The organism is Aeromonas sp. R5-3, from assembly GCF_040908225.1.
Lineage (GTDB): Bacteria > Pseudomonadota > Gammaproteobacteria > Enterobacterales > Aeromonadaceae > Aeromonas > Aeromonas dhakensis.
Genome location: NZ_JBFODH010000017.1, coordinates 1 through 55,727, shown reverse-complemented (window position 1 = coordinate 55,727; position 55,727 = coordinate 1). Strand labels below are relative to the sequence as shown.

Annotated in this window: 56 protein-coding genes, 2 tRNA genes, 1 other RNA gene and 1 riboswitch (1 of these 60 running past the window's edge); of the genes, 15 read left to right on the top strand and 44 right to left on the bottom strand. The window is 59.7% G+C overall.

The window, feature by feature from the left end:
• From tssH to AB5Y95_RS07710, 20 genes are all read right to left on the bottom strand, one after another.
• A protein-coding gene (gene tssH / locus AB5Y95_RS07805; RefSeq protein ID WP_368160364.1) for a type VI secretion system ATPase TssH crosses the window boundary here: on the bottom strand, positions 1–852 show its 5' portion. It extends 1,791 nt beyond the left edge of the window; the window shows 852 of its 2,643 coding nt (coding positions 1–852); the start codon lies at positions 850–852; its stop codon lies off the left edge, out of view.
• Between the two features lie 20 nt (positions 853–872).
• Positions 873–1,652: a type IVB secretion system protein IcmH/DotU gene (gene icmH / locus AB5Y95_RS07800; protein ID WP_017764291.1), complete on the bottom strand. Its 780-nt coding sequence runs from the start codon at positions 1,650–1,652 to the stop codon at positions 873–875.
• 22 nt (positions 1,653–1,674) lie between these two features.
• The gene (gene tssK, locus AB5Y95_RS07795) at positions 1,675–3,009 is read right to left on the bottom strand and encodes a type VI secretion system baseplate subunit TssK (protein ID WP_017764290.1); all 1,335 of its coding nucleotides are present in this window, start codon (positions 3,007–3,009) and stop codon (positions 1,675–1,677) included.
• Positions 3,010–3,011: 2 nt separating this feature from the next.
• Positions 3,012–3,527, bottom strand: a complete 516-nt coding sequence (gene tssJ / locus AB5Y95_RS07790; RefSeq protein ID WP_213343555.1) for a type VI secretion system lipoprotein TssJ — start codon at positions 3,525–3,527, stop codon at positions 3,012–3,014.
• Entirely contained in the window at positions 3,527–4,807 is a 1,281-nt protein-coding gene (tagH, locus tag AB5Y95_RS07785) for a type VI secretion system-associated FHA domain protein TagH (protein WP_368160359.1), read from the bottom strand. Before tagH ends, tssJ begins: the two co-directional genes overlap by 1 nt.
• A 56-nt stretch (positions 4,808–4,863) precedes the next feature.
• Positions 4,864–5,862, bottom strand: coding sequence for a type VI secretion system baseplate subunit TssG (gene tssG, locus AB5Y95_RS07780; RefSeq protein WP_017785421.1), 999 nt, complete (start codon positions 5,860–5,862; stop codon positions 4,864–4,866).
• Positions 5,826–7,592 carry a type VI secretion system baseplate subunit TssF gene (gene tssF, locus AB5Y95_RS07775; RefSeq protein ID WP_017787287.1) on the bottom strand — a complete coding sequence of 589 codons (1,767 nt, stop codon included), beginning with the start codon at positions 7,590–7,592 and terminating at the stop codon, positions 5,826–5,828. Before tssF ends, tssG begins: the two co-directional genes overlap by 37 nt.
• Positions 7,593–7,595: 3 nt before the next feature.
• On the bottom strand, positions 7,596–8,027 hold the full coding sequence (gene tssE, locus AB5Y95_RS07770) for a type VI secretion system baseplate subunit TssE (protein WP_005299981.1): 432 nt from the start codon (positions 8,025–8,027) through the stop codon (positions 7,596–7,598).
• 6 nt (positions 8,028–8,033) lie between these two features.
• The gene (tssC, locus tag AB5Y95_RS07765; protein ID WP_005299978.1) at positions 8,034–9,512 is read right to left on the bottom strand and encodes a type VI secretion system contractile sheath large subunit; all 1,479 of its coding nucleotides are present in this window, start codon (positions 9,510–9,512) and stop codon (positions 8,034–8,036) included.
• 38 nt (positions 9,513–9,550) lie between these two features.
• On the bottom strand, positions 9,551–10,054 hold the full coding sequence (gene tssB / locus AB5Y95_RS07760) for a type VI secretion system contractile sheath small subunit (RefSeq protein WP_005299975.1): 504 nt from the start codon (positions 10,052–10,054) through the stop codon (positions 9,551–9,553).
• A 690-nt stretch (positions 10,055–10,744) separates the two neighbouring features.
• Complete coding sequence (locus AB5Y95_RS07755) at positions 10,745–12,127, bottom strand: tetratricopeptide repeat protein (RefSeq protein ID WP_005299974.1); 1,383 nt, start codon at positions 12,125–12,127, stop codon at positions 10,745–10,747.
• Positions 12,128–12,187: 60 nt separating this feature from the next.
• Entirely contained in the window at positions 12,188–12,619 is a 432-nt protein-coding gene (locus AB5Y95_RS07750; protein ID WP_368160353.1) for a hypothetical protein, read from the bottom strand.
• Positions 12,620–12,690: 71 nt separating this feature from the next.
• Positions 12,691–13,155, bottom strand: coding sequence for a hypothetical protein (locus AB5Y95_RS07745; protein ID WP_368160351.1), 465 nt, complete (start codon positions 13,153–13,155; stop codon positions 12,691–12,693).
• Positions 13,152–17,789 carry an RHS repeat-associated core domain-containing protein gene (locus AB5Y95_RS07740; protein WP_368160348.1) on the bottom strand — a complete coding sequence of 1,546 codons (4,638 nt, stop codon included), beginning with the start codon at positions 17,787–17,789 and terminating at the stop codon, positions 13,152–13,154. Before AB5Y95_RS07740 ends, AB5Y95_RS07745 begins: the two co-directional genes overlap by 4 nt.
• The gene (locus tag AB5Y95_RS07735; RefSeq protein WP_368160345.1) at positions 17,786–18,514 is read right to left on the bottom strand and encodes a DUF4123 domain-containing protein; all 729 of its coding nucleotides are present in this window, start codon (positions 18,512–18,514) and stop codon (positions 17,786–17,788) included. Before AB5Y95_RS07735 ends, AB5Y95_RS07740 begins: the two co-directional genes overlap by 4 nt.
• Positions 18,504–20,549, bottom strand: a complete 2,046-nt coding sequence (gene tssI / locus AB5Y95_RS07730; RefSeq protein ID WP_368160342.1) for a type VI secretion system tip protein TssI/VgrG — start codon at positions 20,547–20,549, stop codon at positions 18,504–18,506. Before tssI ends, AB5Y95_RS07735 begins: the two co-directional genes overlap by 11 nt.
• Before the next feature lie 263 nt (positions 20,550–20,812).
• On the bottom strand, positions 20,813–21,331 hold the full coding sequence (gene hcp1 / locus AB5Y95_RS07725) for a type VI secretion system effector Hcp1 (RefSeq protein ID WP_010634242.1): 519 nt from the start codon (positions 21,329–21,331) through the stop codon (positions 20,813–20,815).
• A 358-nt stretch (positions 21,332–21,689) separates the two neighbouring features.
• Positions 21,690–21,818: non-coding RNA, RtT sRNA (locus tag AB5Y95_RS07720), on the bottom strand.
• A 53-nt stretch (positions 21,819–21,871) separates the two neighbouring features.
• Positions 21,872–21,959 (bottom strand) — tRNA-Ser (locus AB5Y95_RS07715).
• A gap of 146 nt (positions 21,960–22,105) precedes the next feature.
• Positions 22,106–22,561, bottom strand: coding sequence for a YbjN domain-containing protein (locus tag AB5Y95_RS07710; RefSeq protein ID WP_005299960.1), 456 nt, complete (start codon positions 22,559–22,561; stop codon positions 22,106–22,108).
• Positions 22,562–22,719: 158 nt separating this feature from the next.
• Here AB5Y95_RS07710 and AB5Y95_RS07705 point away from each other — a divergent pair, with 158 nt between their 5' ends.
• Positions 22,720–24,057, top strand: coding sequence for a flavohemoglobin expression-modulating QEGLA motif protein (locus AB5Y95_RS07705; protein WP_216972713.1), 1,338 nt, complete (start codon positions 22,720–22,722; stop codon positions 24,055–24,057).
• 68 nt (positions 24,058–24,125) lie between these two features.
• On the opposite strand, the gene AB5Y95_RS07700 is transcribed toward AB5Y95_RS07705, so the two are convergent.
• Both AB5Y95_RS07700 and AB5Y95_RS07695 read right to left on the bottom strand, forming a co-directional pair.
• Entirely contained in the window at positions 24,126–24,707 is a 582-nt protein-coding gene (locus tag AB5Y95_RS07700) for a thymidine kinase (protein WP_005299956.1), read from the bottom strand.
• Positions 24,708–24,793: 86 nt separating this feature from the next.
• On the bottom strand, positions 24,794–26,374 hold the full coding sequence (locus AB5Y95_RS07695) for a Na+/H+ antiporter NhaC family protein (protein ID WP_368160338.1): 1,581 nt from the start codon (positions 26,372–26,374) through the stop codon (positions 24,794–24,796).
• A gap of 86 nt (positions 26,375–26,460) precedes the next feature.
• Positions 26,461–26,632, bottom strand: a riboswitch (Lysine riboswitch).
• Positions 26,633–26,952: 320 nt separating this feature from the next.
• Between AB5Y95_RS07695 and AB5Y95_RS07690 the strand changes: the two genes are divergently transcribed.
• On the top strand, positions 26,953–27,357 hold the full coding sequence (locus AB5Y95_RS07690) for an H-NS family nucleoid-associated regulatory protein (RefSeq protein WP_005299952.1): 405 nt from the start codon (positions 26,953–26,955) through the stop codon (positions 27,355–27,357).
• 65 nt (positions 27,358–27,422) lie between these two features.
• Here AB5Y95_RS07690 and AB5Y95_RS07685 read toward each other — a convergent pair whose 3' ends face one another.
• From AB5Y95_RS07685 to AB5Y95_RS07665, 5 genes are all read right to left on the bottom strand, one after another.
• Positions 27,423–27,986, bottom strand: a complete 564-nt coding sequence (locus tag AB5Y95_RS07685; RefSeq protein ID WP_368160335.1) for a cob(I)yrinic acid a,c-diamide adenosyltransferase — start codon at positions 27,984–27,986, stop codon at positions 27,423–27,425.
• Entirely contained in the window at positions 27,983–28,213 is a 231-nt protein-coding gene (locus tag AB5Y95_RS07680; RefSeq protein WP_005299948.1) for a DUF3820 family protein, read from the bottom strand. The genes AB5Y95_RS07685 and AB5Y95_RS07680 overlap by 4 nt, the downstream gene beginning before the upstream one ends.
• 1 nt (position 28,214) lies before the next feature.
• Positions 28,215–28,886, bottom strand: a complete 672-nt coding sequence (queE, locus tag AB5Y95_RS07675) for a 7-carboxy-7-deazaguanine synthase QueE (protein WP_368160333.1) — start codon at positions 28,884–28,886, stop codon at positions 28,215–28,217.
• A 61-nt stretch (positions 28,887–28,947) separates the two neighbouring features.
• Positions 28,948–29,655 (bottom strand): 7-cyano-7-deazaguanine synthase QueC, encoded by a 708-nt coding sequence (gene queC, locus AB5Y95_RS07670; protein WP_368160330.1) that lies wholly within the window; start codon positions 29,653–29,655, stop codon positions 28,948–28,950.
• A gap of 22 nt (positions 29,656–29,677) precedes the next feature.
• On the bottom strand, positions 29,678–30,364 hold the full coding sequence (locus tag AB5Y95_RS07665; RefSeq protein WP_201988575.1) for a tRNA-uridine aminocarboxypropyltransferase: 687 nt from the start codon (positions 30,362–30,364) through the stop codon (positions 29,678–29,680).
• Between AB5Y95_RS07665 and rrtA the strand changes: the two genes are divergently transcribed.
• Entirely contained in the window at positions 30,294–30,872 is a 579-nt protein-coding gene (gene rrtA, locus AB5Y95_RS07660) for a rhombosortase (protein WP_368160327.1), read from the top strand. The two genes, AB5Y95_RS07665 and rrtA, sit on opposite strands and share 71 nt — an antisense overlap.
• Positions 30,873–30,917: 45 nt before the next feature.
• Here rrtA and pyrF read toward each other — a convergent pair whose 3' ends face one another.
• From pyrF to cmk, 6 genes are all read right to left on the bottom strand, one after another.
• On the bottom strand, positions 30,918–31,622 hold the full coding sequence (gene pyrF, locus AB5Y95_RS07655) for an orotidine-5'-phosphate decarboxylase (protein ID WP_117404243.1): 705 nt from the start codon (positions 31,620–31,622) through the stop codon (positions 30,918–30,920).
• 99 nt (positions 31,623–31,721) lie between these two features.
• The gene (gene lapB / locus AB5Y95_RS07650; protein WP_017765879.1) at positions 31,722–32,888 is read right to left on the bottom strand and encodes a lipopolysaccharide assembly protein LapB; all 1,167 of its coding nucleotides are present in this window, start codon (positions 32,886–32,888) and stop codon (positions 31,722–31,724) included.
• A gap of 9 nt (positions 32,889–32,897) precedes the next feature.
• Entirely contained in the window at positions 32,898–33,182 is a 285-nt protein-coding gene (locus AB5Y95_RS07645) for a LapA family protein (RefSeq protein ID WP_005299936.1), read from the bottom strand.
• Positions 33,183–33,338: 156 nt separating this feature from the next.
• A complete protein-coding gene (gene ihfB, locus AB5Y95_RS07640) occupies positions 33,339–33,623 on the bottom strand; it encodes an integration host factor subunit beta (protein ID WP_005299934.1) in 285 nt (94 codons plus the stop codon).
• 94 nt (positions 33,624–33,717) lie between these two features.
• Entirely contained in the window at positions 33,718–35,388 is a 1,671-nt protein-coding gene (gene rpsA, locus AB5Y95_RS07635; RefSeq protein ID WP_005299919.1) for a 30S ribosomal protein S1, read from the bottom strand.
• Between the two features lie 94 nt (positions 35,389–35,482).
• Entirely contained in the window at positions 35,483–36,175 is a 693-nt protein-coding gene (gene cmk / locus AB5Y95_RS07630) for a (d)CMP kinase (protein ID WP_010634252.1), read from the bottom strand.
• Between the two features lie 249 nt (positions 36,176–36,424).
• Here cmk and ribA point away from each other — a divergent pair, with 249 nt between their 5' ends.
• Entirely contained in the window at positions 36,425–37,018 is a 594-nt protein-coding gene (gene ribA / locus AB5Y95_RS07625; protein WP_017780010.1) for a GTP cyclohydrolase II, read from the top strand.
• Positions 37,019–37,096: 78 nt separating this feature from the next.
• Here the strand turns inward: ribA and cysB are convergent, their stop codons facing one another.
• Together cysB and AB5Y95_RS07615 are read right to left on the bottom strand one after the other, a co-directional pair.
• Positions 37,097–38,071, bottom strand: coding sequence for an HTH-type transcriptional regulator CysB (cysB, locus tag AB5Y95_RS07620; RefSeq protein WP_010634254.1), 975 nt, complete (start codon positions 38,069–38,071; stop codon positions 37,097–37,099).
• 74 nt (positions 38,072–38,145) lie between these two features.
• Positions 38,146–39,021 (bottom strand): LysR family transcriptional regulator, encoded by an 876-nt coding sequence (locus AB5Y95_RS07615; protein WP_010634255.1) that lies wholly within the window; start codon positions 39,019–39,021, stop codon positions 38,146–38,148.
• Positions 39,022–39,114: 93 nt separating this feature from the next.
• Between AB5Y95_RS07615 and AB5Y95_RS07610 the strand changes: the two genes are divergently transcribed.
• Entirely contained in the window at positions 39,115–40,323 is a 1,209-nt protein-coding gene (locus AB5Y95_RS07610; RefSeq protein WP_267999567.1) for an MFS transporter, read from the top strand.
• A gap of 46 nt (positions 40,324–40,369) precedes the next feature.
• Here the strand turns inward: AB5Y95_RS07610 and AB5Y95_RS07605 are convergent, their stop codons facing one another.
• The 4 genes from AB5Y95_RS07605 to AB5Y95_RS07590 all read right to left on the bottom strand — a co-directional run bounded on the left by AB5Y95_RS07605 (position 40,370) and on the right by AB5Y95_RS07590 (position 44,619).
• On the bottom strand, positions 40,370–40,924 hold the full coding sequence (locus AB5Y95_RS07605) for a VOC family protein (protein WP_368160322.1): 555 nt from the start codon (positions 40,922–40,924) through the stop codon (positions 40,370–40,372).
• The gene (locus tag AB5Y95_RS07600; protein ID WP_005299895.1) at positions 40,918–41,682 is read right to left on the bottom strand and encodes a hypothetical protein; all 765 of its coding nucleotides are present in this window, start codon (positions 41,680–41,682) and stop codon (positions 40,918–40,920) included. The genes AB5Y95_RS07605 and AB5Y95_RS07600 overlap by 7 nt, the downstream gene beginning before the upstream one ends.
• A gap of 187 nt (positions 41,683–41,869) precedes the next feature.
• Positions 41,870–42,595 (bottom strand): oxygen-insensitive NADPH nitroreductase, encoded by a 726-nt coding sequence (gene nfsA / locus AB5Y95_RS07595; RefSeq protein ID WP_017765882.1) that lies wholly within the window; start codon positions 42,593–42,595, stop codon positions 41,870–41,872.
• 86 nt (positions 42,596–42,681) lie between these two features.
• Positions 42,682–44,619, bottom strand: a complete 1,938-nt coding sequence (locus AB5Y95_RS07590; protein ID WP_368160497.1) for a putative bifunctional diguanylate cyclase/phosphodiesterase — start codon at positions 44,617–44,619, stop codon at positions 42,682–42,684.
• Positions 44,620–44,784: 165 nt separating this feature from the next.
• Between AB5Y95_RS07590 and AB5Y95_RS07585 the strand changes: the two genes are divergently transcribed.
• From AB5Y95_RS07585 to AB5Y95_RS07570, 4 genes are all read left to right on the top strand, one after another.
• Positions 44,785–45,486: a DUF2982 domain-containing protein gene (locus AB5Y95_RS07585; protein WP_368160320.1), complete on the top strand. Its 702-nt coding sequence runs from the start codon at positions 44,785–44,787 to the stop codon at positions 45,484–45,486.
• 73 nt (positions 45,487–45,559) lie between these two features.
• On the top strand, positions 45,560–46,498 hold the full coding sequence (locus AB5Y95_RS07580; RefSeq protein ID WP_005299884.1) for a LysR family transcriptional regulator: 939 nt from the start codon (positions 45,560–45,562) through the stop codon (positions 46,496–46,498).
• A 54-nt stretch (positions 46,499–46,552) separates the two neighbouring features.
• Complete coding sequence (locus AB5Y95_RS07575) at positions 46,553–47,587, top strand: response regulator (protein WP_337076198.1); 1,035 nt, start codon at positions 46,553–46,555, stop codon at positions 47,585–47,587.
• Positions 47,588–47,595: 8 nt separating this feature from the next.
• Complete coding sequence (locus AB5Y95_RS07570; protein WP_005299876.1) at positions 47,596–48,027, top strand: PAS domain-containing protein; 432 nt, start codon at positions 47,596–47,598, stop codon at positions 48,025–48,027.
• Between the two features lie 60 nt (positions 48,028–48,087).
• Here AB5Y95_RS07570 and ltaE read toward each other — a convergent pair whose 3' ends face one another.
• From ltaE to AB5Y95_RS07555, 3 genes are all read right to left on the bottom strand, one after another.
• On the bottom strand, positions 48,088–49,107 hold the full coding sequence (ltaE, locus tag AB5Y95_RS07565) for a low-specificity L-threonine aldolase (protein ID WP_337076199.1): 1,020 nt from the start codon (positions 49,105–49,107) through the stop codon (positions 48,088–48,090).
• A gap of 90 nt (positions 49,108–49,197) precedes the next feature.
• Entirely contained in the window at positions 49,198–49,899 is a 702-nt protein-coding gene (locus AB5Y95_RS07560) for a short-chain dehydrogenase (protein WP_005299871.1), read from the bottom strand.
• Positions 49,900–49,979: 80 nt separating this feature from the next.
• Positions 49,980–50,387: a helix-turn-helix transcriptional regulator gene (locus AB5Y95_RS07555; protein WP_139724645.1), complete on the bottom strand. Its 408-nt coding sequence runs from the start codon at positions 50,385–50,387 to the stop codon at positions 49,980–49,982.
• Between the two features lie 116 nt (positions 50,388–50,503).
• On the opposite strand from AB5Y95_RS07555, the gene AB5Y95_RS07550 reads away from it, so the two are divergent.
• Positions 50,504–51,403, top strand: a complete 900-nt coding sequence (locus AB5Y95_RS07550) for an aldo/keto reductase family oxidoreductase (protein ID WP_368160315.1) — start codon at positions 50,504–50,506, stop codon at positions 51,401–51,403.
• A gap of 71 nt (positions 51,404–51,474) precedes the next feature.
• Here the strand turns inward: AB5Y95_RS07550 and AB5Y95_RS07545 are convergent, their stop codons facing one another.
• Positions 51,475–51,753 carry an RNA-binding protein gene (locus AB5Y95_RS07545; protein ID WP_005299863.1) on the bottom strand — a complete coding sequence of 93 codons (279 nt, stop codon included), beginning with the start codon at positions 51,751–51,753 and terminating at the stop codon, positions 51,475–51,477.
• A 219-nt stretch (positions 51,754–51,972) separates the two neighbouring features.
• Entirely contained in the window at positions 51,973–52,515 is a 543-nt protein-coding gene (locus AB5Y95_RS07540; protein WP_268009151.1) for a hypothetical protein, read from the bottom strand.
• Between the two features lie 166 nt (positions 52,516–52,681).
• Between AB5Y95_RS07540 and mepA the strand changes: the two genes are divergently transcribed.
• From mepA to AB5Y95_RS07515, 5 genes are all read left to right on the top strand, one after another.
• A complete protein-coding gene (mepA, locus tag AB5Y95_RS07535) occupies positions 52,682–53,446 on the top strand; it encodes a penicillin-insensitive murein endopeptidase (protein ID WP_025201825.1) in 765 nt (254 codons plus the stop codon).
• Between the two features lie 42 nt (positions 53,447–53,488).
• Positions 53,489–54,094: a LemA family protein gene (locus AB5Y95_RS07530; RefSeq protein WP_368160310.1), complete on the top strand. Its 606-nt coding sequence runs from the start codon at positions 53,489–53,491 to the stop codon at positions 54,092–54,094.
• Positions 54,091–54,825, top strand: a complete 735-nt coding sequence (locus tag AB5Y95_RS07525) for a YgcG family protein (RefSeq protein ID WP_025201827.1) — start codon at positions 54,091–54,093, stop codon at positions 54,823–54,825. The genes AB5Y95_RS07530 and AB5Y95_RS07525 overlap by 4 nt, the downstream gene beginning before the upstream one ends.
• 20 nt (positions 54,826–54,845) lie before the next feature.
• A complete protein-coding gene (locus AB5Y95_RS07520) occupies positions 54,846–55,463 on the top strand; it encodes a TPM domain-containing protein (protein ID WP_025201828.1) in 618 nt (205 codons plus the stop codon).
• Between the two features lie 177 nt (positions 55,464–55,640).
• Positions 55,641–55,725: transfer RNA gene (locus tag AB5Y95_RS07515), tRNA-Ser, on the top strand.
• The last annotated feature ends 2 nt before the right edge of the window (positions 55,726–55,727 follow it).

Genomic DNA, 55,727 nt, shown 5'->3' with positions numbered 1-55,727 from the left:
CTCCTGCATCACCCCCTTGAAGCGTTTCTCGAACTCCCCCTTGACCGAGGCGCCGGCCTGCATGGCGCCGAGATCCAGCGTCATCAGCTCGACCCCGCGCAGCTTCTCGGGCACCTGACCCGCCACCATGCGCAGGGCCAGCCCCTCGATGAGGGCGCTCTTGCCGACACCGGCCTCCCCCACGACTATGGGGTTGTTCTTGCGACGACGGGAGAGGATGTCGATCATCAGGTCGATTTCGTGATCCCGGCAGAGCACGGGGTCCAGGCTGCCCTCGCGGGCCTGTTCGGTCACATTGACGGTAAAGCGGGCCAGCAGGCTGGCATCGGCCGGCAGAGCGGCCTGGGCCGTCTTGCCGCCCGGGGCGGTGGTCACTTGCGTCTCGGCAGACTCCTTGACCCACTCGTCAAACTGCTGGCGCAGCAGCTCGCGATTGACCTTGGCAAGCAGGCGGGTCACCGAGCCCGGCAAATAGCGCTGCGGGGTCATCAGCAGCACCAGCAGCATGACGCCGCTGCGCAGCTGGGCGTGTTGCAGCTCGGCGGAGGCGAGCAGCCAGCTGTCTTGCAGCCACTCCACCAGCATGGGCGAAAAGGAGGGGTAACCCTGGCCATAACCGTTATCAGTTGGCGAGGGTTGCAGCAGGGTCTTCAGCTCTTCAACGTCGACCTCGGCCACCTTCAGGATCTGGCGCACGTCGCTCAGCGGGGTTTCCAGCATCTTGAGCAGCAGGTGCTCGATGCGGATCTCGGCCCCCTGGTGATTGACACAGAGGGCCGCGGCCTCCTCCAGCATGTGACGGCAGATGGGGTTGAGTCTTTCCACCAGTACCGGTAGCTCTATACGAATCAAGGCGTGCTCTCCTTAGTATTTTATTTTAATAATTCGCCCAGTTGACGCAGAACGTCCTGGGTCTGGTTATTGAGTTGGTGGTGATAGAGGCCGAAGATCAGCGCCAGGATCAACGCCCCGCCCATGAACAGGCTGCGCAGGGAAACCTGCTTGCGCAGCTGATAGCGGGAGGCCTGCTGGCCCAGATCGAGGTGAAACACGCTGGGCGCCTCGCCACCGGCTTCGGGGGCCAACTGCTTGTGCAGCTGGCGCACGATGCGTTCGAACTCTTCCCGCCCCTGGCTCATCACCTTGTAGCGCCCCTCGAAACCGAGGCAGAGGCACAGGTAGATGAACTCCAGGATGTCGCGGTAGCGCACCGGGTCTTCCTGCAGACGGGCCAGCAGCACGAACACCTTCTCGCCGCCCCAGGTCTCGTTGTGGAAGCGGGCCAGCAGGGAGTGCTGGGACCATTCGCTCTGGCTGCCCCAGTCGCGCCCCATCACAGCCTCGTCGATGAAGGTGCAGAGGATGTAGCGAAACGACAGCACCACCCCGTTCTCGTACCCCTGGGCCATCAGCTCCTGTTCGATGGCCTGGATCTCGGTCACCACCCGCTGGTAGAGCTCGGGCACCTGGTCATAGCGCGACAGCAGGCGCACCCGCTGCACCAGCCCCAGCAAGGGGGTCACCGCGTCGATCATCGGGTTGATGCTCTGGCCGCGCAGGCGGAACCAGTAGTCCGAATCCATGTCCAGCTGCTCGGCGTGATCGAACAGCAGGTCGCTGAGTTGCTCGTTCTTGATAATGTCCGTGGTCATCTCTGCTTATTCCTTGGTGCGATCACTGGCTGCGAATGGCCCAGAGCTGCATGTCGAGCTCGGGGAAGTCGCCGGCGATGTGGAAGGCAAGGGTGTTGCTGACCGCCAGCATCTGCCAGGCCGGGCTCTGCCGGTCGAGCTGGAAGTAGCTGTAACCGGCGTGATAGGGCAGCTGGCGCGGCGCCACCGGCAGTGGCAGCAGCGGGATGCCGGGCAGTTGCAGGCTGATGAGCTCGCGGATCTTGTCGCTGGAGGCCACCTTGGTCTGCTGCAGCAGCTGTTTGCGCAGCTGCTCCTGCGGCATGCGGGCGCGCACCGCCAGCACGAAGTCGGCGCTTTTCATCAGCTCGCTCTCGTTCACCATGGCCACCATGATGCCGTACTGGTGCTTGCGCAGCTGGATGGAGACGGCGCGCGGCGACAGCACGGTACTGAGCGCCTGACGCAGAGCCAGCATCACCGGTTCGAAGCTCACCTGCTGATCGTCATGACGATAGGCCGGGAATTCGGGCGGCAGGCGGGATTCGTCGGTAAAGGTCATCAGCTCGCCGCAGAGCTGCACCAGCGACTCATGCAGCCGCTCCGGGTGCAGGGTGCCAAGGCGCGCCAGATGGGAGAGCTGGGGCTGAGCCCTGTTCAGCAGCTGCAACATCATGAACTCGGCCACGTCGGCCACCCCTTGCTGACCGGGCGCCGCGATGCGCTGGGAGAGGCTGCGGGCCCGTTCGGCCACGAGGCCGGCCGACTCGCCGAGGAAGCGCTTGAGGGTCGGGATGGCGGAGACGCTGATGCTGCAGGGCATGAAGTTGGGATCCAGCACCAGACCGCCGTCCGGACGCTTGTCCAGAATGCGGGCAATGGCCAAGGAGGCGTAGGCGCTGCGATCTTCCCGCTCCAGCATCAGCCGCAGGCTGACCCGCCCCACTTCGAGGGAGACCACGTCCCCCCCTTCGCTGTGCAGGTCGCGCACGTCGTGGCGATGGGCCTGCAGCCGGGTAGCCACCTGACCGCCCTGTCCCACCTCGTTGACGCCGCTTACCGAGAGCGGCAGCGCCAGATAGACCTTCTGGTTGGCCACCGAGGCATCGGTGATCTCCAGCGGGGTCGGCAGCATGTCGTCGTTGGGGATATTGAACACGGTCCCGTCCGGCAGGATGCCGGTAGCCCCCACCAAGGCGATGCGACCAAAACCCAGGTAATCCTCGTTGATGGCGAGCGACTGCAAGCCATAGAAATAATCGGACAGTGCGCTCAAGCGTGCGTGCAGCGCGTAATCCGAATGTCTTTGTTGTTGCTGGAAGTGCTGGGGCTTGATGAACAGCCCCTCACGCCAGATAACCCGATTTCGACTCGACATGGTTATTCTTCTTCTTTTTGCAGTTCCACTTCATCCAGGCGCAGGTGCACCAGGATTTGATAAGCCGCCCCCTTGCTCTTGATCTTGATGACCTTGCGCCACTCGGCACTGTCCGGGTCGGCGTAGCGTGCGATCACGCCGATGTAACGGGTCTTCTCGTCGAGCTTGACGGGGGGCAGGTATTTGAACTGGCCCGGCAGCAGGGTGTAGTCCTGATGGTCGAGGTAGTTCTTGCCAAGGGCCTTCTCTACATCTGCCGTCACCTGGTCGTAGTCGGTGGCAAGCAGCTTGGAATCCTCGGCCAGCAGCACCACCTGAAACTCGATGGGCGCCGCCTCCCCGCTCTCGTTGGGGTTGACGTCAGGCTCCGCCAGCAGGCTCAGCCCTAGGGTGGAGGGTTGACTGTCATTGCTGCCCACCTGGATATCCGGGTTCATGGCGACGTCGGCCATCTTGCCCATGGTGGTACAGCCAGCCAGGGCCAGCAGAGCCACCCCCAGCATCAGCGCACGTATCATCAAATCAGTCCCTGTTGCTGACGAACGGCCTGGTCATAGGCCTGGGCATACACCTGGTGGAACAGCTTGTCGAACCCCTGCTGGCGGGCGGAGGTGAGCTCACGGTAGTAATGCTGGTACATGTTCCAGGCCCAGCCTTCATCGGTCATGCCCGGCGCGCCGCTGCGGCGGTATTGTTCGAACCGGCCGATCAGCGCCTCGGGCGAGAAGGCTTGCAGAATGCTGTCCAGCGCCGCACCGATGGCCTGCTGGTTTGCCACGTGGTGGATGCGCACATTGTGCAGGCTCTCGGCCACCGCCGCCGGCGCACTCAGGTGGACCGGGCTCTTCTGCTCGGCAAACAGCACCGCCAGGGTCTCGTCATAGTCAAGGCCCAGGCGCAGCGGGTTGTCCTCGATGGGGCGCAGGTGCTTGTCCGCCAGCGCCGCCTGTTCGGTTTGCAACTGCAGCAACCCCTCCACCATGGCCCGCACCGTCTTGCCCATCTCTTCGAGCATGTCGTGGGCCTGCTGGGTGTCCTGCAGTTGCAAGGGCTGACCCAGGCCGCGCATCAGCGGGGTCAGGGCCACGTGATCGACGCCGTCCAGCGACAGCTGATAATCGGGGTGGTTCTCGATGCTGGGCATATCCAGAAATTCTTGGTTCATGGTGTTCTCGACAGCAGAAAAGGGGGCAAGGGGGGAAACGTCCACATCCGGCTGTGAACGCGGTGAAGCCTGCAGGCGACTATCCGCCAGCGGGCCATCCGTCGGCACGCCAGCTGTTGGCAAGCCATCCATCAACGAATTGGGGGTCCGGCGCTCCTGTTGCAGTGCCAGCAGGGGATCGGCCGCCAGGGTACGCGGATCATCGGTTCGGGCTGCAGGCTCATCACCGGTCAGCCACTCATCGAGCTGCTCGGTGGCACGATTACCGAGCACCTGCTGCAGGCTCTGCTCGGGGGTGATGGCCCCCAGGTAGGTACGCAACCGGAACGGGCCGACGATGAGCTCGTCCCCCTGCTCCAGATGCACCTTGCGGGCCCGCCCGATGGGTGACGTGGCGCCATTGATATAGGTCTGGCCGCTCAGATCGCACAGGCAGAAGCGGCCATCGTTGAGCTCGATGCGGGCGTGGGCGGGCAGCACGGCACCTAACCTGTCCCGCAGCTGCCAGTCATCCTGCTCGGAGGCGCCCAGGGTCCCCCCCATCTCGTCGAAGCGGTACTGCACCTGCTGGCTGCCGTCGAGCTGTTCGCTGTTGAGCACCACCAGGGAAAGTTGCTGGTTAAAATCGTCCACGGTTACTCCTGCACTGATCTCTGTACTTAAATGTTCTGCGCAGCTAATTTCTGCACTTATTCCTGCACACAAATGGTCACGAACGGATCGCTCGGCGGCTGGCCGAGAAAGGTACTCCACCCCAGACGGGCACTCTGCTCTTCACCGAGTCTCAGTCCCTTCGCCTGCTCCTGGCCGAAACCCAGCCGCAGATCCCAGGCCAGCTGATCGCGCAGGATGAAGGAGACGAAGGTCACCAGGGCGTGGAAGTGCTCCCCGTTCGGCAGAAACCCGAGAAACTGGCCAAAACTCAGGTTGTTGATCTTCAACAAGAACTTGCCGGCACAGTCGTTCACCTTGTCGCCGATGACAAAGTCATCCCCCAGGGTGGCGCAGGCACCGCCGAGGCGGTTTTGCTGATCCTGATGAATAGGCACCTTGCGCCACTGCCAAGCGCTCACCTCCACGTCCGCCAGATCGAAACAGTGGGCCACCAGACCGGCCACCACCTCGGGGGAGCGGCTGGGGCTGGCCAGCATGCCCGCATAGGAGAGCATCTTGGCCCGGTTGACCGGCAGGCTCTGGCAGACCGCCTCGTTGCCAAGCCCTACCAGGGCGAACATCAGGCGGGAGAAACCATCCTCGCCGTTGTCCTGAAACCGCACGTGGTAGCGATACTTGCGCCAGATCCGGTGCAGCAGGGTCAGCAGGCGGTGATGGAAGAAATCCAGGAACAGGCCGAGCTTCTGCTCCCCCTGGGCGTACTCCCACGCCAGCGAGTCGAGGTAATAGCCGGGCATCGGCGACTGGCTGCCGTGCAGGCCGAGAAAGGCCACCTCCAGCTCGTGGCGGCCCTGTCCGTCCCGGCCAATCTGCAGCACGTCGCTGGTAGGGAACCCCAGGGAGGCGGTCGCCTTGAAGCGAATGTTCTCGTCACCGGGCAGGTAGTCGAGCCCTCGCTCCTGATCGGCACCATCCAGCCGGTTGAGCAGTTCAACCAGCTGGAAGAAATTGAAGCGGGGCGCGTCCTTGCCGGACGTCACATCAGGGAGTGCTGACCGATCTGGACTGGCCACTGATAGCGCTCCTTGTTGTCGAGATTGACCACCTCAAGCAGGTGGAAAGCGTTGACGCTGGCATACAGCGAGAAGAAGTGGGCCAGCACGGTGCTGAACAAATAGAGCTCCCCTTCGCTGCCAAAGGCGGACTGGCGGATGGAAAGCACCGACTTGAGCCCCCGCACCGGCATGCCGCGCACCAGCCGGTCCACCGGTTTGGTTTCGATCTCCTCGATCCCCGCCAGCCGCTTGCGCGAGGCCTGCTCTGCCTGCTTGTCGTGCAGCGCCGGAAAATCGTAGGTGCGCAGCACCTGCACCAGGGCATCGCGGCGCAGCAGGGATACATAGTTGAGCGACAGGTTGGAGATCAGCGTCCAGTGCAGACTGCCGTCCAGCGCCGGGCGCAGCGGCCGGGTCGGCCGGATCAGGTTGCGGAAGGTGGCAAACGAGGGTGAGCTGCCGGTCGGCACGCAGACGCTGCCCACCTTGAGGCGGGCGGCGCGGGAGCGGTTGGTGCAGGTGAGCGTCACCGAGATGGATTCATCCAGTTCGACCGTGGTGGTTTCATCCCCGCGCACGAACGAGAGACTGTGCTCGAAACCATCCCCGCTCACTGCCTCCTTGACCCGCACCCGGTAGTAGAGCGCCAGCCGCTGCTTGGCCCGCTCTATCTGGTGCTGGAAGCTCTCGAACGGCTGATAGATGCGCGGCGTGCCGCGGGAGCGGCCGAGGTTCCCCTCGACCCAGCCCTCCACCTGATCCACCGAGAAGATCTCGAAGCTGTCGGCATGGCGATAACTCGCCTTGAGGGGGTACTCCGCCTGGCGGCCATTGAGGTTGACCGGCTCGCTGTCGTGCTGGAACAGGTTGATGGCCGGCACGCAGTTGAGCATGAAGGAGTCGGGTCGGATCTTGAGCTCCGCCGGCAGCGGCCGGTCGAAGCAGAAGTGCACCTTGAATTCGCTCACCGGCAACGGCTGTTTGGGCCAGTCGCCACCGGCGAGTTCGAAGAAGAGGAAGCTTTCCGGGAAGCAGAAATACTCCTGCAGGATCCGGTAGCCGGAATAGACGTTGTTCGGATAGGGCAAGAGCGCATCACCGCGCTCGAAGCCGACCGGTTTGAGGGCCTTGGCCTCCTGACGAAAGCGCTTGCCGTCGATCTCGAGCTCGATATGGGAAAGCTGGTTGGAGAGCCAGAAGTAGAGCTCATAGGCGGTGTAGCTGTCGCCACCGAGGAAGAAGCGCAGCTTGTCCAGCTGCAGCTCGCAGAGCGGCAGAGGAGCATGCAGGGCGATATCCAGCGAGATGGTGGAGAGATCGTTGCCGCTCTGGGCGGCAATATGACGGATATCGGCCGGATAGACCCAGGTATCGTGACAGGTCTGGAAATGACAGGTCACCTCGTCCAGGGGCAGGCTGTCGAGTTGGCAGCCTTGCCTGACCAGCGCCGGCTGGGCGATGGCCCCCGGAATGACCGAAAACTGCATGATGGTCATGCTGGGCACGGGACGCAGGTAGTTTGGCCAGAGCATGTTGAGCAGACCGTGGGTCAGCTCGGGAAACTCATCCTCAATCTTGGCGCGCAGGTTGCCCGTGAGGAAGGCGAATCCCTCCAGCAGGCGCTCCACGTCCGGATCGGTGTTCTGCTCCGACAGAAAGCGGGTGAGTTCGGGATAGGCATCGGCAAATTCACGCCCTTGCAGGCGCAAAAATGCCAGTTCATCCCTGAAGTAATGTTCCAGCGACATTGATCAGACCATGCGGTAGTGACGGTGACTGTCCATATGGACGTTGAACGAGGTAACTTGCTCGATATGCTCCAGCCGCACGTGGGCCGTCACCTGAAACGACATCTCAAGCGGGCTCGCCTGATAGTCCGGTGAACGAACATCCACATGGATGATCCGCGGTTCATAACGGCGGATGCATTGCCGGATCGCTTCCCGGATCCGTCCTTTGATATCCGCACTGCCCTGAGTGGCGTCATTGAGATCAATGACCCCCAGATCGGGTGCACTGCGGCAATTGCCGGGACGGGTGTTGAGGATCTGGTCGAGCTGCCGTTTGACAGAGTCGACCAGTTCATCAACTTCCGAACGAGGGGAGGAGCCAAGCCCCTCCCCCCGGATGCGATCAAACAGGCTGGCCGCATTTCCTCTATCCCATGAAGAGAGATGCGGCATCGGGCCTTATTCCTTGTCCAGTCGACCTACCAGAGAGAGCTCGAAGCTCGCCCCCATGTACTTGAAGTGCGGGCGCACGGCCATGGCAACCTGGTACCAGCCCGGCTCCCCTTCCACATCCAGCACCTTGATCTGGGCGGCGCGCAGCGGACGGCGGCTACGTACGTCTGCCGGCGGGTTCTCCTGATCGGCAACGTACTGCTTGATCCAGCCATTCAGCTCGCGTTCCAGATCCTGACGCTCCTTCCAGGAGCCGATCTGCTCGCGCTGCAGCACTTTGATGTAGTGCGCCAGGCGGTTGATGATGAACATGTAGGGCAGCTGGGTTCCCAGCTTGTAGTTGGTTTCCGCTTCTTTCCCTTCCTTGGTGTTCGGGAACACCTTGGGTTTTTGCACCGAGTTGGCGGAGAAGAAGGCGGCGTTATCGCTGTCTTTACGCATGGTCAGGGTGATGAAGCCCTCTTCCGACAGCTCGTATTCACGACGATCGGTGATGAGCACCTCGGTCGGGATCTTCGCCTGCAGCTGGCCCATGGCTTCATAGACGTGTACCGGCAGATCGTGGATGGCACCACCACTCTGCGGGCCTATGATGTTCGGGCACCAGCGATACTTGGCGAAACTGTCGGTCAGGGAGGTGCCCATCAGATAGGCGGTGTTGCCCCACAGATAGTGGTCGTGATCCGAGCTGATATCTTCCTGATAGTTGAAGCCCTTGATGGGGTTCTCGGTCGGGTCGTAGGGCAGACGCGCCAGGAAGCGCGGTGCGGTCAGCCCCAGATAACGGGCATCTTCCGATTCACGCAGGGAACGCCACTTGGTGTAGGCCGGGCCTTCGAAAACCGATTTCAGATCCTTGATGGAAGGCAGATCGGTAAAGCTGTCGACACCGAAGAAAGCTGGTGCGACGGAAGAGATGAACGGCGCATGGGCCATGGCACCCACCGCGCTGACATACTGCATCAGCTTGATGTCGGGGGAGCTGTGGGTAAAAGCGTAGTCACCGATCACGGCGCCGACGGGCTGACCACCGAACTGACCGTAGCCAGTCGAGTAGACATGCTTGTAGAGACCGGACTGGGTGATTTCGGGTGAGAACTCAAAATCTTCCAGCAGCTCTTCCTTGGTGGCATGCAGCACCTGGATTTTGATGTTCTCGCGAAAATCGGTGCGATCCACCAAAAGCTTGAGGGAGCGCCAGGAGGACTCCATCTCCTGCAGCTCCTTGGCATGCAGGATGACGTCCATCTGCTTGCTCAGCTTCTTGTCGAGCTCGACAATCATGCTGTCGACCAGCGCCTTGTTAACCGGCTCACTGGTAGTACCGCTGTCCAGGATGTTGGCAATCAGGGCAGCTACTCCCTGCTTGGCGACACTGTAACCCTCGTCCACCGGGGTGATACGAGCCTGCGCCATGATTTCGTCCAGCAAGGACGAGGAGGCTGCACTCGCCCCCGCTTGAACCTGTTCTTCGACCAAAGACATGTTTGTTCCTTTCTCGTTCAGTCAATCCAACCCGGCGATCACTCGGCGGGCTTAATCAAATCCAGCTCCTTGAGCAGTTGCTCACGAGCATCATCACTGGACAGCAGATCCTGCAAACGATTGCGGAAGGCAGGGATATTACCCAGCGGTCCCTTCAGGGCAACCAAGGCCTCGCGCAGTTCCAACAGCTTGCGCAGCTCGGGCACTTGCTGTGCCACGCTGTCAGGGGTGAAGTCTTCCAGAGACTGGATCTTGATCGAAACCGGCAGCTCATCTTGGCTATTCTCTTCCAGACGATTGGGAACGGAAAACTTCAGTTCCAGCGCGGATTCTTTCATGACAGACGAGAAGTTATTCTTGTCGATGGAGACGGTCTGACGCTCCTCGATCGGAGTGTCTTCGGTACGACCCTTCATATTGCCGACCACCATCATGGTCAACGGAAGCTCTATTTCCGCCTGCTGACCACCGGTTGCCGGTACATATTTGATATTGATACGTTCTTTGGGCGCAACAGTGCCGCCGTCAATTCCTTTTCCCATGCTCTAAATACCAAGTTAAAGGTCAACAAAGACCCTAAAGCTTATAGCCAATGCACATACCAACAACTGTCAAAAATGACAGTTGACTGAACTCACTGACGGATTAAGTGAGTAGTTCATCAGCTGACGATGCGTTTCCGATATACAAAAGCAAAAGCTCTAATAATCAAAAACGCAGTATGCATCTTGTTATCTATACAATCCGATTTTGCCTCTACTCTTTGTTAGAGGTCATATTGGCCCTAGAGCCATTTGCGCCGCATGGTATATGCGTGTAGCACAGATAGTCAATTGATTATTTATCAACGAAGAAGAGCAAAAAGAAAAAAACAAATTAAAAACAACAACTTAATGCAGAATCACAATGCCTTTACGTCATATTTTAAAATACACCCCATATCCTCCACGCACTCAGAAAAACATATTCCAGAGTCATTCACTTTGAGCGTTAGTGATTCATACATTTCACCACGATCCAATGCGACAAAGATGGTCGCAACCAGACATGGATATGTAACAAAAAATTACCGTTCAAGAATGAAAAATCCCTTCATCATGCAAAACAATGAAGGGACTGGAGAACATAATATGCACGACGATATCACCAGGATAAGGCGGCTTATATCAAGCACTCTGGATCATCGACCGTTCAGGTAGATTGTAAACTCATCGTTGTTGACAAGAAACAGACTAACTGTTCAATTTCTTTCCTTTGGCAAGCGCTACAAACCAATGCTGAGCCAGTTTTTGCCCTGCACTCTTCTCTTTTTCAGTCATACCTTTTTCAAGCTCGTCACGTGCTTCAGAAGCTTCACTGTTTCCATCCGTGGCAGCAAGCAGATACCATGCATAGGCATGCAGTCTATTGCGTGGAGCTCCCAACCCCTGCTCTCGCATCATACCCATGCGGTATTGAGCAGATCGGTGCTGGGCATTGGCGGCCAGTCGATACTCTTTAAGCGCCTGCGGGTAGTCTTCCTTGCCGCCCAATCCCAGCCGTAGCATCTCGCCATAGGCATAGTGAGCATCGACGTTGCCCTGTGCTGCTGCCAAAGCAAAATAGTGGCGAGCGGTCACCAGGTCACCTTGCTCTTGCTGCCATTGAGCTAATGCAAATTGAGCCTGACTGAATCCCCCTTCTGCGGCACGCGTCAACCAATGTTTTCGCGCGGCGCTATCGCTCTGTTGCAGGCTCAGTTGATATTCGGCCTCGTGGGAACCACTGCCCGCGGCCAGCTCCAGCCAATAGCGACCAAGCGCAAGATCCTGAGCAATCAGATCACCGACCAGATAGGCTTGTCCCAACCACAACTGTGCCGATACAGCCCCCGCATTGGCAGCTCGCTGATAGAGGCCGAATGCCTCTTCAGATGGCGCCTTGCGCGCCAGCACCAACAAGGCATCCGGCTGTTGCTGAGCGGCTGCTTTCTCATACCAGCGCTGGGCAAGATCGGGGCGCTTGCCCACCCCTTTCCCTTGTTCATAGCGAGTGCCAAGCTGGAATTGGGCATCCCGATTACCTTGTTCGGCGGCTTTCTCCAGCCACTTGACGGCATCTTCATCAGCCCCCGCCTGACCTGCATACCACTGCCCCAGAGCCAACTGAGCATTCGCATGATCCCGCTTGGCTGCCTGCTCGAACCAGTCGAGGCACTCACTGGCCAGCTTGCCCTTGTGCCGTTGCCGGCAGTCCTGACCCAGTTGATAGCTGGCCTCCGCATTGCCCAACTTGGCGGAGCGCTGCCACCACTGCTTGGCCAGTACAGGATTTTTAGGTTCTCCCAACCCCGCCTGATACCAACTTCCCACCTGTAATGCGGCCTTGCCCCGAATATCGACATCCGCCGCCAGCGGACCGACTTGATCGGCGGCCTGCTTCATCCAGCGCATCGCCTCGGGATAATCCGGTTTGGCCGCCAGACGGTTGGCCAGCTCATATTGTGCCTTGCCCTGGCCTTGCTGGGCGGCTTGCAACAACTGCTGCTCATTCTGAGTTGACAGATTTACCGAGCACCCGGAGATGTTCCAAGAAAACAAAATAATGCCAACCACTGACATCAACTTTAAAAACATATTTCTGTCACTACCTTGTAATAAGACCAACGACCAACGACCAACGACCAACGAAAGTTATTAAATTAAAGGTATATTTAACTCATGAAGTGAAGGCATATTTATACTAACGTCATGCCACTCACGCAGGGCAATACGATATGCCTCTTCAAAAAACATCCTTGGTTTTTTTATTTCCCAACTAAATGGAAGTGTAAATGTATCGCCATTCCCATCATCAGTCTCAAAAGGTTTGCAAAAATCAAAACCAGGATCTCTCAGTGCGTTTATCAGCAACTCCACAAGAAACTCTTTATGTGAAATTGATAACCCACTAGTACTAGGACCATGAAAAAACATTTCTTTCAATAAGTTACAAACGTCACCCCTATTGTTTGGATCAAACCTATCAAGATAGACGCCTAGCGTCTCTTCACGATCATAGATATCTAAATTACCGATGAAGTCAGATATTGAAGGTTTAAAGTCAATTTTTGTATTTTGGCAATGCACCCTCATATCTTCCTTATGCTATTATATAAAACCGAACCCTCATAAAAGAAAGAACTCCAGCGTGGAATTTTTCAACATATAAGTGATGAATAAACACTCATATAAGAAGATGACTGGTCTTCACCAACAGAATAACTGTATTCATCTTTAGAAATAAAAATAACGCTCCCATCTTTATTTATCATAACAAAGTCATCAAGAAATCCATTTGATGTTACAGACTGCTTTATAATTCTCTCTAAAATGCCCCCATCAGAACTTAGCTCAACCTCAACATCTACATTTACATCTTTAAAATTAAACATAAGCAACCATGCGCTCCCCTCCCCTTTAGAAATATGGATAAAGTGGCGAATTAAGGCAGTTATTGCGGCATCAGAATCATGATACTCATTGATAACATTAGCTCGAGAAAAAACCTTCTTATAAAACTCTGATGTAGGAGATTGCTCAATAAAGCGATATTTACAGTTAATCCCCTCAAAAAATATCGAGGTACTTTTCTGCTTCATATAGAGCTTGAGCCTAGAATTCATTTTTTTATTTTCCCTTTTCTGAAGCCAATTTTTATTTCAGGAAAATGCCCTGGATACTGCTTGTACTTGCCGGGAAGCATGGGAGAACCTTTACTATCATCAGCACCATGAAAATGAGGGCCTCGACCAAACTTGTCATCATCATGAAGCACGATGTATTTTTTGCTTCCATGAACATCAAACTCATAGACAGTTCGATTCTCATATTCTTTATCATAAACATATTTATGTGTTTTATATTGCGCTGAACGTGGGATACCTGCAGCTTCTTTTGCAGCACGAAAGCTCTCACGCCTTGAAGGCGACGCATCGGGACACTGTCCCGGCACATTACTTAACCCCAGTGGATCCACCCAGCCAGTCGGGTTAGGAGCATACTGGTAGTTGTTGAGCCCGCCGGCCAAGCCTATCGGGTCGGGGGTGATAAATCTACCCGTACCGGGCTGATAGTAGCGGTGGCGGTTATAGTGAAGCCCCGTCTCGGCGTCAAAATACTGCCCCTGGAAACGCAAAGGTGTTGCCACCTCGGCGATCTCTTCGCGCCAGACATTGCCATAGGCTCGATAGCGCACCTGCCAGGCGGTGACTCCGCTGACGCGGGTCAGTGCCAAGGGAGTGCCCAGGTGGTCAAGCTGGTAGTGAAATACCTCCGCCTCTTGCCCTTCCCCTTCCAGCTGTGCCAGGGGTTTGAAACTGCCGGGTTCATAAATAAAGCTGCGGTACTGCTCGTCAGTACGATGCATGTCGTCACCGAGCAGATAGCAGCTCTCGGCAATCAGGTTGTTGGCCTGCCACAGGAATTCGGTAACCTGCTCGCCTTTTGCACCCCTTACCGTCTTGCGAATGCGGCGACCAAAGGCATCGTAGTCATAACAGGCGGTGTTGCCATCGGGCAGTTCGGCCCTCACCAGCTGGTGCTGGCAGTCGTAGTGATAGCGGGTCACCAGTTGCTGACCCTTGCCGCGCCGCTCCCGCGCCAATCGGCCAAATTCGTCGTACTCGAAGTGGCGATCGCCACTGAACAGCAGCCGGTTCCCCTGGGTGCGGGCCCCATCGAACTGGCCACCCGAACTCTCACCCAGGAGGTTGCCGGCCGGATCATGCAAGAAGCGCTCGGTCAGCTCGCCCCGCACCTCCAGCAAGCGGTCCAGCGGATCGTAGCGGTAGTGCTGCTCCCCCTGCACGCTGTCATCGATGCGCAGCAGGTTGCCCGTTCTGTCATAGCCATAGCGCCGCTCGCGGGCGACCTGCTTGCCCCGCTGCAGACGCAGTGCCGAGAGGCGTCCCTGCTCGTCATATTCGTACTGCTGGGTCAGTGCCCCTTGCTGCCTGCGCAGCTCAAGCCCACCCACCACCTGATGACGCGTGAGCTCGGCGCCGTTGAGATCAATGCCGCCAAGCGCGCCGTGCTGATGGTGATAGCCAAGCCGGTTGCCATCGGGCAGTTGCCAGTGTGACAGCCGTCCCATGGCATCGTATCGGAAATAGCTTGAGGCCCACCCCTGATGCTCGGCCACCAGATGACCGGCACCATCGTAGTCAAATGCCAGGGGCCATGCACCGTCGTCGACCCGGATGAGCTGGCCATGGCCGTCATACTCGAAGGCGATCTCGCGACCATCAGGCAGGGATTTTTTCAGCAGGCGCCCCATGAGGTCGCGCTCATAGCGGGTGACCAGTTCGGTCTCCTGCTTGCCGAACTCCACCTTTTCGCTCAGGCGTCCGTTGAGATCATAACGGTAGGCGGTGGTGCGGCCATCGAAGCCGGTTTCCCGTGCAACCAGCCCGTTGGGATGGTAATGGATACGATGCTGTTCACCATGTTCGTTCTCGATCTCGCTGAGAAGGAGCTTGGCGTTGTCGTAGCGGTATTTGAGCTCGCTGCCATCTGGGTTGATGCGCCGACTCACCAGATGCAGGCCGGGGTGATATTCAAAACGAGTCTCGCGACCCAGCTCGTCCCACTGCGCCGTGACCTTGCCATAGGCGTTGTACTCATAGCGGCGAACGCCGCCCCCGGGCAGATGGACGGCACTGAGGCGATCTGTCGCGTCCCATTCATAGCGTGTGATTGCGCCACGCGGGTCTTGCCGCACGATCTGGCGGCCCCGCTCGTCATAGCGCCAGCGGCTTATCCCGCCATCGACCCCTTTTTCTTCGATCAACTGGCCAAGGCGGTTCCACACCAGTTCGGTGCGGGTGCTGTCCGGGTGAACCACAGAGCACAGCTTGCCCTGGGGGGTATAGCCATAACGGGTTTCGTTCCCCAGGGGATCCCGCCTGGCAATCAGATCCCCTTGCGGATTGTGCTCAAAGCGCCATTCGCGCTCCCCCTGCACTACCTTGCGAACCCGGCCATCCCAGTAGTGATAGGCAGTCTGGCTGCCGTCGGGAGCCACTTCGAGGGCCAACATCCCCTCTTCGTCATAGTGATAATGGGTCTCGGCCCCCAGCGGGTCGCGGGCCAGTACTTTCTGGCCCTTGTCGTTGTAGGCAAACTCGGTTATCGCACCATCCGGATCCTGCTGGCGGACAAGGCGTGCCTGGCTGTCGTGCTGATACACCTCCTGACTGCCATCGGCATTGAGTACCGTCACCTCCCCCTTGTCATCATCCCAGCCATAGGTGACATCAAAACCCGCCACATCGCTCCAGTGACGGATGGCTCGGGCGGCCTTGCCTTCCCCTTCCCATTCCCAGAAGAAACCGGCACCGCCAGCCAGGCGGCGCTCCACAATGACCCCATCATCGCGATAGCGATAACGCTCGCACTCCCCGGCCCCATTCTCGGCCGCCACCAGATGACCATGGTCATCGTAGTGGTAGCGTTGCAGCGTGGCCTGGTGCTGCCAGGCTATGCCATCAAAGCGCTGCAAATCGAGCGCCATGATGTGGTCGCCCTCATAGGCGAGACGAAGGGCCAGCCCCCCTTCATTTTCAACCCAGGCGGGGCGCCCTTGACGGTCAGAACGCACCGTCAGCCGATTGCCGTAGGGATCGGAAAAACCGGTTAGCCGCCCGCGATCACCATGCCAGGTAAAATGCAGGAACGGCGAACCGGCCTTGGCCAGGATCACTTCATCAGCCTCGTCACCGAGGTAGACCGCCGCCTCCGACAGCAGGTTGGTCACCATGGGTCGGGCTATCGATGGCAACGGCAGCTCAGTTGCCAAGGACTCCTCATCCCACCAGGTCAGGGTATCGCCGTGACGTTCAAGACGATGCGCAAGAGCATGCGTCCAGCCAAGCCCCATGCCGCAGGATTGCGCGACGGCGGAGGTGCGATAGAGGCGCCCGAAGACAAAGGGAAGCAGGCCCGGCAGTTCGCCATCTTGCAGTGCCAGCAACTCTTCCCCCGTCACCATGGAGACCGGGCAGTTGTTCTTGCAGGTGCTGGCCTCCGGTTGATGGGGCCGGTTGGCCGGGGTAACTGCCTGTTTGGAGGCATCCGGAGTCTTGTTCACCTGCTTGATCTCGGTGTGCCCCTGGAACCGGCGTTTGGCCGCAGTTCCTTTTTCCACCAACGTTTTGGCATTGCCATCGACCAGCTTGAGATCCGCTTTTTTGGCCGGGCTCAACGGTGCAGCCCCCGCGACCAGCACCTTCTTCGCCTTCTGGGCGTGCTGGGCCAAATTGTGCTTTTTGGAGAGATTGACCAAGGAGGTGACCAGTCGCATGACCCGGTCACTGTTCTTGGCCATGGTGGCAGCCTTGGCACCATAGCGTGCAGCCAAACCAGCACCGCCGGTCAGCACCACACCGATGATCACATCAATCAGCACCGACGAAATCACCTGAGCACCAAACTCGGTTTGCTGATCAGGGGGCAACATCTTGACCCAGCACACCAAGGCATAGGCATAAAGATAAAGCAGCGCTTCATCTTGCAGTACCAGCATGGCAGCTTCCATCTGGGAGGCCCCAGCCTTGGCCATGGCCGCTGCGTCCACTCCGAAGGCGGCCAGCTTTTTGGCGTTGCCTACCGGATCGGCCAGCAGGTTGTAGATGGTTTTAAGATCGTCCCACACCCCGACCAGTGCCTTGCCGATACCGCTTGCTGCCGCCAGAGCATGGCTGCCAAACCCACCACCAGTACCCCTGTAACGAGCCCACGCAGCCTTGTGCTCACTGTTCCACTCCTTGGTAAGCCATGCCTCCAGGTCTTTTTGAACGGGCACATAAGAGGTGAACAAGGTATCCAGATCGCTCTTCTTCACATTGGGGTAGAAGGTAACCCGATAGGACTTGCCCGGGGTCAGCTTACCGACCTCGGCAATGCCCTTGCCATCCAGGGTTCCCTCCTTGGCTACCGCCTCGCTGACAAATCGTCCGCGCACCAGTTTCCCCGCTTCCACCTTGTACGGGGTATTGCCGATGGGAATAAAACGTACGGATTCAAACAGATGAACCAGACGCAAAGTGCCGCTCAGCGGGCATTGCGTCACCACGGACTGCGCCTTCTTGCTGCTGGACGATGCCGTGATGGTCTTGTCGCCCACCTTGATTGTCTGCTCCATGTCCATGCTGAGCATGTCGCCCAGAAAGAAACTCTCGGCATCCTTGCGATAGGCATTCAGAACGTTGCGATAATCGGCGATCACTTCGTTGAAGACGGCCTGGCCGGCATTGCTCATGCTTGAACCTCATTGATCAGCGCCGCTTCCAGCGCCGGAAATAGATCGATATCAGGGGATGAATGACGGGAGACAAAGCGAGCAACCTTGCAGCGCAGGTTCACCTCGGGAAATGACCAGTAGAGCTGACCGTTTTGATCCGCCAACTGCTGCATCAGGTTGTTGATAAGAGGGGCGGGATCCTGTCTCGCCAAGGTCGCAGCAATGACGGGGGGTAACTCCCACCAGGGGAATGCGCGTGGTGCTGTAGCCTCTGACACAGCCCATTCGAAGCCGCCCCCTCTGACCCAGAGCCCGCTCAACCCAGGCAGCAGGGCGGTGAAGCCCTCTCCCAGCTGGTCCAGGATGCGCCTCAGATAAAGACCATCCCAGTAACGGAAGAACACTGCATCCCCCTGGTGCCAGACCTGGGTCAGCCCCTGCAGATGGGCATAGAGGGTATCGACAGGCTGCTCGCTTGCCACTATCCAACCCCAGTCGCTCGCCTCGGTGCTTTGCGCCCACTCGATAAAGGGGCTCTCCTTGTCGAGGGTCACCAGATAGGGCATGACGGGATGCCAGTCTTCATAAGGGGTGCCGAGATAGAGCCCGCGTGGCGTTTCGCGGCCATCGAGCTGGTAGTAATGTTGCAAGGGAGCCGCATCGCTGGCTCCGGCCAGCACAGCATAAAGAGGGGCTGATTGTCTCTGTATCCACTCTTCCAGCGGCGTGATCTCAAATTTCACAGCCACCCTCCTTGCATTTTCCACACTCTTCACAGAAAGGGGCGGCACTCTTCATGGTGGCCAGTTGCGCAGGAGTGAGCGGTACCTTGGGTTTGGGGGGAACACTGACACCCAGAGGATCAACTGGTGACTTGCCGCCCCATCCCGAACCCGAACCCGGGCTGCCACCCGAGTTCATCTTGATGGTGGGCCCCACCAGGGTGACACCACCGCCATCGACCTTGATAAAGCAGCCGCCGACCTTGACGGTAATTTCAGAACCCGCTTCCAGCACCACCTTGGCACCGGCCTTGACGTGCACCTCTTGCCCCGCCTGGGTGAGCCAGCTGTCACCCAGTTTTTGGTGCATGGAGGTATCCACGGTCAGCGAGTAGTCGGCTTTTATCTGGTCGCGCTTCTCGCCCTCCACCGTCAGGTGGTCGTTGGCCTTGATGCGGGTCACCCGCTCATTGTCGATGTCACGATGCTCGTCGTGTTTGATATGCCAGGCCGCGTCGTTCTCGATAAGCACATTCAGGTCTTTCTGGCCGTGGATGTAAATCTCTTCCTGCCCCGCCAGGTCCTCAAAGCGCAGTTCGTTGAAACCCTCACCCTGGTGGGTCTCGGTGCGCAGCACGGTGCGGGTCTTGTTGGCCGGTAACTCATACGGCGGCCGGTTGGTGGCGTGATAAGTGCGACCGGTCACGATGGGCTGGTCCGGGTCCCCTTCCAGGAAACTCACGATAACCTCGTGGCCGATGCGCGGGATGGCCATCATGCCATACTGACCACCGGCCCAGCCCTGGGAGACTCGCACCCAGCAGGAGCTCTGGTCATTGGAGCTACCATATCTGTCCCACGGGAACTGCAGCTTGACCCGGCCGTGCTCGTCGCAGTAAATCTCCTCCCCCTCCGGCCCCACCACCATGGCAATCTGCGGGCCATCCACCATCGGCTTGTGGGGCGCTTGCGGGCTGCCGATGCGGGCCCGCCAGGTGGTGCTGGCCTTCACCACACCAAATTCGTTGTGGTAAACGGTCGGGCCGCTGCCACCCTCCTCTTCCAGCGCCTGTGGCTGCAAACCGGTGTGCTGGATACGCACGATTTGCCAGTCGGTGTTGAGGCTGCCATTGGGGTGTTCGGTGAGTGAGAAGCTCTGCCCCGGCTGCAAGGCCGCGCAGTTGGACTTAGCCTGGCCCGCCACTGCATCGTTGCGCAGCGCATCCAAGCGGTGCTGGGCAAACGCCTTGCCGCTCGGGTCCTCTTTGTAGCGACCCGGATAGTCGAAGTGCTGGTAGGTATCGCGCTGGTGCTCGAGTTCTGCGCCCTGCTTTTTATGGGAGAGACCATAGGCCGGGGTCTTGAAGCTGTAGTCCTTAAGCTCCACATCCGAGGGGCGCACCGCCTCGCGGTAGTGGAACTGGCGCACATAGGGGCCCTGCTCCAGCGAGCGGTTGCCGAGATTGAAGAAGAGCTCGGGGCCGGCAGTCAGCGCGGCTGCATCATCGGCAAACACGATTCGGTGCTTGCCCGCTTCAAACTCGTGGAAGTAGAACATCCCCTCTTCGGCGGCGAGGCGATTCACGAAGTCGAGGTCGGTTTCCCGATACTGAACACAATATTCCCGCTTGGCGTGCTCGTTTTTAAGCGCAAAGGCGTAGTCGGTGATGCCGTGCTCTTGCAAAAGAATACTGAGGATTTCATCGGGCTTTTGCGCCTGAAAGATGCGGGAGTTTTGGCGAAGTGACAGCCGCCACAGCGCCGGCTGCACCAGCAGCTGGTAGCGGGTGCGGCGAAAGCCGCTATCCCCCTGCGCAAAGTCACTCACCACCCCGCATACCCGGCGCTGCAGCTCACCGTTGTACCACACCAGCAGCTCGCACGGCTGGTCCAGCACGGCGCCAAAGTCGATGTCGGGCTGGGCACTCGCCAGCTCCAGGCGCAGGTTGAACGGCCGGTTGAGCGCTTCATCCAGCGCAAACTCGGCCACCACGAAGGTGCTCTCGGGCAGGGCCCCCACCTTGACGGTAAATTGTAATCCTGTGCTGTCTGCCATCGTTGCTCGCCCCTGAGATATCGTGCAGCCCCATCAGGCGGGGCACTTCAAGCCGTGTGAGAGATCCGCCTTCGCCCCGGTTTTTCTGACACCATGGCTACCGCACGCCCTTGACGGCGTGCGGCAAGACGTAAACTCGGATTTTTTCTTGTGCCCCCTCACCTCAGGCAAACGGGCAAAAGAAAAAACGCGTGTATTGAAACGGAGCGGGAAATGCCAGAAACGGCAAAAGGGCACCGCAAGCAGTGCCCTTTGACTGAGAATTACGCTTCGATCGGCGCGCGCCAGTCGTCCGCACCGGAGGTGCCGGCAACGGTGTGCTCCCAATCGATCTTGCGATAGGCCATGGAGACCTGGATCAGCTGGGTGAAGTCAGACTTCGCCGGATCCTGGCAGTGTGGCATCTGGCAGTCGATGTCGACGATGGTGGCGTCGGTCAGCACGGTAGAGAAGAAGTGCTCCTGCTTGCCCTCGACGGAGGTGCGGTACCACTTCAGGGTCACTTTCGGCAGCATCTCGCCGGAAGCCAGCGCGTTGTACATCAGCGGCACGGCCTTGTTCAGCGCAACGGTGAACTTGAACGGCTTGTGGACACGCTGGCCAGCAGGCTGACCGGATTGCGGATCGGTCGGTACGGTCACGACGTGCTGGAACTCTTGTACCAGCATCTCGTCTTCGTGGCCCTGCACGAAGATGTTGCCGACGGAATCGGAGGTGAAAGCACCGGCGGTGATGTTGCCCTGAGTTTTACCTTCGATGCTGATATAACATGGAGTTGGCATGGAATTGCTCCTGATTGGTTGAACGGTAATGACACTCGACCGAATCCGTTAGCAGTGACCATGCCAATTAATTTTATTGTTTTAAAACAATAGGTTGAATCAATTATCAATCAAGTCATCATCGCTATAACGCAACAAGTTGCGCATTCAACATATTCATCCAGACAAGATTGCACATGCAGAATAAGAAACTAAAAATCCCGCAATACATTGCGCAAATCAGAACTTATTTCAACCTGATGACCCGCACGGATGTGATGGCAACTGAGCCGTGCGTTGACAATAGGAAACATCGGGGGCCGGCTGCCCGTCACCGGATAAAACAAAAGGCCCCGTCTTGCGACGGGGCCTTTTGTTTTATTTGGCCGTGAGGGATGATTCGCCACTGCATGGCTCACCCCTTCGGGGCGGCCTGCGGCCGTTCATCGCAGCAAGCTGCTCTGCTCGAACCCAGCGAGGGTTCTCACCCACCCTCTTCAACATGAGCTGATAATTCTTCCCCAAAACAAAAAACCGACCATCAGGTCGGTTCTTTAAATTTGGCGGTGAGGGAGGGATTCGAACCCTCGATACGTTGCCGTATACACACTTTCCAGGCGTGCTCCTTCAGCCACTCGGACACCTCACCAGATTTTGGTCTGTTGTTTAACGTGATCAGCCAACACCTCGTTCGTTGCGCCGTTGCGCTGGAACGGGGCGTAATTTAGGGGAAAGCCCCGCCGGCGTCAACGGCTTTTTGCATCAGGTGAACCGTTCGCACATTTAACGCACAACTCAGTGCACAGACTCCGGTGCGACCTGGATTTCCGGCAGATTCAGGAAGCCCAACCGCTCGCATTCGGAGACCACTTCATGGGTCGCGGCTATGGTGCTCTCGACAAATAGCAGGAACTGCTCGACGGAGAGCCCCGCCTTGGTAAAGACGGTATGCCCCACCACCAGCCGCGGCAGGTTGTCATCGATGATGTCGAGGAACACCTTGAGCGACGGGTACTGCATGTTGAGGCGACCCAGCTCGGCCACCAGCGGCAGCAAAGCGGAGGGACGCACCTCCAGCTCGGATGAAAACAGCACCCCTTCCTCTTCAACGAAGATCCGGCTCTCCTGGATGCCCTCGACGGACTGCAGGGAGACAATGTGGATACCATGGCACTGATCACAGACATAGTGCTCGATACGAGCCTGCTGCAACCAACGCATTATCATTTCGGAGCTGGGGATATTCATCATTTCCACGACACAATTGGGATCAAGGGGCGCAGTCTAAACCAATTTTCCGGCAACCAAAAGCGCACTGGCCGGATAAGCACGGCCCTCGCTTCTTTTTGGCAAGCAGCCTGCATATACTCAGCCCATTCCAGCGCCACACTCGCCCCACAGGGGGCTAAATGACCATCCAAGAAAAGTACCGTCTGCATCTGAAATCCCTCTCGGATGAACTCTTGATCCTGCAAAAGCCCATCCGCATTCTGGATGCCATCAAGTGGCCCCGTCACCTGCAGGCCGACTTTCTGGCCAGCGGAGGGCGCACGCTGCCAGCCGTCGACAAGGCCTTCTATGATGGCCTTCCCCTCGGCTTCGATCCCCGCAACAAGTACCTGGAACTCAAGGAGCTGCGGGACAGGATCCGGCGCCGGCTCGGTCCCCAGGATGATCTTGGCCGCATCCTGCAGGAGACGGTGGATCAATACATGGTGGTCATCGAGATGTTGCGCCAGCGCGGGCAACCGGACTTTCTGCGCTACAGCCGGCTGCTCTACGGTTCGGCCGGCGATCACCTGCGCGGCGATCGCAAGACCCTCAAGGAGCTGGGCGCCAGGCTGTGCGACATCTTCTCCCTGCCCGGCGCCCGCCACCTGGTGCGTCCCTACCCCAAGGAGTTCGAGGGGGAAGCGGCGGTGGCCAGGTTGCAGGGCAAGCTGTCGAACTACTTCAGTGACGGCACAGTGCAGGTCAAGCTGAGCGATGGCATCGTCTCGGATGCCGCGGCCGGCGGCGATTACATCAAGCTCAACTCCCACGCCCGTTTCTCCGAACTCGACCTGCAAGTGCTGGAGGTCCATGAGGGCTGGGTGCATGTGGGCACTACCCTCAACGGGCGCCAGCAACCCTATGCCACCTGGCTCAGTGCCGGCTCGCCGCGCATCACCGCCTGCCAGGAGGGGCTGGCGGTACTGATAGAGACCCTCACTTTCAGCTCCTTTCCGGACAGGGCCAAGCGCATCTCGGATCGGGTGATGGCCATCGATATGGCGGAGCACGGCGCCGACTTCATCGAGGTGTTCCGCCATTTCGTCGGCCAGGGTGCCAGCGAACACGACGCCTACAAGATCACCCAGCGGGTGTTTCGCGGCGGCATGGTCGAGGGGGGGGCCTGCTTCACCAAGGATCTCTCCTATGTGAAGGGTTATGTGGAGACGGTCAACTTCATCCGCAGCGCCGTGCTGGAGGGAGTCCCCGAGATCCTTCCCATGCTGTTTGTCGGCAAGGTGACCCTGGACGACATCCCGGTGCTCTATCAGCACTACCTGGAGGGGCTTATCGACGCTCCGCGCTATCTGCCCACCATGTTTCGCGATCTCACCGGCCTCTACGTCTGGTTTGGCTTCGCCTCCGGCATGTCGCTGGTGGATATCGGTCGGGTACAGCAGCACTTTCGCCAGCTGTTCCACCGCCTGCCGGTGGCCGATCCCATCATCGCCCCCGTCGATATCGAGATCGATTGACCCCTCGGAAACAAGCAAGGCGCCAGATTGGCGCCTTGCTTGTTCATGTTATCCCCATCAGCCGCGGGTTATTTGAAAGCCCGCCCTTCCAGGTAGTGCTTGCGGCACAGGGAGACATAGCGATCGTTGCCGCCGATCTCCACCTGCTCGCCATCTCGCATCACCTGGCCTGCTTCATTGACCCGGGAGTTCATGTGCGCCTTGTTGCCGCACCAGCAGATGCTTTTCAGCTCCTCGAACTTGTCGGCCAGGCAGAGCAGATGATAGGAGCCGGGAAACAGCTCGCCGCGAAAATCGGTCTTGAGGCCGTAGGCGATCACCGGAATGTCCTGCTCGTCGACGATACGGGCCAGCTGATAGACCTGCTCCCTGGTCAGGAACTGGGCCTCATCGACGATGAACACATCGATACGCTTCTCGGCATGACGGGCTTTCACCATCTCGAACAGATCACAGCGCTCTCTGAACACTTCGACTTTCAGCTCCAACCCCACCCGGGCGCTGATCACCCCGACCCCGAAGCGGTCGTCGATGGCGGGTGTCATGGCCAAGGGATGCATGCCCCGCTCTAGATAGTTGAAGTGCGCCTGAATGAGCTGGGTCGATTTGCCTGAATTCATGGTGGCAAACTTGTAGTGCAGTGAAGCCATGATACTGTTCCGAAACTGAATTTATGGGGCGCATGCTAACCAAAGCACCTAACAAAACCAAGGGGCCTTGCGGCCCCTTGTACGTTTTAAGCAACAGCCAGGCCCGCCTGGGACCTTGCCTTGCGCAAATGGTAGCTGGAGAAGATGACGAACCAGAGGGCGCTCACGCTGAAACCCGCCAGCACCGAGTGCATCAGCCCCATCACCAGATAACCGAGGGCGGCGCCGAAGGCGATGGCCAGGGCATAGGGCAGCTGGGTCATCACGTGATCGATGTGATGGCAGCCGGCACCGGTGGCCGACAGGATACTGGTGCTGGAGATGGGCGAGCTGTGATCCCCGAACACCGACCCCGCCAGCACGGCGGCCAGCATCGGCAACATCAGGGCCGCATCGCTGGCAGCCGCCATGTCACCCGCCAGCGGCAGCATGATGCCGAAGGTGCCCCAGCTGGTGCCGGTGGCAAACGCCATGGCGCAGGAGAGCACGAACACCACGGCCGGCAGCACTTCCACCGGCAGATTGCCGTTGGCCAGGGAGGCCAGGTACTTGCCGGTCTCCACATCGCGCACCACGGCGCCAATGGTCCAGGCAAACAGCAGGATGTTGATGGCCGGCAGCATGGCCATCACCCCTTGCGGCGCGGCCTTGAGCCAGTTCTTGGCACCGAGCTTCAGACGCATGGCCAGACCGATGGAAACCACCAGGCTGCACAGGGCGCCGTAGACCAGGGAGGAACCCACGTTGGTATTTTCGAACGAACCGAGCACGCTGAACGGCTCGCCATTGGCGGCCAGCACGGCAGCGCCGGAGTCGATCATGAAGTAGACGGTGGCCGCGGTCAGGGTCAGGATCGGCAGCACCATGTCGATCATGCCGCCGTTGCTCTCCTCCGGGCTCTCCATGTCCAGACCGATGGGGCGGCCTTTGGACTCATCCCACAGCTTGCCTTCCAGCGCCCACTGCTCGTGCTGGCGCATCGGACCGATATCCAGCTGAAACGCGATCACCACCAGCACCATGATGAGGGTAAACACCGCATAGAGGTTCATCGGGATCATCTCGACGAAGGCGGAGATGGGGCTCTGCCCGGTGATGCCATGAGCCGTCATGATACCGCCCACCAGGGCGATGATGTAGGCCCCCCAGGAGGAGATGGGCATCAGCACGCAGACCGGCGCCGCGGTGGAGTCCAGCAAGTAGGCCAGCTTGGCGCGGGAGATCTGGAAGCGGTCGGTGACCGGACGGCAGATGGCCCCCACCGACAGGCTGTGGAAGAAGTCGTCGATGAAGAAAGCAAACACCATCATGCCGGTAAGCGCCTTGGCCCCCTTGCGGGTCCTGGCACGCTTGGCGGCCCACTCGGCAAACGCCCGGATCGCACCGGAGACGCTCATCAGGCTGATGAGGCCGCCCAGCAGCAGCATGAACAGCAGCATATTGATGTTGTCACGGTTGAGCGCCCCGTCGACCCAGAAGATCTTGAGCACTGTGTTCAGCATGTAATGCAGGGAGTCGAGGGGAGAAAACTGGTTCAGCAGCAGGCTGCCGGTAACGATACCGACGCCCAGCGACAGCAGCACACGGCGGGTGAGGATCGCCAGTGCGACGGCCAGCAGAGGGGGAATGATTGACCAACCGGAGTCGGCGTAGTGAACGATGTCCATGATCTCTTTGCACCTAAAGACAGCAGGTGGAGATCTACCGAGAGGATAAAGAAACAAAACCCATGGGGAGGTAATACTCCTCAGCCCCTTCAGGTAGCGCTCCATAGTGGATGACTATGGCAGTCCTGCACCTATTAGATGCAGAACCAGCAGCCCGGTATGATGGCCTGGCCACTTCGGCGCTGACTCCTTTCCTTGTGCATCATCGGCATCACCCTCCGCACAAGTAGTCATAGGCAGCGCGCCTCTACTTAAAGGTATTCGAGGCACATTTTATCGTGCCGACACGTTATAGCAAGTTTTTTGATTAAATCCCCAAACAAGCCAGATCAAAAGGGCAAAGAGGTAGTCAAATGGTGCAAACATTATGATTTTGTCGCTATTTTCATCTACTTGGAACTCAGTCGAGTATGCCACTGGCCAATATTGCTGAATCGGGCCTGAATTCAATTGCATTACTTAATTCCAGGCATGAATTTATTAATTCGACTCGCTTGACTTAATCCCGAACGGCCGTATAAATTAGCCAAAATAACTATTTTTATTTAATTCACTCTTTTGCTCGCGTGGTGAACACTATGAACGAATTTTTGAAAGTACTGCTGAATATCCGTAGCCTGCGCGCCGCTTGCCGTGAGCTGACGCTGGAACAATTGGAAGAAGGCCTGGAAAAGCTCTCCGCGATTGTCGGCGAACGCCAGCAGGATGAAGCCGCCGAGCGTCAGGCTCGTGAAGAACATCAGCGCAAAATTAATGAATATGCCGAAATGCTGAAAGCCGCCGGTATTGATCCGGCAGAACTGGTTGGCACAGTCGCAGCCGAACCGGCCAAGGCGACCAAGAGCAAACGAGCCCCTCGTCCGGCCAAATATCGCTATATGGACAACGGCGTGGAAAAAACCTGGACCGGTCAAGGTCGCATGCCGTCCGTGATTGCCAAGGCGGTCGCCGAAGGTAAATCCGTCGAAGACTTTGCCATCTGATAAAACAGCATTGGCCCAATAAAAAACCTCGCCTTGCGAGGTTTTTTATTGCCTGCGGCCTGCCGTCAGCTCCGCTCTGCCGCCTTGACCCAGAGCACTTCGGGCGTCGCGGTACAGGCCAGCAGGTAGCGGGCAATGGTGAAGAACCAGTCACTCAGCCGGTTCATGTAGGGCAGAATGGCCGGGTTGATCTGCTCGCTGCGACCCAAAGTCAGCAACAGGCGCTCGCAGCGCCGGGTCAGGGTGCGCACCACATGGGCTTGCGCCGCCGCCCGGGAGCCGCTGGGCAGAATGAAATTGCGCAGCAGCGGCAAATTGGCGCTGTAGGCATCGATCTGTTGTTCCAGCCGCAGGGTCCACTCGTTATTCACCTGCCAGATGGCGGCCTCCTGAGCGTCACTGGAAAATGCCAGCTCCCCGCCAAGATCGAACAATTCCTGTTGCAGCAATAACAGGTCTGCCAATAATCCGGTTTCCGCTGCGGGCACCTCGGCAATAAGAAGACCTATATGAGAATTTAATTCATCGATATAGCCGTAGGTTTCCACCCGCATATCGTCTTTGGCCAGTTGCACGCCATCGGCCAGCCGAGTCATGCCCTTGTCGCCCTGCCTCGTATATATCCTCATACCGACATCCTGTTAATAATGGGAACAATCATGGATTCAAGCCCGTTGAGCTTGATTTCATAGGCAAGCGCCAGCGTTTGACCAAGCGATCCGGCCGGGAAACCGGTACGGGCCAGCCACACCAGATAAGGCTCCGGAATATCGATGATGCGGCGCCCCCGATATTTGCCGTACGGCATCTTGTTGGCCAGCGACAGCAAGACCCGCTCGTCGGACAACCACTCCATTTCAATCGATATCCAGATATTTGTGGGTTTGGATGGAGAGTCGCCAATTGCGGGCAATGCAGGTTGCCATGGCCAGCTGGGTCGCCCTGGGTTTCTGGCTGATGGGTTGCAGTGCAATCACCACGTCGTCGCGCAGACGAGCGGTGGCCAGCAGCGCATCCAGCTCCTCCACGTGGCGCTCGGTGGCTATCGGATGCTTGATCTCGTTGGCGCGCTCAAGGGCCGAGACCAACACCGGCAACCCACCCTTCATATTGATCTTGGGGGATACGGTGACCCAGGTCTGCTCATGGGTTTTGATCTCGCTGGTACCACTGGTTTCAATCTGCACCTGATAGCCTGCCGCAATGAGGGCGGTAGAGAGATCCTGCAGGTCATAGAGGCACGGTTCGCCCCCGGTGATCACCACGTGACGCGCCTGATAGCCGAGCTGCTGGAAGCTGGCCAGGATCTGCGCCGTGCTCATCTTGCTCCAGCCATCGGATTCGTTGGAGCAGTCGAGCACCGCCTGCACGCCCACTTCACGAGCAGGATCGACCACCCAGGTATGACGGGTATCGCACCAGGGGCATCCCACCGGGCAACCCTGCAGGCGAACGAAAATGGCGGGCAGGCCGGTGAAGACCCCCTCCCCCTGGATGGTCTGGAATATCTCGTTGATTGGGTAGTGCATCTTGGTCACGGCTGGTTGCAAAAGTCGCGGATTATACCCCAAGCCTGGCCGAGACGCAGGCTCAGCATCCGCTTTTCTCACCTAGCCCGGTTTTTTGGTGCAGACGCGCCAGCACGCCCGCCTTGTCGGCCAGGTACTGCTGCAGGCCGCGGCTGCGCAGATCGCAGGCCGGACAGGCGCCGCAACCATCGCCGGCAATGCCGTTGTAGCAGGTGAGCGTTTGCTGGCGCACGGTGTCTAGGTGGCCGTAGTGGTCCGCCAGCGCCCAGGTCTCGGCCTTGTCGAGCCACATCAGCGGGGTCTCGAAGCGGATGGCGCGATTCAGCCCCAGGGAGACGGCCTGATTGAGCGCCTTGACGAACTCGTCGCGGCAATCGGGATAACCGGAGAAATCCGTCTCGCATACCCCGGTGATCACCGCCTCGGCGCCCACCTGATAGGCGTAGATGGCGGCCAGGGTCAAAAACAGGATGTTGCGGCCCGGCACGAAGGTATTGGGCAGGCCATTTTCCTGCAGCTCGAAGCTCACCGGGATCTCGTCCCGGGTCAGGGCCGAGATGGCAAGCTCCCCCAGCATGGTCACGTCCATCACCTTGTGGGCGGCGATGCCGAGCCGGTTGGCCAGACGGCGCGCCGTCTCGATCTCTTCACTATGGCGCTGGCCATAATCGAAGGTGATGGCGTGCACCTCGTCATAACGGGACAAGGCCTGGACCAGGCAGGTGGTGCTGTCCTGACCACCACTGAATACCACGACGGCTTTTTTCACGTATGTCACTCCTCTGGGCAGTTCAACTGCGTCGGCCCTGGGCAAAATCATGCCACTGCCGGTTCAAATGGGTAAAAAGGGTCATCAGCGGGGCGAAGCGATCGGGTGCGCCCTCCCACTGAGACAACAGATGGTAGCCCGCTTCCAGGGTCGAGAGCGCCTCTGGAAACGGCTTCTTGCGAATGGAGTACTGTCCCGCGACGGCATCCAGCCCAATTCGCGGCAACTGCTGCAACTCGGGGTTGCAGTGCAGCATCCGGTAGGCCTTGCGCCAGGTGCCATCGAGCAGCAGAAAACAGACTCGGCGAGCCGGCTCGGCCGTCTCCCGCTCTCGCACCTCGGCAAGGGTGATGGCCTCCTCATCCGGCCACAGCAGATAACACTGCAGCGCGGGATCGGCCAACAAGGCCGCCAGCTCGGGGACGTCGGCCACCTGTTCACCCACATGCAGACGGGCCTGCGCCAGCGAGGCGGCCAAGAGGACGGCAGTCCCCTTGGGATGACCCACCTCCCCCGGATGCTGCAGGATGTGCAGGGGCGCATGGGGTGAAACCGGCCGAATATAATCGCACAGACAGGCTTTGAGGGCTCTGGTGCAACGTGTACAGTATCGACTCTTGTTGTCGTCGGACTGTTTCATGTTGTCAGAAAAATCAGGATTGCTCTGGGTCATCACGCTTTCACTCGCCAGTTTGCTGCTCTTTTTCACCGTGCCGAATCACCAGCTCTCCTTCGATCGTACCCTGATAGCCCAGGGTGAAGGGTGGCGCATCATAACAGGCAATCTGGCCCACACCAATCTGTGGCACCTGCTGCTCAACCTGAGCGGGCTGTGCGTGCTCTACAGCCTGTTTCGCGAATACCTAACAGGCTGTCGCCTGCCGCTGCTGCTGCTGTTGCTGGGGAGCGCCGTCGGGCTCGGCATCTGGTGGTGGTGTCCGCAGACCCAGTGGTACATGGGGCTGTCGGGAGCGTTGCACGGCCTGTTCGTGTGGGGCGCGCTGCAGGATATCCGCTATCGCCGCCACTCCGGCTGGTTGATGCTGGCAGGGGTAGCGATCAAGCTTGGGGTGGATTTCTACAGTGCGGGGGAAAGTCCGGTGTCCGCCCTCATCGGGGCCAGGGTACACATTGAATCACATCTGATTGGCTCGGGCGCCGGCCTGTTGCTCGGCCTGCTGCCGGTCACCTTGCGCCCCCACGCCGTCCAGGAGTGAGCCAACACCGGATGCAATGCCGGCCCCATCGGGCCGGCATTCTTTTTATGAGCGGCTCGCCAGCTCCGCGTTGATGCCGGCCAGCATGGCGGCAGGATCGGCCGCCTGGGTGATGGGGCGGCCAATCACCAGATAGTCGGCACCCGCCTCCACCGCCGCCAGCGGCGTCATGACCCGGCGCTGATCCCCGGCAGCCGAACCGGTGGGGCGGATCCCCGGCGTCACCAGTTTGAACTCGTCACCGAGCAGCGCCTTGAGCTCACGCGCTTCGTTGGCGGAGCAGACCACCCCGTCCAGCCCCGCGTCTTTGGTCAATTTGGCCAGCCGAATCACCTGCTCGGCCGGCGTCACATCAAGACCCAGCGGCGCCATGTCGGACTGCTCCATGCTGGTCAGCACGGTCACCCCGATAAGCAGCGGCGCCTTGTCACCATAAGGCAGCAGCGCCTCCTTGGCGGCCCGCATCATCCGCTCGCCACCACTGGCGTGCACGTTCACCATCCAGACGCCGAGTTCGGCACTGGCGGCGACTGCCTTGGCGACGGTGTTGGGAATGTCGTGAAACTTCAGATCCAGAAAGACATCGAACCCCTTGGCAACCAGCTGACGCACGAACTGGGGGCCAAACAGGGTAAACATCTCCTTGCCTACCTTGAGACGGCACTGAGCCGGGGAGATACGTTCAATGAAGGCGAAGGCATCGGCCTCGTGCTGATAATCCAGCGCAACCAGTACTTTGGGATCTAGCATCTCACTTCCTATCGATGGTTATGCGCCGTCCGGAGCGAGTCCGGCCCTGCCTGAAAAAACCAGGCCACAGGGGCCTGGTTGATGACATTGTTGTGGCTCTTACTCCCCGTCCAGACCGCGGATCGGCTTGATGGCTCCCCACTGGCGGCAGGAGGGGCACTGCCAGAACAGGGAGTGGGTGGCAAACCCGCACTGCCGGCACTTGTGGGTGGATTTGATCTTGATCTGCTCGTCGACCAGCGCCTTGAGCATGGTCAGGCTCTCCTTGGCCTGCCCCTCTTCAGCACCACGCAACTGCAGCGCCATCAGGTGCTGGAAGCCGCGCAGCGACGGCGTGCGCCGCAGCTGGCGCAGCACCAGCTCGGAGGCTGCCTCGCGCCCGTTGTGGCGCTCTACATAATCGGCCAGCCGCAAGGTGACCGGGAAGCCGGCCCGCGCCTCCTGGGCCTGGCCGAGCAGCTCGGGGATACGCGCCTCCTCGCCGCACAGCTCCAGGCTCTCGCACAGGGGTTCCAGCACTTCGCTCGCGAAATCGATGTCCTGGGTCAGCACCCGCTCAAACTCGCGGGCCGCCTGGCGGGGATCGCCCTCCCCCTTGGCCAGCCAGCCGAGGCCGAGCGAGGCGCGCACGCAGTTGCCGTCGGCGGTCAGGGCCTTGCGAAAACGCAGCTGGGCCTGCTTGCGATTCTCTTCGCGCAGGGCCATGTCGGCCAGCTCGCACTGGTAATGGGCGATGGTGGGGGCCAGCTTCTTGCCCTGGAATTTTTGCAGCCGCTCGCTCACCGCGATCGCCTTCTCCCAATCACGCAACTGCTGATATATAAGCTGCAACTGGGCCAGCGCGGTCTCCTCATAGTCCCCGTCCTCGGTGAGCTCGAGCCACAACTTCTCGGCCCGATCGAGCAGGCCGGCGGCGAGGAAGTCCCGCGCCAGCTCCTGCAGGGCGAGCTGACGCTGCTCCATGGTGAGCTGGCGGGTAATGAGGTTCTGGTGGATCTTGATGGCCCGGTCTACCTCACCCCGTTGACGGAACAGGTTGCCGAGGGAAAGGTGGGTTTCGATGGTCTCGCTGTCCACTTCCAGCAGCTGGATAAAAAGATCCACCGCCTTGTCGGATTCGTCGGACAGCAAATAATTGAGACCCGCCACGTACTGGCGGGAAAACTGGTTACTCTGTTTCTGGGTGTCCTGGCGAACACTCCTGCGCCCCATATACCAGCCGTAGCCGGCGGCAATGGGCAACAGCAGGAAAAGCAGTTCAAGCATCGAGGGACATTATTCCTTGGCAGCCGTTCGGGCCAGCTCCAATTCACGGGATTGACGGCGCATGGTGCGATTGAGGGTGCGGTTTTGCATCTTGAGGCGCAAGAACAGCAAACCGAAGACCAGCCAGCCCAGCAGGAAGCCACCACCAAAGAAGAATCCCAGCAACATGGAGAGCGAGAACTCCCCTTGGGCAATCAGATAATTGAACTGCACCAGCTGGCCATTTTGCGAACCGATGGCCAGCGTCAGGATAAACACCAGCACCAGTGGAATGAGGGCCAAGATACGCTTCATAGGAGCTCCCTGTCAGTAGCTAATGAGAGGCTGATTATCCTTAAAATCACCGGCAGACTCTAGAGCGAATGGGAAAAGACTTGGCAAAACCGGACAATTGCCACAATAGAAACCGTAAAAACAAAAAAGGCATACCCAGGTATGCCATTTTCTGCATTATTCGATGATGTTCACGCGCTCGCGTAACTCTTTGCCGGGCTTGAAATGCGGAACATATTTCCCGGTCAATTCAACCTTGTCCCCGGTCTTGGGGTTGCGACCCACACGGGGTGCACGATAGTGCAGTGAAAAACTTCCAAATCCGCGGATTTCAATCCGGTCGCCGTTTTGCAAAGTCGACGCCATCTGCTCAAGGATCTCCTTGATGGCGGCTTCGACATCTTTGGCCGGCATATGCATGCGGCTGGCAGCCAATTGTTCGATGAGATCTGATTTGGTCATAACGTTAAATCTCCTTCCCCGATCACATGCAATATTCATTACGCCAAGATAAAAAAGGGCGGCGTGACACGCCGCCCTTTTCTTGCATCAAGGATTATTCACCCTTGGCGGCTTTGAACGCTTCAGCCATGGCATTGCTGAACACAACTTCTTCTTGTTGGTTCAGGTTGTCGATGGCAACACGCTCGTCAGCCTCGTCCTTGGCACGGACAGACAGGCTCACGGTGCGGTTCTTGCGATCAACGCCCATGAATTTAGCTTCAACTTCGTCACCAACAGACAGCACCAGAGTGGCGTCTTCTACGCGGTCACGAGCAGCGTCGGAGGCACGCAGGTAGCCTTCTACGCCGTCAGCCAGTTCGATCACGGCACCCTTGGCATCAACCTCGGTAACCTTACCCTTCACAATAGCACCTTTCTTGTTGTCAGACAGGTACTTATTGAACGGGTCTTCTTCGATCTGCTTGACGCCCAGGGAGATGCGCTCACGCTCCGGGTCAACTTGCAGAACAACGGCTTCGATTTCGTCGCCTTTCTTGAATTCACGAACTGCTTCTTCACCCTGGTTGTTCCAGGAGATGTCAGACAGATGAACCAGGCCGTCGATACCGCCGTCCAGACCGATGAAGATACCGAAGTCAGTGATGGACTTGATCTTGCCGGAAACACGGTCGCCCTTGGCGTGAGTTTCGGCAAACAGCTGCCACGGGTTGGATTTGCACTGTTTCAGACCCAGGGAGATACGACGACGCTCTTCGTCGATGTCCAGAACCATCACGTCAACCACGTCGCCAACGTTAACAACCTTGGACGGGTGGATGTTCTTGTTGGTCCAATCCATCTCGGATACGTGTACCAGGCCTTCAACGCCTTCTTCGATTTCAACGAAGCAGCCGTAGTCGGTCAGGTTGGTCACGCGGCCAGACAGACGGGTGGTCTCCGGGTAACGCTTGGCGATAGCAACCCAGGGATCTTCGCCCAGCTGCTTCAGACCCAGGGATACACGGGTACGCTCGCGGTCGAACTTCAGAACCTTGACAGCGATCTCGTCGCCAACGTTGACGATTTCGGAAGGATGCTTAACGCGCTTCCACGCCATGTCGGTGATGTGCAGCAGGCCGTCAACACCGCCCAGATCTACGAATGCACCGTAGTCGGTCAGGTTCTTGACGATACCCTTAACTTCTTGACCTTCTTGCAGGTTAGCCAGCAGGCTTTCGCGCTCGGAGGTGTTCTCGGTCTCGATCACGGCACGACGGGAAACAACAACGTTGTTGCGCTTCTGGTCCAGCTTGATGACTTTGAACTCGAGTTCTTTGTTTTCCAGGTGAGCGGTGTCACGGATCGGACGCACGTCAACCAGAGAACCCGGCAGGAAGGCACGGATGCCGTTCAGTTCAACGGTGAAACCACCCTTGACCTTGCCGTTGATGATACCGATAACGGTAGCTTGCTCTTCGTAAGCTTTTTCAAGCTGCAGCCAGGCTTCGTGGCGCTTGGCTTTTTCGCGGGACAGCTTGGTTTCGCCGAAACCATCTTCGATAGAGTCCAGAGCCACGTCAACGGAGTCGCCTACGTTGATTTCCAGCTCGCCCATGGCGTTCTTGAATTCTTCAGCCGGGATAGCGGACTCAGATTTCAGACCGGCGTCAACCAGTACGAAACCATTTTCGATAGCAACGACAGTACCCTTGACGATGGAACCTTGACGGGTTTCAACGGCGTTCAGGGACTCTTCAAAGAGTTGAGCAAAAGATTCGATCATTGTTTATGTCACAAATGAAACATCCACTTGTCATCCAGCACAAGCGGGGTTGTTTTAAATAATCTGCGCCATCCATGGTGCAGACGACCGGATGTCAGCTTGCGCTGGCATCGCCGAGTTGTTGCTCCGCATAGGCGAGCACCGTTGCCAGCACTTCGTCTATGGACATGGCGGTTGAATCCACCACGAGAGCATCTTCTGCCGGTTTCAGGGGGGCAACGGCACGATTTCTGTCGCGATCGTCACGCTCCCGAATCTCGGTTAAAAGACGCTCAAAGTTAACATCAAAGCCCTTATCTTGCAACTGCTTATAGCGGCGAGCCGCCCGTTCTTCGGCGCTGGCGTCGAGGAAAATCTTCACTTCCGCCTCGGGGAAAACCACGGTGCCCATGTCGCGACCGTCGGCGATGAGGCCGGGGGCCTGGCGAAAAGCGCGCTGACGGCGCAGCAGAGCTTCGCGCACCCGCGGGAAGGCGGCAATCTTGCTCGCGGCATTGCCCACTTCCTCGGTACGAATGGTACGGGAAACATCCTCCCCTTCCAGCACAACCTTCACCTGCTCGGCATCGACCTGAAACTGCACGTCCAGATTGGCGGCCAGGGGGACCAGCGCGGCTTCGGAATCGAGCTCGACATCGTGATGCAAGGCCGCCAGGGCCAGCACCCGGTAGATGGCGCCGGAGTCGAGCAGGTGCCAACCCAGTTTTTCAGCCAGCAACTGGCACAGGGTGCCCTTGCCGGCACCACTTGGGCCATCAATTGTCATCACGGGGGCCATCTGCGGCATAACGTCTCTCCTGCACACTTGTTGCACACATCCCGGGAGGGATGGGGTAATGGGCGCCGATTATACCCAAATGTGCCGAGCCTGGCAGTCGCCAGCACACACAATTGCGCAAAACCGGTCGCAACTGTCCTCTTTGTGTACAACGGGGCAAGCCATTAAACAGTGCAAGGTTTTGTTCTTATGGTTGTTCCGGACAAGGCGCGCTAAACTGGCCGCCCTTTTTTAAGCAGCTGTAGTAAGGAGCAACCTATGAGCAGCGTTACCCTCGTGGCCAAATCCAAGTTGCCAACCCCCTGGGGCACCTTCACGCTGGTCGGCTTTCAGGAAACCGGCACCGGCAAGGATCACGCCGCGCTGGTGATGGGCGATATCACGGGTGATGATCCGGTGCTGGGCCGAATTCACTCCGAGTGCCTGACCGGCGATGCCCTGTTCAGTCTGCGTTGCGACTGCGGCTTCCAGCTGCAGGCTGCACTGGAAAACATCGCCAAGGCGGGCCGTGGCGTCTTGCTGTACGTGCGTCAGGAAGGACGCGGCATCGGCCTGCTCAACAAGATCCGGGCCTATCATCTGCAGGATCAGGGCGCCGACACCGTTGAAGCCAACGTGGCGCTCGGCTTTGCCGCCGACATGCGCGACTACACCATCTGCGCCGACATGCTCAAGCAGCTGGAGGTGAAATCCCTCAAGCTGATGACCAATAACCCGCGCAAGATGAAGGCGATGGAATCCTTCGGCATCCCGGTGGCTGAGCGGGTGCCCCTGCAGGAAGGGCGCAATCCCCACAACGAGTTCTACCTCTCGACCAAGGCCAGCAAGCTGGATCACATGTTCAAGAAGTGATCCCGCCTCGCCGCTCGTTGCCATGAAAAACGCCTCCCATCGGGAGGCGTTTTTTGTTGCTCTCGTATTGCCGCGGCGCTAGCGGATGGGCAGCTCAATATCGGCAAACATGGCATCCACGTCATCGCTGGAGCGCAGCGCGATGGCCCGCTCCACCACGTCCCGGGTCAGATGGGGGGCAAAACGGGTCATGAAGTCATACATGTAGGTGCGCAGGAAGGAGCCCTTGCGAAAGCCGATCTTGGTGGTGCTGTGGGCAAACAGGTGGCTGGCATCGAGCGCCACCAGATCGGTATCGACCTGGGGATCCAGCGCCATGGTCGCCATCACGCCGATCCCCACCCCCAGCCGGACATAGGTCTTGATCACGTCCGCATCGGTGGCGGTGAAGACGATGTTTGGCTCGAAACCGGCCCGGTTGAAGGCAGTATCGAGCTCGGAGCGGCCGGTAAAGCCGAACACATAGGTCACCAGCGGGAAGCGGGCGATGTCGGCAATGGAGAGCTTGCCGACCTGGGTCAGCGGGTGACCCTTGGGGACGATCACGCTGCGGTTCCAGTGGTAGCAGGGCAGCATGATGAGATCTTCGTACAGGTGCAGCGCCTCGGTGGCGATGGCAAAGTCCGCCTGACCCTTGACCACGGCTTCGCTGATCTGGGTCGGCGTGCCCTGATGCATGTGCAGGGAAACTTTGGGAAAGCGCTTGATGAAGCCTTTTATCACGTCAGGCAGTGCATAACGGGCCTGGGTGTGGGTCGTCGCGATATGGAGCGTGCCCTGTTCGGGGTGAGTGTGCTGACTCGCCACCGACTTGATGCTCTCCACCTTGCCCAGGATCTCGTTGGCAATCTTGATCACGTCCCGTCCCGCCGGGGTGATCTGGGTCAGGTGTTTGCCACTACGCTCGAAAATCTGGATCCCCAGCTCATCTTCCAGCATGCGCACCTGCTTGCTGATCCCTGGCTGAGAGGTGTAGAGACTCTCTGCCGTTGCCGACACGTTCAGTCTGTGGTTGGCAACCTCAACGATATAACGCAATTGTTGGAGTTTCATGATGTTAGGCTCTAAAGGCAACTTGAACTAATACTAACAAACTTTTGCCTGATAGCCTTTCCTTACTTGGCCATTTATGGCTGTGCCTGCGCCAGCAGAAAATCCCGCAAAGCCCGGTTGGCCATGGAGAGCGGATCCCCCCGCCGCCACGCCACGCAGAGATCGAGAAAGATCGGGGGCGCAAACGGGATCCCGGTCAGGGCAGGCTCTTCGTCCAGCGCCATCCGCAAGAAGGTGGTCACCGCAAAACCCTGCTTCACCACCGCCTTGAGCAACGGGATGAGGTTGCTCTCAAAGGCGATGTCGGGCTCGCAGCCCAGCCCCTGGGCCAGCGCTTCCATGTGCTCGCGGTGATAGAAACCGCGGCGAAACATCGCCAGCTCCTGGCTGAAGAACTCGCTCAACGACACACTCCGGGCCTGACGCAGCGGATGCTCTTCCCCCACCACCATCAGCATCTCTTCACGCAGCAGTTGGGCCCCTTCCAGCGCCGGCGGCAGATCGCTGGTGATGAGGATGGCGAGATCCAGCGAACCGTCCACCATCCGGCTCAACAGCTCGCGGGTACCCGCCTCCTCCACCCGGATCTTGAGGCCGGGGTAGCGATGCTTGAAGGCCATCAGGATCGGCGGGAAGTAATAGGAGCCCATCATGTAGGGGATGCCGATGCGCACCTCTCCGCGCTCCAGCCCCTTGAGCTCGGCCATCTCGGCCTCGGCCTGGTGCATCTGGCGCAGCAGGCGCTCGGCATGACGACAGAGCACCTCCCCTTCCGGGGTGAGCCGCACGTTGCGATCCTGACGGTCGAACAGGCGCAGCTCGAGCTGCTGCTCCAGCTTGGCGATGGCCATGCTGATGGCGGGCTGTGCCACGTGCAACCCGTTGGCCGCCTTGGTAAAAGAGCCGGCATCCCGCACCGCCAGCAGATAGGTGAGCTGTTTGAGGTCCATATCAATTTGGTTTATTAGATGGATAACTTAAATATATTATATTTATGTTCTGGCGCGCACTAACCTGCAACAAAGCTGTCAGGACAATTGCATATGATCGAAGTCGGTAGTCGTGAATGGATCCGCGCCACCCTGGCCCTCAGCCTGGGCTCCTTCCTGGTGTTTCTCAATCTCTATCAAACCCACCCCCTGCTGCCGCTGCTGGCCGAGGTATTTTCCGTCAGCTCGCTGTCGGCCGGCTGGACCCTGGCCGGCTGCACCGCAGGGCTCGCCGTCTCGCTGCTCGTCTGCGCCCGGCTGGCGGATCGCTTCGGCCGGCGCCGGATCATGCTGTGGAGCCTGGCTGGCGCCATCCTGATCTCCCTGCTCATTAGCCTGGTCAGCCAGTTTGAACAGCTGTTGCTGTTGCGGATCCTGCAGGGTGTGCTGCTGGCGGGGCTGCCCGCCACCGCCATCGCCTACATGGGGGAAGAGTTCAGCAAGCGGGCCCTGCTCTCCGCCGTCGGGGTCTACATCGCCGCCAACTCGCTGGGGGGCATCGCCGGTCGGGTGGTCGGCGGCCTGCTGGCCGGCTGGTTTGGCGACTGGCAGCACACCTTTCTCGGCATCGGCCTCATCAGCCTGGCCCTGCTGCCCCTCGTCATCTGGCTGCTGCCGGCCCAGACCCGTTTCGTGCCCGTCATCGCCAAGCCGGGCCAGTTTCGCCAGGCCATCGCCAGCCACCTCGGCAACCCGCTGCTGGTGGGGGCCTATCTCATCGGCGGCCTCAACTTCATGGTGTTTCTGAACCAATACAGCTACCTCACCTTCCTGCTGGCCAGCCCCCCCTTCTCCATGCCGACCCAGTGTCTCGGCATGCTGTTTCTGACCTATCTGTCGGGGACGGTGGCCTCCTCCCTCAGCGGGCGCTGCGCCCATCGCTGGGGGGCACAACGTCTGCTGCTGGTCGGCATAACGCTGATGGCACTCGGCAGTGCCCTGCTGCTGTGCGGCTCGCTCGGGGCCATCCTGTCCGGTCTGCTCATCTCGAGTTTCGGCTTTTTTCTGGCCCACGCCTGTGCCAGCGCCTGGGTCGGCCAGCACGTGGAGCACAACCGGGCGCTCGCCTCATCGCTCTATCTGGTGGGTTACTATCTGGGGGCAAGTCTGGGAGGACTTTATCTTCACCCCTTCTGGGAGCAGGGAGGACTCGGGGGATTGGTGCTCGGCATCGAGCTGGTACTGGTCATCACGGCGGGATTGAGCCTCTGGCTCGGCCATTTGAAGGGACGCCCCGCCCGCCCCCGCATCTGTCATCCCTGATGTTATTCCTGATATCAGACGGGGCCAGTCAAGCGGCCCCGTCTCATCAAGCCTGGTCGTAGTATCCGGCAGACACCGGCACCACGGCGCCACTCGCCCCCTCTTCCTCGATCACCTCGGCCAAGGTGCGCAGATGGAATTTGATCTGCCCAGAGGCCAGCATCACCGCCACATCGGGATTGCGTTCATCATTCAGGTTGCCGGTCTTGAAGGCCACCTCGGGATGGGCTGCCAGCAAGGCATCCAGCGAAGGCACCACCAGCTCGATATGTTCCAGCCCGGCCTGATGGCTGCGACCGGGTTTGGGCGCCGCCAGCTCGATGCAGGGCACGCTGCCGTGGGCATGGGGCACTGGTTGATGCAGGCGATAGGTGGCGATGGGCCGTCCGCCGATCATCCCCTCCACCAGCAAGTCGCCATGGGTTGCCAGCAGCCCCTTCAGGGTCTGGTACTCCACCAGGGTGGCGGCCCGATAGCAGAGGTGGTCGACCTCGATGGCGGCGGGATGGACGGCAAGTTCGTCCAGCTCGGTCAACAGCTGGCAAACAAATGGGGCCATCGGCCCCAGTGTGGTATCGAGTGGATGTGACATGATCACCATTTCTTCTTGGGTTGGAACAAGACGTCCAGTTCGTCCGCCTCTTTGTCCTTGATGTTTTGCAGCTCTTTTTCGCTGTGCTCTTGGAGATGGGCGTCGAGTCCGGCCAGCCCCTGCCGCATGTCCTCTTCCCGCGCCATCAGGTAGGGATCTTTATCCGCGACGCTGGCCAGGGCGGAGAGCCCCTTGGTGTAGAGCTGGCGACAGGTGCCGTATTGCCCCTGGATCTGGGCATCCATGGCTCGCTTCACCAGGTTGGCGATGTTGACCTTGAGCTGCATCAGCTCGAGGCGGCGATCCTCCTGGGCAAAGCCCTGCGGATCTATCTTGCCCTTGTTGTGTTCGACCCGCAGCACGGCCCGCATCTTCTTGACCAGCTGCAACATCTGGATGGCCTGACGATCCGATTCGGGGGTCTTGAAGTGCCCCTCATCCTGGCTGCTGTAGTTCTCCTGCACGTTCTTGATCTGGGTCTGCACGTCGACAATGCGCTGCTTGATCTGGGCATTGGGCATCACCAGGGCGATGGCGCGATAGGCATCGAGGATCCTGTGCTGCAACAGCAGCACTATGTTCTTGGAGAAGGGCACCAGGTTGACGTTGAGCAGCATCTCTTCGGTTTCATCCACCACCGACTTGTAGCGGGCGATGGCGTGACGCTTGTCGGCCTCTGCCTTCTGCTTATATTGCTGCATCACGTTATAGGCGATGACCAGAAACAGGAGTGCGCCAATAGACAGCAATACCAAGGTTAAAATCATAGGAAGTCCAAACTCCTGTCCCAATTCAATTGCGTGATCCTACAACAGCTTACCTAGTTAAGGTAGTCCGCACCGCAAGGCTTGCCCCCGATTTGTGCCGCAAGGTGGGCACAAACACGGGGGAAAACCGGGATCACGCGGCGCTGGCGACACCGCCATTACCCCTTAGTATCGCCCATCGGGCTCATTACTTGAGGCTGAAGCCCCGGGATCGCAGGAAATCCTGCATGAAGGGCCGCGCCTCCTTGCCAAGAATGCCCCGGATCTGGCCGCTCCAGCTCTGCTGCTTGTTGTTGCTGCTGCGGGACTGGTAATACGCCTCGATCTGCTGGTCATAGCTGGCAAGCAGCTCCCGATCCAGTTCGGCCTGATAGCGGTTTTCATGCACCACCAGAGCGCGGGGCAAACGGGGTTTTTGCTCAGGCGCCTGAGCCGGATGGCCGAGACAGAGACCGAACAGCGGGATCACCTGATGCGGCAGACCCACCGCCTCGCTCACCGCAGCCGGGTTGTTGCGGATCCCGCCGATATAGACACCGCCAAGCCCCATGGATTGGGCTGCCAGCAGGGCATTCTGGGCCATCAGGGCACCGTCGATGGCGCCGATCAGCAACTGCTCGACAAAGCCGGTCTGGGCGTCCGGCACCACCTCGCAGTGGCGATGATAATCGGCACAAAAGAGCAGGAACTCGGCCGCCTGGGCCACATAGGCTTGATGCCCCGCCAGTTCGGCAAGCTGGCTGCGCAGGGCCTTGTCGGTCACCCGGATGATGCTGTTGGCCTGCAGAAAGCTGGAGCTGGAGGCGGCCTGTGCCGCACTCAGGATCTGGTCGAGCTGGGCCTCGCTGATGGGGTCGGCGGTGAATTGACGAATGGAGCGATGGGCAAGAATAAGGTCGAGAGTCGGGTTCATGTTGCCTCCATATGAAGAAGCCCACACTCTACCCAAAAACAGCGGGGGGCCCAAGGCCCCCCGCGCTCGCGTCACAGCACGACCGGCTAACCGGCCAGCGGATAGTTGCCCGCCTTGCAGCTGACCACGAAGCCGCTCTCTTCCACCTGCGCCACCGACATCGGCTTGCTGAACAAAAAACCCTGAAACACGTGGCAGCCCTGGGTGCGCAGGGCGGCCAGTTCGTGTTCGTCCTCCACCCCTTCGGCCATGATGCCAAGGCCCAGGCTGGTGGCCATGGCGACGGTGGCCCGGATCACCGGCAGGTTGAGCCCCACCACGAAGGAGCGATCCAGTTTGATGGTGTCGATGGGCAGCCGGTTGAGATAGGCCAGCGACGAGTAGCCGGTGCCGAAGTCATCGATGGCAATCTTGATCCCTTGCTCGCTCAGGCCATCGAGGATCTCGATGCACCCCTTCATGTCCAGCATCAATACCGTCTCGGTCAGCTCCAGCGTGAGCAGGCCGGCATCCACGCCAAACTCCTTGAGCTGCTGGGCCACCAGCTCCGGCAGGAAGGACGAGAGCTGAAAGCCGGAGAGATTGACCGACACCGGCACGCTCACCCGCCACTCCTTCTGCCAGTGTGCCATCTGGGCCAGTGCCGTCGACAACACCCAGCCACCTATCTCGCGAATGAGCCCCATCTCTTCCGCCAGCGGGATGAATTCCACCGGCGAGACATGGCCCAATACGGGATTATGCCAGCGCAGCAGCGCCTCGTACCCGAGCAACCTGCCTTTTGCCACATCCACCTGGGGCTGGTAGCAGAGGCTGAGCTCCCCCCGCCCGATGGCCTTGGCCAGGAATTGTTTCAGGGTCAGCTTACGATGCAGGGTCTGCTGCATGCTGGGGGTGAAGCGCTGCCAGCGCAGCCGCCCCATCTGCTTGGCCTGGTACATGGCCATGTCGGCGCGGGTGATGAGATTGTCGCCGTCGTCCGCATCATCCGGATAGATGGCGATGCCGATGCTGCCGCCTATGGTCACCTCGGGCACCCCGCTCAGCTGCAACGGCTTGGTCATCTGGGAGAGCATGAGGTCGGCCACCTCCTGCGCCCGATCGCTGGAGTGGCTGAGCGGCACCAGCGCGGTAAATTCGTCGCCACCGAGCCGGGCCAGCTCCACATCGCGCGGACAGATCTGCTTGAGCCGGCCGGCGACCCGCTCCAGCAGCCGGTCACCAGCCTTGTGGCCGTAGTTGTCGTTGACCAGCTTGAAGTTGTCCAGGTCCATGAACACCAGGGCGAAACGCCCGCCCAGCCCGCAATAGGCTTCCAGCGATTTCATCAAGCCATAGCGATTGAGCAGGCCGGTCAGCGAGTCGTGCCAGGCCAGGTGGCGATGCTCCAGCTCCTCCAGCTTGCGGTCGGTGATGTCGCGCATGGTGAGCAGGATCTGGGCCCCCTGCTGGATGTGACGAAACTGGTACTGAAACCAGCGCATCCCCTTGAGGGTGCGGCACTCCCCCTCTGCCACCACTTCATCGAGCCGGGAGAGCTTCTGATAGAAGGCGTCGTCATTGCCGGAGAAGAGCTGGGAGAGGTGATGTACCTCATCGCCGAAGCACATCTCGAAGTGGTGATTGCCGCTCTCGAGCCGGCCCAGGTTGTCAAACAGGCAGGCCAGGGTATCGCCGGTGGCGAGGGAGGACTCCTGATAGAGGGTGTCGGCATCGATGACCGCCTCGGTCATCATCATCAGCCGCCCCGCCAGCTGGATACCGGAGAGGCGCAGATAAACCTGTTTCTTTACCCCCTTTGGGGAGAGGGTCCACCACTCGCTGTAGCTGCGCCCCTGCTGAAAGTCCCCGAGGTAGCGCTGCAACAGCAGATCGATGGCCTGTGCCATGTCGGCCGAGAAATCGCGCGACTGCAGTTCGTCCAGCGAGCTGGCCTCCCACACATTCAAGGCGGCGCGATTGGCCCAATAGATATGGTGATGCCGGATGTCATACACCCAGATTGGGGTATGCAACACATCCATCCCGTTCAATAACCGTTCGTCTAGCGTATTCATCTAATATGGTGATTCATGGTATGTGATCACTGGGAAACCCAGCGGCGGAGAGCCCTCCCGGGCAACCGATGCTGGTACAAAATCGGATCCAGCCCATAATGGAAACAAGCATGCGCAAGGGGCTGACTTCATATGAAAACGCTACATGTGAAACCCATGGTCAGGAAAAACGGACTCACGTTGGTATTGTTGGGCATCATAGTAAGCATTGCTATGATTTTTATACTTTTTTTACTCGGTGAACAACCACTAATCCCCCCGGTCTCCGGCCTGTTGGCGGGTCTGATGATGATCTTTATCGGCTCATTGAAGCTGGTCGAGCCCCATTTCAGCCTGTCGCTCTGTCACGATTGTCTGCAATATCACCACAAATACGGCGGTTGGCTCCTGAAATGGAGAAATATTCAGCGAATCGACCAGCCACGCATTCATCTGGGCTGGGATCTGGTCCCCCTGCCCTACATAGGTTTGAAGATCAAAGATTACGACGATTTTTTGACATTGATCACACCCAGATTGGCAGTGCGCCTGCTGACCGAGCAGCGCGGCGTCCTGTTGCAGGCACTGCGCAGTGAGCAACCCGAATGCATCGGCGGGGGCTGCGGCGACCCCTTTCAGGGGGAAGGCTTGCTGGAAGAGAGTCACTTTCGCTCCCCCTCCGGTCAACGCTATGAGGGGGTGATCGCCATGCTGGCCAACCGCATGACCCGGCTGCGCGATCTGCTCGGCTACGATCTGCTGGTGCCGGACAACAGTCTGGACCGGGATCCGGCCGAATTTGTCCGACTTTTGCACCAGTATCAGCGGGAGTCGAATCTAATCCAGATCAATTAAACGCCGGATTGAGCTTGCCAAGGCTGGCCGCACTTCTTAAGGTCACTGCCTTGTTACACCCAGAACACCGCTTATGAAGTACATCGAAGAGTTCTATCTGTTCGTCAAGGTGGTACAAGAGGGAGGCTTCTCCCACGCGGCCGCTGCACTGGGCATGCCCACCGGCACCATCAGTCGACGTATTTCTCAGCTGGAAGAGCAGCTCGGCTGCTCCTTGCTACACAGATCCACCCGCAAACTCCGCCTGACCGATGAAGGACTGCGCTACTACGAGCGCCTGTGCACCCCGCTCGGTGAAATCGAGCAGGCCACCGGCGAGATCCAGGGCAAAGAGGCCGACCTCAACGGCGTAATTCGCCTGGCAGCCCCCATCGCCCTCTCCAACACCATCCTGGTCGACATGCTGGCGGACTTTGGCCTGCGCTACCCCGAGGTGCAGTTCGACATCACCCAGACCAACGATCATCAACACCTGTTCGACAACGATCGGGATCTGGTGTTTTTCAACGGCGAGCTCCCCCAGTCCCTGCCCAATGCGCTCTGCCTCGGCCACATCGAATACGGCCTGTTTGCCTCCCCCCTCTATCTGGAGAAGATGGGCACCCCCTCCCATCCGGGCCAGCTGGAGGAGCATGCGCTCATCTACTGCTGGCCCCATCAGCACTGGCAACTGACCGACCGGGAGGAGCAGACGGTGCAGATCAAACGGGCCGCCAGGCTCACCGTCAACCAGACCCAGGCCGCCGTTCGCGCGGCCAGACGGCACCTGGGGATCGTCAACGCCCCGCTCCATTACGTGCACCCTTTCCTGCAGGATGAGCAGCTGGTCGCGGTGCTGCCCGACTGGAAAACCGGCAACCGCCCCTTCTACATGTTGCGTTGCCAGCCTCAGTTTGCCCCGTTGCGTGTTAAGATGTTCGCTGATTTTGTTGAAAAATACTCAGCGCGCTACCGGAGCCTGCAGTGGGACAACCAATTTTCACCGGCGACCAGCCTGTCTCATTGCATCTGACCGTTGGCGGGCCACACTTATAGCAATCCTCGTTGACCAGGCCGGCCTAACACTATGAATGTATTGATATGTGATGACTCAGGATTCGCCCGTAAACAGCTGGCCCGCGCCCTCCCCGCCGACTGGGACGTGACGCTCCACTACGCCGCCAACGGGCTGGAAGGGATAGAGCAGGTCCTGATAGGGCATGGGGATCTGATCTTTCTGGATCTGACCATGCCGGAGATGGACGGCTACGGAGTACTGGAGACCCTCAAGCGCGAAGGGCTGCGCAACAAGGTGATCGTGGTCTCAGGCGACATCCAGCCGGAAGCCTATCAGCGGGTGATGGGACTGGGGGCGCTCGACTTCATCAAGAAACCGGCCGCCCCGGAGACCCTCAGCGCCCTGTTGAAGCAGCATGATCTGTGGCAGGCCAAGGGCAGCGCCGTACCGGAAGCCGCCAGCCCCGCAGCTCAGGCAGTGGTCGATGCCGGCAGCGTCGATACCGGCATCAAGATCAGCCCCGAAGTGCGCGATGCCTATCAGGAGCTCGCCAACGTCTCCATGGGTCAGGCCGCCGACCTGCTGGCCCGCCTGCTCAACGCCTTCGTGGTGCTGCCCATCCCCAACGTCAACGTGCTGGAGGTATCCGAGCTGCACATGGCCCTCTCGGCCGCCGCCGACTCGGACACCCTCTCCGCCGTCTGCCAGGGCTTTATCGGCGCAGGCATCGCCGGCGAGGCGCTGATCCTGTTTCACGACTCCAGCTTCAAGGATCTGGCCCGGCTGATGAACCATCAGGGCACACTCGATCGCAACGCCGAGCTGGAGCTCTTGATGGACACCGCCAACGTGCTGATCGGCGCCTTCCTGCGCGGCTACGCCAGCCAGCTCGATACCCCCTTCAGTCAGGGTCACCCCGTGGTGCTCGGCCAGCACAGGCCCATCAACGAGCTCATCAACACCAACAAGAGTCGCTGGCGCCGCACGCTGGCCATCGAGATCAACTACCGGGTCCAGGATTACGCGGTGCAGTGCGATCTGCTGCTGCTGTTTACCGAAGATTCCATCGCCACCATGAACAACAAAATCATGCACATGCTCTAGGAGTGACCATGGAAATCCGTGAATTTCATTGGCTGATGAACATAGTCCAGAACCTGGACGTGGGGCTGGTCGTACTCGACAAGGAGTACAGGGTGCAGGTGTGGAACGGCTTCATGGAGAGCCACAGCGGCCGGCTGGCCGGCGAGGTGCGCGATGGCGTGCTGTTCGATCTCTTCCCCGACGTGGATCGCGCCTGGTTCGAGCGCAAGGCCAACATGGTGTTCAAGCTCAACAACCGCGCTTTCAGCACCTGGGAGCAGAAGCCCTATCTGCTGCGTTTCTCCAACTACCGCCCCATCACGGGCTCAGCGCCCCACATGTTCCAGAACCTGACCCTGGTGCCGCTGGCCGACTTCGGCGGCCAGGTGACCCACATCGCCGTGATGATCTACGACGCCACCGACGAGGCCATGCTGATGAGCGGCCAGCGCCAGGCATGAAGACTCTTTGCAGCACAATGAAAACAGGGCGCCTTGGCGCCCTGTTTTGTTGTGAGGCGCTCAGCGGGCCCCGAGGTACTCGGTGAAGGCGTCGATCACCTCGTCGATGTCGTCATCGGTGATCTGCAGATGGGTCACCAGCCGCATCTCGCCGTAACCGGAGAAGAGGATCCCCCGCTCCTTCATGAAGGCAAGCAGGGGACCGCTCTGCTCTTTTGCCAGCTGCAGGAAGACCATGTTGGTCTGCACCTGGGCCAGATCCAGGGTGATGCCGGGCAAGGCAGCCAACCCTTCGGCCAGGCGCCTCGCACGGCGGTGATCGTCCGCCAGGCGGGCGACGTGCTGTTCGAGGGCAAACAGACCGGCCTGGGCCAGGATCCCCGCCTGACGCATGCCGCCCCCCAGCATCTTGCGCAGCCGTCTGGCGCGGGCGATGAAGGCGCGAGAGCCCACCAGCAGCGACCCCACCGGCGCCCCCAGCCCCTTGGAGAGGCAGATGGAGATGCTGTCAAAGGGAGCGGCCAGTTCGTGTACCCCGTGACCGCTCGCCACGGCGGCGTTGAACAGGCGCGCCCCGTCCAGATGCAGCTGCAGCCCGCGTTCGTCGACGAACTCGCGCATCGCCTGCAGGTAGTGAAGCGGCAGCACCTTGCCATTGTGGGTGTTTTCGAGGCAGACCAGCTGGGTCTGCACAAAATGGGCATCGTCAGGGGCAATGGCCGCGGCCACATCGGCCACCGCCAGCGAACCGTCAGCCTGCATGGGCACCGCCTGCAGTGCGACCGAGCCCAGCACGGCGCTCCCCTGAGCTTCATAACGATAGATGTGGGCCCCTTGGCCCACGATGGCCCCCTCCCCGCGCTGACAGTGGCTCATCACCGCCAACAGGTTGGACATGGTGCCGGAGGGGACAAACAGCGCGGCCTCCTTGCCCAGCAGCTCGGCCCCGCGGGCCTCCAGTGCATTGACGCCGGGATCTTCCCCGTAGACATCATCCCCCACCTCGGCATGCAGCATGCTCTGGCGCATGGCATCCGTGGGCTGGGTGACCGTATCACTTCGTAAATCGATATAGCGCATGACATCCCTCCTGAAGCTGGAGCATGACGTTAGCCAGCCATGGCTGGCTTGGCAAGCGGACCGTTTCCGGAATGTGAAGCCGGTGACGGCTTACCAGGGCAGCGGCTGGCCCTGCAAGTCAAGGAAGCTGCCGGACTGGGCCGGCGACAGCTGGTTGAGAAGATCAAGCAGACGCGGCGCCACAAGCGCCGGATCCTGAAGGGTCTCGGTCGCCAGCTCATGCAGGAAGGGCTGATTCATGGGGGTATCCATCAGCCCGGGATGGACGGTGATCACCCCGGCGGCGGGAAAGCGTTCACGCCACTCGTGGGCCAGCGTTTTCGCCCCCATGTTGAGCGCCGCCTTGCTCATCCGGTAGCTGTAACGGCTGCCCGTCTCGTTGGCGCCGAGGCTGCCGGCCAGATCGGAAAGAGAGCAAAGCCAGAGCCGGGCATCCGGCGTCATGCGCCGGCTCAGACAGGCGGCCAGAGCCAGGTGCGGCCAGGCATTGGCCAGCAGGCTGTCGCACAACCACCTGGGGTTGACCTCCTCCACTCGCCGCTCCGGCATGAAGTTGATGTCGTGCAGCAGACCTATGGTGTTGATCACCACGCTCGGCAACGCCGCCGTGTCATAGAGGGTGAACAGGGCATCGAAGGAGAGGGCGTCCACCTCCTGCAGCGGGAAATAACAGGCGGGATCCACCCCTTTTGGCAGTTGCCGGCCAGCCAGCACCAGCTCCTCGCCGCGAGCGGACAGCTCATGTGCCAGTGCCGTGCCCAAGCCGCCGCTGCCCAAGATCAGATAGCCCATCGCCCTCTCCCCGCTGCCCTCATCTGTTTAGAGGGTATCAGAATAATCCCTGTCCGTAGCCGGGCCATCCCCATCCGGGCTTATGTCTCATGCAGGTGCCTGCCAAATTCGCGGGCCCGCGCCAGATCGAGAAACCCGTCAGCCTGCTTGTGGCTGCGCAAGAACTGGTAATAGGCGAGCAGGATCACCTGTGCGTCTGCTTCCGGCAGCGACAATCCGGGCTTCTGCTCCTGCAACAGGCTGCCGGCCGCCTCCAGGGCTTCCCGATCCACCACCTCCGCCTGTCGATAGAGGTAGCCACAGCCGGTGGCGAGCCACTCCAGCGAGCAGTTGGCGGCCATGGCAATCTGGTTCGCCTTGCCAAGCCCGGGTTCAGCACCCTTCAGATATTTGCGGATCAGAGCCTCGCTCAACCCCACCTTGCGGGCAAAGGCGCTGACGCTGCCCGTTCCGATCAAGCTCTGCAAGCGTTCGGCAAAACCGTCCATGTCCTCTCCCTCAGAACCAAAGTTCGAATTAACAAAAGCCGCATTATTGCCTTGCCAACCAGAAGAGACCAAGATGCGGGCAGCATCTTTTTACCCTTATGAGCCAAGGAGCATCCATGTCCGTATCTCGCCTCCCCCTCCACCCCAAGGGCCCGACCTTCTCCCGTCTCATCATGGGCTACTGGCGCCTGATGGAGTGGCAGCTCTCCCCGAGCGCCCTGCTGGATCTGATGAAGTACCACCTGGATCTGGGGGTCACCACCATCGATCACGCAGACATCTATGGCGGCTACCAGTGCGAGCAGGCCTTCGGCGAGGCGCTGCGCCTTGACCCCTCCCTGCGCAACCGGATGGAGATCGTCAGCAAGTGCGGCATCGCCCTCACCGCCAAGCCGGAACACGCGCTGAATCACTACAACACCGGCAAGGCTCACATCATCGCCAGCGCCGAGGCCTCCCTGCAAAAGCTCGGCACCGATCACCTGGATCTGCTGCTGATCCACCGCCCGGACCCCCTGATGGATGCCGACGAGGTGGCCGATGCCTTCATCACCCTCAAGCAGGCGGGCAAGATCAAGCATGCCGGCGTCTCCAACTTCACAGCCCGCCAGTTCGAGCTGCTGCAGTCACGCCTGCCCTTCCCGCTGGTGACCAACCAGCTGGAGATCTCGCCGCTCAATCAGAGCACCACCCTGGACGGCACCCTGGATCAGTGCCAGCAGCTGCGCATCAAGCCGATGGCCTGGTCCTGCCTCGGGGGGGGACGCCTGTTCCAGGCCCCCGAATATGCCCCGCTGCGCGCCGAGCTCGAGCAGATCCGCCATGAGGTGGGCGCAGAGCAGATCGAGCAGGTGGTCTATGCCTGGGTCATGATGCTGCCAAGCCAGCCACTGCCGCTGATAGGCTCCGGCAAGCGGGAGCGGATCGCCGCCGCCGTGGCCTCCCAGTCCATCGCCCTCAGTCGCCAGCAGTGGTTCCGCATCCGCAAGGCGGCGCTCGGCCACGACGTGCCCTGATTTATCCGGCAAACGCCAGAAACAAAAACGGCATGGGGGAAACCCATGCCGTTTTGCGTTATCGAGGCAGCTCAGCGATGACGCTGGGGGCGACCACGTGGTGCATCTGTCTTCGGTTTGGCCTGGTTGACCGTAATGGTACGGCCACCAATCTCGGTGCCATGCAAACCGGCGATGGCTTTTTCGGCCTCGCCATTGACAGGCATTTCAATGAAGCCAAACCCCTTGGACTGACCGGTATCGCGATCGATGATGATATCGACCTTGTCTACCTGCCCAAATTGGCTGAACACGGTTTTCAGTTCGTCGGCCGTCATCCGGTACGACAGATTACCTACGTAAATCTTCATGCCATCCACTCTCGATTCAAGGTGCCTTCTCTATCCAATCACCAACACAAAGGTAAGGGCACACCCCCCATGCCGGACCTGCCGGGACGTCGTGTCCGGGCACTTCCCCGCTCCGTTCACTCAACTCATTGATCTGTTGGGCGAACAGAGCAGACAAGATCAATTCGAGTCACTGGCAGTATCTGAGCTTTGGCAAAGATTGTCGAGAAAATAGTCAGCTCATATGGGGAGCAGGGCGTCCAGCAGCCCCTGCAGCGTACGCCGGCCATGCCAGGCCCGCTTAAAGCCGAAACGGTAGATGCCGGGCGCTACGGCGTGGGTTCCCTCGCGGCCGAGCCCCATCAGCGCGGTGGCGGCAGCCAGTTGTTCTTCATCGAGCGCCAGATCCAGACTGAAGGCCAGCCACTGGCCATCGTGGCCCACCTTGCGATCCCGCTCGACCCCGACCAATGCCGCCCTGGGCAGCGCCAGCGCCTGATCGTTGCTGCCATTGAGCAGATAGAGGTGGGTCTCGTCCCAGGCCAGCTCCGCCAGCCGCCAGCGCTGCCAGCTGCGAGGCAGCACCATCATCAGCAGTACGATACCGCCGAACACCAGCCCGACCCAGGGCAGCAGCCCCATCTGTGGGTAACCCAGACCGATGGCGGCCAGCACGGTGAGCAGGCTCGCCAGCAGCAAGAGCGCCATCACCGGATAGAAACGGCGGGCGGGGGGCATCAGCCAGACCAGCCCCGTTTTGTTCACCAGCTCACTGACCTTCATTCATCTCTCCTTGTCCATAGACGCTTGGACGCGCCATTTTTGTCGCGCATTGTGCGCGAGCCACCCCGCAGGATGCAACCCGCGCCGCCAGCTGGATGACGGCTTCGCTGCACTCTTGATATCATTCCCTCCATCTGAGTCCATTTGCACGCTTGTCGGGAGTCTCATGCTTGCCACCACCCTGCTCTTCATGGCCAGTGCCTTTCTTGCCGAACCTCATCCCCGCCAGGCCGAAGCCATTGGCGGCTACTCCGCCGGCTGCCTCAAGAACGGGGTAGCGCTGCCGCTGAGCGGCCCCGGCTATCAGGTGATCCGCACCAAGCGACTGCGCTACTACGGCCACCCCGAGCTCATCGCCTACCTCACCACCCTGGCCAACCAGACCCGCATGGCCGGCATGCCGGATCTCTACATCGCCGATCTCGCCATGGCCCGCGGCGGCCCGTTCACCTCCGGCCATCGCAGCCATCAGACCGGCCTCGATGCCGACATCTGGTTTCGCATGGCCAACCAGCCCATCTCCCGCTGGGAGCAGGATGCCCCCAAGGAGTGGGCGCTGATCGACGAACCCAGCTACCGGGTGCTGCCCGGACGCTTCGGCCCCCAGCAGCTCAATCTGCTGCGTCTGGCGGCCAGCAAGCCCGAGGTGGCCCGCATCTTCATCAACCCAGTGCTCAAGGCCGAGGTATGCAAACGGGCGGCCGACGAGCCCTGGGTCGGCAAGCTGCGTCCCTGGGTCGGCCACTTCAGCCACTTTCATGTGCGCCTGCGCTGCCCGGCCGACAGCCCGGATTGCCAGCCCCAAGCCCCGATCCCGCCCGGCAACGGCTGTGGCGCCGAGCTGGCCTCCTGGCTCAAGGACAAGCCGCAGTTGCCCAAGGTTTCGATGGCTTATCACAAACCCAGGCTGCCCGCCCGTTGTGGCGGTTGACCACAAGCTGCTATGGTGAGCCGTTATCTGTAAAAAATATCAATGGAGAACAACAAGATGGGCACTTCACTCTGGCAACGGGCAACCCGCACCCTGTTGACCCTGACGCTGCTGCTGGGCCTGACCGGTTGCGGCATGAACAACATTCCCACTCTCGATGAGCAGGTCAAGGCGAGCTGGGGCCAGGTCGAAAACCAGTATCAGCGCCGCGCCGATCTGGTCCCCAATCTGGTGGCCACCGTCAAGGGCTACGCCAGCCACGAGCAGGAGACCCTCAAGGCGGTGACCGATGCCAGAGCCCGGGTCGGCAACCTGCAGGTGAGCGATCCAGCCCAGCTCAAGGAGTTTGAAGCGGCCCAGAACCAGCTCTCCGGCGCCCTCTCCCGCTTGATGGTGGTGGTCGAGCGCTATCCCGAGCTCAAGGCCGATCAGCAGTTCCTCACCCTGCAGGCCCAGCTGGAAGGCACCGAGAACCGCATCTCGGTGGCGCGGCGTGACTACATAGAGGCGGTGCGCCAGTTCAATACCGAGATCCGCACCTTCCCGGGCATCATCTGGTCCAAGCTGCTCTACTCGGATCTGGAGGCCAAACCCACGTTCAGCGCCAAGCCCGGTGCCGATGAGGCGCCCAAGGTCAGCTTCCAATGAACCTCGTGATCCGTGCCCTGCTGCCCTGCCTGCTGTTGTGGACGGCGGTGGTGTCCGCCGCCCCCACCTTCCCCGCCCTGAGCGGACGGGTGGTGGACGAGGCCAACCTGATGTCCCGCAAGCAGGCCCACCAGCTCACCCAGCAGCTGGCGGCGTTCGAGAAGCGCAGCGGCATCCAGCTGGTGGTGGTCTCCATCGACACGCTGGCGGGTGACACCATCGAAGAGTACGGCTATCAGCTCGGCCGGCACTGGGGGATCGGCCAGAAAGGCAAGGACAACGGCGTACTGCTCTTGATCGCCCAGGATGAGCGCAAGGTGCGCATCGAGGTAGGCTACGGACTGGAAGGGGCCCTGCCCGACGCCATCGCCGCCAACATCATCCAGACCCGGATCCTGCCCGCGTTCAAGCGCGGCGACATGGTGGCCGGGGTGGTCGCTGGCAGCCAGGCGATCATGCAGGCGCTGGCGGGCGAGTACAAACCGGTAGACAACGCCAGCAAGGACAAGCTGGGCGGCCCCTGGTTGTTCATCCTGATGGTGATTGTGATGATCGTGCTGCACAACCTGCGTGGCGGTGGCGGCGGTGGTGGTCGAGGTGGCCGGCGCCGTGCCGCTTACCTCACCGGTGGCTTCGGTGCCGGTCGCTCCGGCGGCGGCTTTGGTGGTGGCGGTGGTTTCAGCGGAGGGGGCGGCAGTTTTGGTGGAGGCGGCGCTTCCGGTGGTTGGTAACAGGGATTAAGAGACGACACATGATTTCGAAACAGTTCTTTCACACGTTGCAGGCCAGGGTCAAACAGGCGGAGCAGGCAACCGATGCCGAGCTGGTGACCGTGCTGGCCCCCGCCAGCGACGGCTATCGCTACATCCCCACCCTGTGGGCGGCCCTGCTGGCCATGCTGACACCGCTGCTGGTGTTCGAGCTAGGCTTCTGGCTCGGCTGGTACGAGATCCTGCTGGTGCAGTGGTCGGTCTGGCTGGTACTGAGCATCCTGTTCCACTGGACCCCCATCAAGATGTACCTGATCCCGAAACAGGTGCGCCAGCACAGGGCCGCCCTGATGGCACGACTGCAGTTTGTCGAGCAGGGGCTGCACCGCACCCGGGATCGGCTGGGGGTGCTGATCTTCGTCTCGGTGGCCGAGCACTACGTGGAGATCCTGGTGGATGACGGCATCGCCCAGCACATCGACAACGCCCAGTGGCAGGAGATCATCGATGACTTCACCCGCCGGGTGCGCAACAAGGAGGTGGAACAGGGTTTCCTCGAGTGCATCGAGCGGACCAGCGCCATTCTGACCGACGCCTTCCCCGCCACCCGGAACCAGAACGAGCTGCCGGACAGCCTGATCATCCTCGACAAGCCCTGAACAGGATTAAAAAACCGGCATTCTGTTCAAGGGATAGGCATTCGATAAAGATTATGAAAAATAAGGGGAAAAGTGGTTGACCCCGGCAGCCCTTTCCCCTAAATTACGCCCCGTTCCAGCGCAACGGCGAAACGAACGACGTGCTGGCTGAGCACGCTAAACAACAGACAAAAATTTGGTGAGGTGTCCGAGTGGCTGAAGGAGCACGCCTGGAAAGTGTGTATACGGCAACGTATCGAGGGTTCGAATCCCTCCCTCACCGCC

Coding starts and splice junctions, on each gene's coding strand:
- pyrF (WP_117404243.1), bottom strand. CDS start 31,622: ATGCTAGATCCCAAAGTACTGGTTGCGCTGGATTATCAGCACGAGGCC.
- AB5Y95_RS07530 (WP_368160310.1), top strand. CDS start 53,489: ATGGAGAACAACAAGATGGGCACTTCACTCTGGCAACGGGCAACCCGC.
- ribA (WP_017780010.1), top strand. CDS start 36,425: ATGAGCAGCGTTACCCTCGTGGCCAAATCCAAGTTGCCAACCCCCTGG.
- AB5Y95_RS07680 (WP_005299948.1), bottom strand. CDS start 28,213: ATGGAGTGGTTGTCCGACGAGCGGGTCTTGCTGTCGCTGGCCAACAAG.
- rpsA (WP_005299919.1), bottom strand. CDS start 35,388: ATGATCGAATCTTTTGCTCAACTCTTTGAAGAGTCCCTGAACGCCGTT.
- cysB (WP_010634254.1), bottom strand. CDS start 38,071: ATGAAACTCCAACAATTGCGTTATATCGTTGAGGTTGCCAACCACAGA.
- icmH (WP_017764291.1), bottom strand. CDS start 1,652: ATGACCACGGACATTATCAAGAACGAGCAACTCAGCGACCTGCTGTTC.
- tssJ (WP_213343555.1), bottom strand. CDS start 3,527: ATGATACGTGCGCTGATGCTGGGGGTGGCTCTGCTGGCCCTGGCTGGC.
- tssK (WP_017764290.1), bottom strand. CDS start 3,009: ATGTCGAGTCGAAATCGGGTTATCTGGCGTGAGGGGCTGTTCATCAAG.
- AB5Y95_RS07545 (WP_005299863.1), bottom strand. CDS start 51,753: ATGAAGATTTACGTAGGTAATCTGTCGTACCGGATGACGGCCGACGAA.
- AB5Y95_RS07700 (WP_005299956.1), bottom strand. CDS start 24,707: ATGGCTTCACTGCACTACAAGTTTGCCACCATGAATTCAGGCAAATCG.
- AB5Y95_RS07520 (WP_025201828.1), top strand. CDS start 54,846: ATGATTTCGAAACAGTTCTTTCACACGTTGCAGGCCAGGGTCAAACAG.
- AB5Y95_RS07740 (WP_368160348.1), bottom strand. CDS start 17,789: ATGAGCAATGCCGGCCAGGCCGTCTTCAACGAAGTGATCGCCGATTAT.
- AB5Y95_RS07590 (WP_368160497.1), bottom strand. CDS start 44,619: ATGGATGTGTTGCATACCCCAATCTGGGTGTATGACATCCGGCATCAC.
- AB5Y95_RS07560 (WP_005299871.1), bottom strand. CDS start 49,899: ATGGGCTATCTGATCTTGGGCAGCGGCGGCTTGGGCACGGCACTGGCA.
- nfsA (WP_017765882.1), bottom strand. CDS start 42,595: ATGAACCCGACTCTCGACCTTATTCTTGCCCATCGCTCCATTCGTCAA.
- AB5Y95_RS07600 (WP_005299895.1), bottom strand. CDS start 41,682: ATGATTTTAACCTTGGTATTGCTGTCTATTGGCGCACTCCTGTTTCTG.
- AB5Y95_RS07570 (WP_005299876.1), top strand. CDS start 47,596: ATGGAAATCCGTGAATTTCATTGGCTGATGAACATAGTCCAGAACCTG.
- AB5Y95_RS07550 (WP_368160315.1), top strand. CDS start 50,504: ATGTCCGTATCTCGCCTCCCCCTCCACCCCAAGGGCCCGACCTTCTCC.
- tssB (WP_005299975.1), bottom strand. CDS start 10,054: ATGGGAAAAGGAATTGACGGCGGCACTGTTGCGCCCAAAGAACGTATC.
- tssC (WP_005299978.1), bottom strand. CDS start 9,512: ATGTCTTTGGTCGAAGAACAGGTTCAAGCGGGGGCGAGTGCAGCCTCC.
- tssE (WP_005299981.1), bottom strand. CDS start 8,027: ATGCCGCATCTCTCTTCATGGGATAGAGGAAATGCGGCCAGCCTGTTT.
- AB5Y95_RS07585 (WP_368160320.1), top strand. CDS start 44,785: ATGAAAACGCTACATGTGAAACCCATGGTCAGGAAAAACGGACTCACG.
- AB5Y95_RS07540 (WP_268009151.1), bottom strand. CDS start 52,515: ATGAAGGTCAGTGAGCTGGTGAACAAAACGGGGCTGGTCTGGCTGATG.
- queE (WP_368160333.1), bottom strand. CDS start 28,886: ATGCACTACCCAATCAACGAGATATTCCAGACCATCCAGGGGGAGGGG.
- AB5Y95_RS07685 (WP_368160335.1), bottom strand. CDS start 27,986: ATGAGGATATATACGAGGCAGGGCGACAAGGGCATGACTCGGCTGGCC.
- AB5Y95_RS07610 (WP_267999567.1), top strand. CDS start 39,115: ATGATCGAAGTCGGTAGTCGTGAATGGATCCGCGCCACCCTGGCCCTC.
- AB5Y95_RS07580 (WP_005299884.1), top strand. CDS start 45,560: ATGAAGTACATCGAAGAGTTCTATCTGTTCGTCAAGGTGGTACAAGAG.
- AB5Y95_RS07525 (WP_025201827.1), top strand. CDS start 54,091: ATGAACCTCGTGATCCGTGCCCTGCTGCCCTGCCTGCTGTTGTGGACG.
- mepA (WP_025201825.1), top strand. CDS start 52,682: ATGCTTGCCACCACCCTGCTCTTCATGGCCAGTGCCTTTCTTGCCGAA.
- tssI (WP_368160342.1), bottom strand. CDS start 20,549: ATGGCAGACAGCACAGGATTACAATTTACCGTCAAGGTGGGGGCCCTG.
- rrtA (WP_368160327.1), top strand. CDS start 30,294: ATGTTGTCAGAAAAATCAGGATTGCTCTGGGTCATCACGCTTTCACTC.
- AB5Y95_RS07695 (WP_368160338.1), bottom strand. CDS start 26,374: ATGGACATCGTTCACTACGCCGACTCCGGTTGGTCAATCATTCCCCCT.
- AB5Y95_RS07755 (WP_005299974.1), bottom strand. CDS start 12,127: ATGTTTTTAAAGTTGATGTCAGTGGTTGGCATTATTTTGTTTTCTTGG.
- ltaE (WP_337076199.1), bottom strand. CDS start 49,107: ATGCGCTATATCGATTTACGAAGTGATACGGTCACCCAGCCCACGGAT.
- hcp1 (WP_010634242.1), bottom strand. CDS start 21,331: ATGCCAACTCCATGTTATATCAGCATCGAAGGTAAAACTCAGGGCAAC.
- AB5Y95_RS07575 (WP_337076198.1), top strand. CDS start 46,553: ATGAATGTATTGATATGTGATGACTCAGGATTCGCCCGTAAACAGCTG.
- AB5Y95_RS07615 (WP_010634255.1), bottom strand. CDS start 39,021: ATGGACCTCAAACAGCTCACCTATCTGCTGGCGGTGCGGGATGCCGGC.
- ihfB (WP_005299934.1), bottom strand. CDS start 33,623: ATGACCAAATCAGATCTCATCGAACAATTGGCTGCCAGCCGCATGCAT.
- lapB (WP_017765879.1), bottom strand. CDS start 32,888: ATGCTTGAACTGCTTTTCCTGCTGTTGCCCATTGCCGCCGGCTACGGC.
- AB5Y95_RS07690 (WP_005299952.1), top strand. CDS start 26,953: ATGAACGAATTTTTGAAAGTACTGCTGAATATCCGTAGCCTGCGCGCC.
- AB5Y95_RS07555 (WP_139724645.1), bottom strand. CDS start 50,387: ATGGACGGTTTTGCCGAACGCTTGCAGAGCTTGATCGGAACGGGCAGC.
- AB5Y95_RS07605 (WP_368160322.1), bottom strand. CDS start 40,924: ATGGTGATCATGTCACATCCACTCGATACCACACTGGGGCCGATGGCC.
- tssF (WP_017787287.1), bottom strand. CDS start 7,592: ATGTCGCTGGAACATTACTTCAGGGATGAACTGGCATTTTTGCGCCTG.
- cmk (WP_010634252.1), bottom strand. CDS start 36,175: ATGCCGCAGATGGCCCCCGTGATGACAATTGATGGCCCAAGTGGTGCC.
- AB5Y95_RS07645 (WP_005299936.1), bottom strand. CDS start 33,182: ATGAAGCGTATCTTGGCCCTCATTCCACTGGTGCTGGTGTTTATCCTG.
- AB5Y95_RS07705 (WP_216972713.1), top strand. CDS start 22,720: ATGACCATCCAAGAAAAGTACCGTCTGCATCTGAAATCCCTCTCGGAT.
- AB5Y95_RS07745 (WP_368160351.1), bottom strand. CDS start 13,155: ATGAATTCTAGGCTCAAGCTCTATATGAAGCAGAAAAGTACCTCGATA.
- AB5Y95_RS07710 (WP_005299960.1), bottom strand. CDS start 22,561: ATGATGAATATCCCCAGCTCCGAAATGATAATGCGTTGGTTGCAGCAG.